Source organism: Fibrobacter sp. UWT2, assembly GCF_900142545.1.
In the GTDB taxonomy this organism is placed as follows: Bacteria; Fibrobacterota; Fibrobacteria; order Fibrobacterales; family Fibrobacteraceae; genus Fibrobacter.
Genome location: NZ_FRBF01000009.1, coordinates 1 through 57,671, shown reverse-complemented (window position 1 = coordinate 57,671; position 57,671 = coordinate 1). Strand labels below are relative to the sequence as shown.

At 50.0% G+C, this 57,671-nt stretch carries 48 protein-coding genes and 1 riboswitch (1 of these 49 running past the window's edge); of the genes, 27 read left to right on the top strand and 21 right to left on the bottom strand.

Features of this window, described 5'->3' with window-relative positions:
• A protein-coding gene (locus BUA40_RS08035) for a glycoside hydrolase family 9 protein (protein ID WP_072800130.1) crosses the window boundary here: on the top strand, nucleotides 1-259 show its final stretch. It extends 1,637 nt beyond the left edge of the window; 259 of the gene's 1,896 nt are visible here — the last part of the coding sequence; its start codon lies beyond the left edge, outside the window; its stop codon occupies nucleotides 257-259.
• Between the two features lie 69 nt (nucleotides 260-328).
• On the opposite strand, the gene coaE is transcribed toward BUA40_RS08035, so the two are convergent.
• Nucleotides 329-895: a dephospho-CoA kinase gene (gene coaE, locus BUA40_RS08030; RefSeq protein ID WP_072800129.1), complete on the bottom strand. Its 567-nt coding sequence runs from the start codon at nucleotides 893-895 to the stop codon at nucleotides 329-331.
• Nucleotides 896-921: 26 nt separating this feature from the next.
• Nucleotides 922-1,791, bottom strand: a complete 870-nt coding sequence (locus BUA40_RS08025) for a DMT family transporter (protein WP_072800128.1) — start codon at nucleotides 1,789-1,791, stop codon at nucleotides 922-924.
• An 82-nt stretch (nucleotides 1,792-1,873) separates the two neighbouring features.
• On the opposite strand from BUA40_RS08025, the gene mscL reads away from it, so the two are divergent.
• Entirely contained in the window at nucleotides 1,874-2,317 is a 444-nt protein-coding gene (gene mscL / locus BUA40_RS08020; protein WP_072800127.1) for a large-conductance mechanosensitive channel protein MscL, read from the top strand.
• Between the two features lie 105 nt (nucleotides 2,318-2,422).
• Here the strand turns inward: mscL and BUA40_RS08015 are convergent, their stop codons facing one another.
• From BUA40_RS08015 to BUA40_RS08000, 4 genes are read right to left on the bottom strand one after another with little or no spacing between them, the layout of a single operon-like run.
• Complete coding sequence (locus BUA40_RS08015) at nucleotides 2,423-3,634, bottom strand: DNA replication/repair protein RecF (RefSeq protein ID WP_072800126.1); 1,212 nt, start codon at nucleotides 3,632-3,634, stop codon at nucleotides 2,423-2,425.
• Nucleotides 3,631-4,656 (bottom strand): PorV/PorQ family protein, encoded by a 1,026-nt coding sequence (locus tag BUA40_RS08010; protein ID WP_072800125.1) that lies wholly within the window; start codon nucleotides 4,654-4,656, stop codon nucleotides 3,631-3,633. The genes BUA40_RS08015 and BUA40_RS08010 overlap by 4 nt, the downstream gene beginning before the upstream one ends.
• Nucleotides 4,656-6,257: a hypothetical protein gene (locus BUA40_RS08005; RefSeq protein ID WP_143149737.1), complete on the bottom strand. Its 1,602-nt coding sequence runs from the start codon at nucleotides 6,255-6,257 to the stop codon at nucleotides 4,656-4,658. Before BUA40_RS08005 ends, BUA40_RS08010 begins: the two co-directional genes overlap by 1 nt.
• Before the next feature lie 3 nt (nucleotides 6,258-6,260).
• Nucleotides 6,261-6,902, bottom strand: a complete 642-nt coding sequence (locus BUA40_RS08000) for a LolA family protein (RefSeq protein ID WP_072800123.1) — start codon at nucleotides 6,900-6,902, stop codon at nucleotides 6,261-6,263.
• A 122-nt stretch (nucleotides 6,903-7,024) separates the two neighbouring features.
• Between BUA40_RS08000 and BUA40_RS07995 the strand changes: the two genes are divergently transcribed.
• Nucleotides 7,025-8,158: a hypothetical protein gene (locus tag BUA40_RS07995; RefSeq protein WP_072800122.1), complete on the top strand. Its 1,134-nt coding sequence runs from the start codon at nucleotides 7,025-7,027 to the stop codon at nucleotides 8,156-8,158.
• Nucleotides 8,159-8,680: 522 nt separating this feature from the next.
• Here the strand turns inward: BUA40_RS07995 and BUA40_RS07990 are convergent.
• A complete protein-coding gene (locus tag BUA40_RS07990) occupies nucleotides 8,681-9,733 on the bottom strand; it encodes a hypothetical protein (protein ID WP_072800121.1) in 1,053 nt (350 codons plus the stop codon).
• Nucleotides 9,734-9,885: 152 nt separating this feature from the next.
• On the opposite strand from BUA40_RS07990, the gene BUA40_RS07985 reads away from it, so the two are divergent.
• The 4 genes from BUA40_RS07985 (at nucleotide 9,886) to argF (ending at nucleotide 15,335) form a co-directional block, all read left to right on the top strand.
• Complete coding sequence (locus BUA40_RS07985) at nucleotides 9,886-11,316, top strand: glycogen synthase (protein ID WP_072800120.1); 1,431 nt, start codon at nucleotides 9,886-9,888, stop codon at nucleotides 11,314-11,316.
• A gap of 7 nt (nucleotides 11,317-11,323) precedes the next feature.
• Nucleotides 11,324-12,229, top strand: coding sequence for a DMT family transporter (locus BUA40_RS07980; protein WP_072800119.1), 906 nt, complete (start codon nucleotides 11,324-11,326; stop codon nucleotides 12,227-12,229).
• 137 nt (nucleotides 12,230-12,366) lie between these two features.
• Complete coding sequence (locus BUA40_RS07975; protein WP_072800118.1) at nucleotides 12,367-14,001, top strand: glucuronyl esterase domain-containing protein; 1,635 nt, start codon at nucleotides 12,367-12,369, stop codon at nucleotides 13,999-14,001.
• Between the two features lie 374 nt (nucleotides 14,002-14,375).
• Complete coding sequence (gene argF / locus BUA40_RS07970) at nucleotides 14,376-15,335, top strand: ornithine carbamoyltransferase (RefSeq protein WP_072800117.1); 960 nt, start codon at nucleotides 14,376-14,378, stop codon at nucleotides 15,333-15,335.
• A 70-nt stretch (nucleotides 15,336-15,405) separates the two neighbouring features.
• On the opposite strand, the gene BUA40_RS07965 is transcribed toward argF, so the two are convergent.
• Nucleotides 15,406-16,374, bottom strand: a complete 969-nt coding sequence (locus BUA40_RS07965; protein ID WP_072800116.1) for a hypothetical protein — start codon at nucleotides 16,372-16,374, stop codon at nucleotides 15,406-15,408.
• 90 nt (nucleotides 16,375-16,464) lie between these two features.
• Here BUA40_RS07965 and bioB point away from each other — a divergent pair, with 90 nt between their 5' ends.
• Nucleotides 16,465-17,436 (top strand): biotin synthase BioB, encoded by a 972-nt coding sequence (bioB, locus tag BUA40_RS07960; protein ID WP_072800115.1) that lies wholly within the window; start codon nucleotides 16,465-16,467, stop codon nucleotides 17,434-17,436.
• A gap of 283 nt (nucleotides 17,437-17,719) precedes the next feature.
• On the opposite strand, the gene carB is transcribed toward bioB, so the two are convergent.
• The 7 genes from carB to BUA40_RS07930 form a co-directional block, all read right to left on the bottom strand.
• On the bottom strand, nucleotides 17,720-20,938 hold the full coding sequence (gene carB, locus BUA40_RS07955; RefSeq protein ID WP_072800114.1) for a carbamoyl-phosphate synthase large subunit: 3,219 nt from the start codon (nucleotides 20,936-20,938) through the stop codon (nucleotides 17,720-17,722).
• Nucleotides 20,939-21,289: 351 nt separating this feature from the next.
• The gene (locus BUA40_RS14560; RefSeq protein ID WP_178299587.1) at nucleotides 21,290-21,454 is read right to left on the bottom strand and encodes a hypothetical protein; all 165 of its coding nucleotides are present in this window, start codon (nucleotides 21,452-21,454) and stop codon (nucleotides 21,290-21,292) included.
• A gap of 177 nt (nucleotides 21,455-21,631) precedes the next feature.
• Nucleotides 21,632-21,934, bottom strand: coding sequence for an HU family DNA-binding protein (locus BUA40_RS07950; RefSeq protein WP_072800113.1), 303 nt, complete (start codon nucleotides 21,932-21,934; stop codon nucleotides 21,632-21,634).
• Nucleotides 21,935-22,040: 106 nt separating this feature from the next.
• Nucleotides 22,041-23,168 (bottom strand): AI-2E family transporter, encoded by a 1,128-nt coding sequence (locus tag BUA40_RS07945; RefSeq protein WP_072800112.1) that lies wholly within the window; start codon nucleotides 23,166-23,168, stop codon nucleotides 22,041-22,043.
• 1 nt (nucleotide 23,169) lies between these two features.
• Nucleotides 23,170-24,108 (bottom strand): helix-turn-helix transcriptional regulator, encoded by a 939-nt coding sequence (locus BUA40_RS07940; RefSeq protein WP_072800111.1) that lies wholly within the window; start codon nucleotides 24,106-24,108, stop codon nucleotides 23,170-23,172.
• Complete coding sequence (locus BUA40_RS07935) at nucleotides 24,105-24,854, bottom strand: hypothetical protein (protein ID WP_072800110.1); 750 nt, start codon at nucleotides 24,852-24,854, stop codon at nucleotides 24,105-24,107. Before BUA40_RS07935 ends, BUA40_RS07940 begins: the two co-directional genes overlap by 4 nt.
• On the bottom strand, nucleotides 24,847-25,365 hold the full coding sequence (locus tag BUA40_RS07930; protein WP_143149736.1) for a hypothetical protein: 519 nt from the start codon (nucleotides 25,363-25,365) through the stop codon (nucleotides 24,847-24,849). Before BUA40_RS07930 ends, BUA40_RS07935 begins: the two co-directional genes overlap by 8 nt.
• A gap of 30 nt (nucleotides 25,366-25,395) precedes the next feature.
• Between BUA40_RS07930 and BUA40_RS07925 the strand changes: the two genes are divergently transcribed.
• Entirely contained in the window at nucleotides 25,396-26,220 is an 825-nt protein-coding gene (locus BUA40_RS07925; protein WP_072800108.1) for a tetratricopeptide repeat protein, read from the top strand.
• On the top strand, nucleotides 26,220-27,203 hold the full coding sequence (gene dusA / locus BUA40_RS07920; RefSeq protein WP_072800107.1) for a tRNA dihydrouridine(20/20a) synthase DusA: 984 nt from the start codon (nucleotides 26,220-26,222) through the stop codon (nucleotides 27,201-27,203). The genes BUA40_RS07925 and dusA overlap by 1 nt, the downstream gene beginning before the upstream one ends.
• Before the next feature lie 9 nt (nucleotides 27,204-27,212).
• Here dusA and BUA40_RS07915 read toward each other — a convergent pair whose 3' ends face one another.
• Nucleotides 27,213-28,409 carry an NHL repeat-containing protein gene (locus BUA40_RS07915; RefSeq protein WP_072800106.1) on the bottom strand — a complete coding sequence of 399 codons (1,197 nt, stop codon included), beginning with the start codon at nucleotides 28,407-28,409 and terminating at the stop codon, nucleotides 27,213-27,215.
• A gap of 38 nt (nucleotides 28,410-28,447) precedes the next feature.
• A complete protein-coding gene (locus tag BUA40_RS07910) occupies nucleotides 28,448-30,469 on the bottom strand; it encodes a TonB-dependent receptor (protein WP_072800105.1) in 2,022 nt (673 codons plus the stop codon).
• 3 nt (nucleotides 30,470-30,472) lie between these two features.
• A riboswitch (cobalamin riboswitch) is annotated at nucleotides 30,473-30,666 on the bottom strand.
• 55 nt (nucleotides 30,667-30,721) lie between these two features.
• Here BUA40_RS07910 and nadA point away from each other — a divergent pair.
• The 5 genes from nadA to BUA40_RS07885 all read left to right on the top strand — a co-directional run bounded on the left by nadA (nucleotide 30,722) and on the right by BUA40_RS07885 (nucleotide 37,353).
• On the top strand, nucleotides 30,722-31,738 hold the full coding sequence (nadA, locus tag BUA40_RS07905; RefSeq protein WP_072800104.1) for a quinolinate synthase NadA: 1,017 nt from the start codon (nucleotides 30,722-30,724) through the stop codon (nucleotides 31,736-31,738).
• Between the two features lie 26 nt (nucleotides 31,739-31,764).
• Entirely contained in the window at nucleotides 31,765-32,436 is a 672-nt protein-coding gene (locus BUA40_RS07900; RefSeq protein WP_072800103.1) for a hypothetical protein, read from the top strand.
• A gap of 64 nt (nucleotides 32,437-32,500) precedes the next feature.
• Nucleotides 32,501-33,637, top strand: a complete 1,137-nt coding sequence (locus tag BUA40_RS07895; protein ID WP_143149735.1) for a DUF6588 family protein — start codon at nucleotides 32,501-32,503, stop codon at nucleotides 33,635-33,637.
• A 33-nt stretch (nucleotides 33,638-33,670) separates the two neighbouring features.
• On the top strand, nucleotides 33,671-35,206 hold the full coding sequence (locus tag BUA40_RS07890) for a carbon starvation CstA family protein (RefSeq protein WP_072800101.1): 1,536 nt from the start codon (nucleotides 33,671-33,673) through the stop codon (nucleotides 35,204-35,206).
• A 5-nt stretch (nucleotides 35,207-35,211) separates the two neighbouring features.
• Nucleotides 35,212-37,353 carry an SF1B family DNA helicase RecD2 gene (locus tag BUA40_RS07885; protein ID WP_072800100.1) on the top strand — a complete coding sequence of 714 codons (2,142 nt, stop codon included), beginning with the start codon at nucleotides 35,212-35,214 and terminating at the stop codon, nucleotides 37,351-37,353.
• A 17-nt stretch (nucleotides 37,354-37,370) separates the two neighbouring features.
• On the opposite strand, the gene BUA40_RS07880 is transcribed toward BUA40_RS07885, so the two are convergent.
• Complete coding sequence (locus BUA40_RS07880) at nucleotides 37,371-38,111, bottom strand: fibrobacter succinogenes major paralogous domain-containing protein (RefSeq protein WP_072800099.1); 741 nt, start codon at nucleotides 38,109-38,111, stop codon at nucleotides 37,371-37,373.
• 146 nt (nucleotides 38,112-38,257) lie between these two features.
• Nucleotides 38,258-39,322, bottom strand: coding sequence for a branched-chain amino acid aminotransferase (locus BUA40_RS07875; RefSeq protein ID WP_072800098.1), 1,065 nt, complete (start codon nucleotides 39,320-39,322; stop codon nucleotides 38,258-38,260).
• 92 nt (nucleotides 39,323-39,414) lie between these two features.
• On the opposite strand from BUA40_RS07875, the gene BUA40_RS07870 reads away from it, so the two are divergent.
• The 7 genes from BUA40_RS07870 (at nucleotide 39,415) to BUA40_RS07840 (ending at nucleotide 46,700) form a co-directional block, all read left to right on the top strand.
• On the top strand, nucleotides 39,415-40,449 hold the full coding sequence (locus BUA40_RS07870; RefSeq protein WP_072800097.1) for a radical SAM protein: 1,035 nt from the start codon (nucleotides 39,415-39,417) through the stop codon (nucleotides 40,447-40,449).
• A 373-nt stretch (nucleotides 40,450-40,822) separates the two neighbouring features.
• Nucleotides 40,823-42,634, top strand: a complete 1,812-nt coding sequence (locus BUA40_RS07865; RefSeq protein ID WP_072800096.1) for a BatD family protein — start codon at nucleotides 40,823-40,825, stop codon at nucleotides 42,632-42,634.
• Between the two features lies 1 nt (nucleotide 42,635).
• The gene (locus BUA40_RS07860; RefSeq protein WP_072800095.1) at nucleotides 42,636-43,403 is read left to right on the top strand and encodes a tetratricopeptide repeat protein; all 768 of its coding nucleotides are present in this window, start codon (nucleotides 42,636-42,638) and stop codon (nucleotides 43,401-43,403) included.
• Nucleotides 43,404-43,419: 16 nt separating this feature from the next.
• Nucleotides 43,420-44,829, top strand: coding sequence for a sodium-dependent transporter (locus tag BUA40_RS07855; protein WP_072800094.1), 1,410 nt, complete (start codon nucleotides 43,420-43,422; stop codon nucleotides 44,827-44,829).
• Between the two features lie 33 nt (nucleotides 44,830-44,862).
• A complete protein-coding gene (locus tag BUA40_RS07850; protein WP_072800093.1) occupies nucleotides 44,863-45,303 on the top strand; it encodes a very short patch repair endonuclease in 441 nt (146 codons plus the stop codon).
• A 53-nt stretch (nucleotides 45,304-45,356) separates the two neighbouring features.
• Nucleotides 45,357-46,292: a bile acid:sodium symporter family protein gene (locus tag BUA40_RS07845; RefSeq protein ID WP_072800092.1), complete on the top strand. Its 936-nt coding sequence runs from the start codon at nucleotides 45,357-45,359 to the stop codon at nucleotides 46,290-46,292.
• 3 nt (nucleotides 46,293-46,295) lie between these two features.
• Complete coding sequence (locus BUA40_RS07840; protein WP_072800091.1) at nucleotides 46,296-46,700, top strand: GNAT family N-acetyltransferase; 405 nt, start codon at nucleotides 46,296-46,298, stop codon at nucleotides 46,698-46,700.
• Here BUA40_RS07840 and BUA40_RS07835 read toward each other — a convergent pair.
• Complete coding sequence (locus BUA40_RS07835) at nucleotides 46,681-48,114, bottom strand: ATP-binding protein (RefSeq protein ID WP_072800090.1); 1,434 nt, start codon at nucleotides 48,112-48,114, stop codon at nucleotides 46,681-46,683. The genes BUA40_RS07840 and BUA40_RS07835 overlap by 20 nt on opposite strands.
• A gap of 736 nt (nucleotides 48,115-48,850) precedes the next feature.
• Here BUA40_RS07835 and BUA40_RS07830 point away from each other — a divergent pair.
• The 5 genes from BUA40_RS07830 to BUA40_RS07810 all read left to right on the top strand — a co-directional run bounded on the left by BUA40_RS07830 (nucleotide 48,851) and on the right by BUA40_RS07810 (nucleotide 55,793).
• Nucleotides 48,851-50,647, top strand: a complete 1,797-nt coding sequence (locus tag BUA40_RS07830) for a site-specific DNA-methyltransferase (RefSeq protein ID WP_143149734.1) — start codon at nucleotides 48,851-48,853, stop codon at nucleotides 50,645-50,647.
• Between the two features lie 4 nt (nucleotides 50,648-50,651).
• Nucleotides 50,652-53,432 (top strand): DEAD/DEAH box helicase, encoded by a 2,781-nt coding sequence (locus BUA40_RS07825; protein WP_072800088.1) that lies wholly within the window; start codon nucleotides 50,652-50,654, stop codon nucleotides 53,430-53,432.
• A gap of 574 nt (nucleotides 53,433-54,006) precedes the next feature.
• Entirely contained in the window at nucleotides 54,007-54,702 is a 696-nt protein-coding gene (locus BUA40_RS07820; RefSeq protein ID WP_083585335.1) for an EndoU domain-containing protein, read from the top strand.
• Entirely contained in the window at nucleotides 54,702-55,067 is a 366-nt protein-coding gene (locus BUA40_RS07815) for a hypothetical protein (RefSeq protein WP_072800086.1), read from the top strand. The genes BUA40_RS07820 and BUA40_RS07815 overlap by 1 nt, the downstream gene beginning before the upstream one ends.
• A gap of 78 nt (nucleotides 55,068-55,145) precedes the next feature.
• Nucleotides 55,146-55,793, top strand: coding sequence for a DUF4417 domain-containing protein (locus tag BUA40_RS07810; RefSeq protein ID WP_072800085.1), 648 nt, complete (start codon nucleotides 55,146-55,148; stop codon nucleotides 55,791-55,793).
• On the opposite strand, the gene BUA40_RS07805 is transcribed toward BUA40_RS07810, so the two are convergent.
• Nucleotides 55,756-57,093 (bottom strand): ATP-binding protein, encoded by a 1,338-nt coding sequence (locus BUA40_RS07805; RefSeq protein ID WP_072800084.1) that lies wholly within the window; start codon nucleotides 57,091-57,093, stop codon nucleotides 55,756-55,758. The two genes, BUA40_RS07810 and BUA40_RS07805, sit on opposite strands and share 38 nt — an antisense overlap.
• Nucleotides 57,094-57,671: the final 578 nt, after the last annotated feature.

Here is a 57,671-nt window from a genome sequence, read left to right as displayed (position 1 = left end):
CAACTGGAACGCCCCCTTCGCCTACGTTATTGGCAGCATCCAGGCAATTGCTTCTACTGGCAGCGCCTACGACATCAAGACTCCGGTTAATGCCAAGTACGAACTGACCACTATTCCGGCTGCCCGCAACCGCATCAAGCTCGCCAAGCCCCAAGAAGGCAAGCGTCTCGTGATGCGCGGCAAGAAGGTCCAGGTGGAATACACCGACAGAAACGGAATCAAGAGTTACTTCAGCATCGGCGGCAAGAAAGTCCGCTAACTGAAACAAGATCCTCCCAATCCCACCCAATAAAAATGCAGCGCCCCTGTGATGCTGCATTTTTAATTTCTACAAAAGTTGCTCTATTATTTTCTGTAATTGAGCCTCGTCGCCCGAATTATCGATAAATCGCAATTTCTTACCCGGAAAGAGTCGTTTCCATTCCTCTTCACTATCTTTGGCTGATTGCAATTCTATGCGACGTTCCGCATCTTCTTCACTGAAAGCGCGGTTTTCAATCAGGCGATTCTTGCGAACTTCCCGAGCAGCGCTCACCACCCAAATTTCATCTAGGCGCGATACCAGTTCAGGAACATTTTCAAATAGGGCGGCCTCGACAAAAGCCGGATTTGCACGTAGAATGTACTGCGTGAGAGCCGGATACACAAGGGCCTCCAGGCGCTTTCTTGCCGTCGGATCACAAAAGACCAAGTTTGCCATACGGGTACGGCTAACGCCCTTTTCCGTCAGCATATCTTCGCCGAATTCCTTGGCAATGGCAGCTCGCAAAGCCTTGTCGTCACGGTACAGGTGATGCACCGCCACATCCGCGTCAATCACGCGAATCTTCCGGTCCCGCAAAATGCGACCGACCAGCGACTTTCCTGCACCAATTGTTCCTGTAATGCCTTTCATACCGATAAATTTAGTAGAAAGCTAGACTATTTTCCGAGAGCGATCAGGCAAATACCGAGAATCACTCCCAGCAAGGCAATAAACTTCATCTTGCTCTTGCGTTCCTTGAAGAAAATGAGTCCTGCAAAGAACGAAATCAGCACGCTAGAACGGCGGAACACCGTAATAATCGAAATAAGGGCATCAGGGTCACTCACCGCTACAAAGTAGCAACGGTCCGCAATAATCAGGAGTACGGCCACTAAAAGCATCGACCAGCGGAATTTAAAGGGAGTCGTCTTGTGCCGCGTCGGGAACCAGGTAACCGCACAAATCACGAACTGCCAAAGCATCATATAAATGCTAAACCACACCTGAACCGTAAGGGGGTCAAAGTTCATGCGCTGCAAAATAAACTTGTCGTACACGCCGCTACAGGCCGCCAAAAGCGTGCCCAGCACCATACAAATCACCCAGCCGTTACTGAAGAAATGCCCCATTTCTTTACGGCCCGCAAGGCTCAGCCCCACATAAGAGCAAATACAGATGGCAACACCCGCCCACTGGAGCGCAAAGGGGCGTTCTCCCATAAAGGTAACCGCAATAAAAATCGTGAATACAGGAGCGAGGGCACGAATAGTGGTCGCAATGCTCAAGGGCAAATGAGCCAACGCATTATAGGTCAAAATCCAGCTGCCACCCACAATGGCCGCCTTTCCAAAAAGATACACATGGCTCTGCAGGGGCAAAGATTCGCAATGCCCCGTCAAAAGCAACGGACTCATAAAAAGAGCATAAAAGGCACTGCAAAAGAACAGGGTTACACGAACCGCATTGTCTTGCACCGATTTTTTCTTGGCGAGGTCATAACACCCCAAAAAGAACGCCGAAAGAAGGGCTAGAATAAACCATGACATAACAACTCAAATTTAGAAAACCCTCTTGCCAAAGCGATATTTTAAACATATTTTTATCTTAACTTCAACAAAAGGAACCAATATGGGTATCAAAGGTAAAGCATCATCCCTGCTCGAAGAATTCAAAGCCTTCGCGTTCAAGGGTAACATCGTCGATATGGCTATCGGTGTGATCATCGGTGGTGCATTCGGCAAAATCGTCACCTCCTTCGTTAACGACATCGTTATGCCGAGCGTTACCGCTATCATCGCCATGGGCGGCGGCAAGGATGCTGGCGAAGGCCTCAAGTCTCTCGCATTCACGACTGCCGAAGGCGTGAGCATTCCCTACGGTAACTTCATCGGCGGCATCATCGACTTCCTCATCGTTGCCATCGTGGTGTTCATCGTCATGAAGAAGTTCCTCGGCTTCATGCAGAACATGCGTAAGAAAGAAGAAGAAGCCCCGGCTGCTCCTCCGGCACCTCCTGAACCGTCTGCCGAAGAAAAGCTCCTCACCGAAATCCGTGACTTGCTGAAAAAATAATTGGCAGTTGGCAGAACTTAGAGCCTAGACTAATGAGACCCCGCTTAAAATGCGGGGCCTTTTTTTGCCCAAACGTCTATCCGCCTACAGCCAACTTCCTACTGTCTACTGCCTACTTCCTACTTTTATCTCCGCATCTGCCTTAAACGGCAATTCTTCTAGCTGCGGCGTCGCAATAATTACTTGGCAAGACTTTTCACGAATGAGTGTCGCCACCGCATCGCGACGGTCCACATCTAGTTCAGCAAAAATATCGTCAAGCAAAAGAATCGGCTTGCTCAAGTAACGAGAAGCCACATCTACCGCGGCAAAGCGCATGGCAACAGCAGCGCAACGGCACTGGCCCTGAGAACCGGCAGAACGCATTTCGCTTTCGCCAATGCATACGCCCAAGTCATCTTTATGGGGGCCGGACAGCGTAATCCCCTGAATCTTTTCGGCAAATTCCAAGCCAGCAAGCTTGCGGCGGTAGGCTTCGCGCAATGCATTCTCGTCGACAGAGCCATCTTCAGATTCTCCCGAATCCGATGCAATATAAAGACCGCTCCGGTCTGCCGCCATGGCAGCCTTGTCCAGCTCAGAGTCATCCAGAAATTCTGCGCCGTCGAGAGCGTCCAGTTCCTTGAGGATAGAGCTCTTGTAGGCACAGGCGATTTCATCTACGCCACCCGATAGTTTGCGGTAGTAGCCCGTAATGATCGGGGAAATTTCCTTGGAGAGTTCAATGCGGGTCGCCCAGAGTTTTGCACCCAAATCCACCAGCTGTTCCGTAAGTACATGGAACAAGTCTTCGCCGCCGGTAGCAACTCCCTCGCGCTTGTATTGGCGCAGCCACTGGTTGCGCTGTTGCAGCACGCGGCGGTAACGCTTAAGTACCGAGGCATTCGCCTGCGAACGGTAGCAAAGGATTTCATCAAGCCAGCGCCTGCGCACTTCAGGAGCACCACGCAAAAGTTCAATATCCGAAGGTTGCATCACAACCGCCGGAATATTTCCAAAAAATGCCGTCGGAGACTTAAGGCTTTCGCCATTCTCGCGCACGTCGCAACTCCGGCGACCTACGCGGATTCCACGATTCACGCTTTGACCGGAATCGTCAAAGCATCCTCGTAAAATCAATTCGTCGCCTTTCCAGGCAATCATCTCCTTCAGGTCTTTCGCCCTGAAAGAAAAACCCTGGGCAAGCAAATGCACAGATTCCAGTATAGAAGTCTTTCCGCAGCCATTAGGGCCATGAACCACCGTAATGCCGGGCCCGAACTCCGTTTCAAACCCGGCAATGCTACGAACGCCATCTATAAAGATTTTTGAAATCACGGAATAGAGCCCCGCAGGCCAAAGCTAAGGGGAGTCCAGATTCCCGCTTCCGTTTCATAAATCAAAGCGTAGTTTACGTCGAAGGGATACTTCTTCTTGCCGATGCGAATCTGGAACTTGTAGCCTGCACCTACGGTCCAGTCCAAGTCATCCATACCCAGACGCAATGTGCCATCGGGAATCACTTCGCATTCAAAGCCCACGCGACCCGTCCACACATGCAAATCAGGGTCAAAGGCCAACAAGGTGTCGGCGATCTGGTAATCGAGCGCTTCCATCCAAGCGTAAACAGGCAGGCCTGCAATCTTGGATCGATAACCCACACCAATCTGCAACACCTTCGGGCGCACGCCATCGGTGCTTTCGACGGAATTATCGGTACTGGTATTCTTGCTCCACTTTGCAGACAAGTTTTCGCTGAAGCTCAAGTTACGGATGACCACAGAAGTGGACCACTTGTCATTCCACTGTCTCAGCCAGCTCAAGTTGAGCGTTACCGGACTGCGGTAATCATCCACCAGTTCAATGCCTTCGTAATATTCCGAAATATCCATGTTGTCGTAACTCATGGACAGAGAAATACCAAAGGCGTCTCGGCGGGTGGCACGGTAAGCGAAGCCCAAGTACATCATGGTAAAGTAAGGCGTCGCCGTACCCATGGTTTCATCGTCTTCGTTAATCACGTCAAAGTTCAAGTCGCCGCGGTAAAGCATGGCAAAGCCCACGCCCATACGCTTCCCCACCTTGGTTTCAAGGCCAAGCGAACCGCCCATACGGTCCAGGTCACGCTTTTCAGCGTTCAAGGTGTACACAAAGTTTTCGCGGAAACCAAGAATAGCCGGGTTCCAGTAAGCCGCCGGCATAGACGCCGTATCCGCAGAGCCCGTATTGCCACGGCCCAGTTCGCGGGTTCCTGCACCCATACGTTCAACAAAGCCGTCAAAGCCGCCAAGCGTCGCCTTTTTCCCTGCCACCGCAGATACCGACATTAAAAGGGCAAGAGCAATAATCAACTTTTTCATTACCGGCGCCCTCCCAAGGTCATCACCTTGCCCCAGCCGATATGGCCGTGGTTATCCTTGACACGCACATAGTAAACGCCCATGGTGCAGGCCTTGCCGGCCTTGTCGCGACCGTCCCAGAAATCTTCCTTCGGGTTCGTGCTGCGCGAAGCATCGGCATCGCGATGAGCATCCTTGACAATAGTGCGAACCTTTCGCATGTCGTAACTAAACACATCGATAGTTATCTTCGATTCCTTGCTCACCTTGTAAGAAACCAGCGACTGGTCGCCCGCCGTAATCACCGACGGCACCATGCGAATGGATCCCAGGTTTCCGCCCAGCTTGGCTCGGTTCAAAATCGTGTTCCAGGACTTGCCCGAATCCGCCGAAACTGCAATGCCATTGCCATAAGTAGAGATGGCAAGGCCTTCCGTCTTGTTATCCAACGGGAAGGAGCAAATAGAAGTAATGATGGCATCGCGGTCGGTAGCACCCGTAGCATAACCGTACAGCCACTGGTTCTTACCGTCTTCGTCCATGTCCCAGGCGCGAACTCCAGCAGAATCAAGCTTGAAGTAGCCACTCACGCCTCCACCCGGGCCAAGGACAGCCACATAAGCCACATTCGCGATAAAGGCAACGCTACTAACCGTATAGTCACCATCGTCGTACACATCTTTCTTCTGCTTTTTACCAGCCGTATCCAAGAAATCCACCTTCGCAAAATCCTTGGCATTTTCACGCAGCACCCACAAGGCGCCCTTCATCGATTCCTTTTCCATGCGCGATGTTTCGGCAACAATCGTCAGCGGATTGCCACCCATCCAAAGTCCCGTGACACGGGCGTTGGTATCTAACGCCGTAGAAGGCTTGGACACCTTGCCATCGACAGAGCGCTTCCAGAGTCCCTTGGAAGTCGCAAGCCAGAGGTCACCGGTAGTCGGATGTTGCTTCACGTCAAAGATGCGAGGATTCACATCGTTTTTCCACTTGTAATTCACCTTGGCGGTATCAAGAGAACCGGTCTTCAAATTCAATTGGAACGTTCCCTGCTTGGGGCTACCGCCCGAGACGTCGTAAAGTCCAAGGCCAGCGGCACCGCGGGCAAACCAAAGTTGTTTATTGGAAGAATCAAAAGCAAAACCGCTAACGGCATAGTACATAGCCGTATCTATATCCTGCAATGCCTCGGGAGTGGCGATAGGCGTTTCAATCAAGTTGTCTATCCCGCGAACCGAGAAGAATCCTGCAGGCATAAGCGAGTAACCGTCGTCATCTTGTCCAAACATCGGAAGCACATAGCCAAGCTTGCCCGCATAAATCGATGGCGTACGGCGATGTTCAGCAAGAACATCGCTAAAGATCCCCGCCTGCACGGCCGTCATGGAATCCGAAACTTGTTCCTGCTTGGATTCAGCCACCTGCACACCCGTTGCACCCACCTTCAGGTCCAACAAGGTCACGCCGCTATAAAGGTCGCCGCGGGAAAACACCCAAAGGCTTCCCGCTTTACCCGTTGAGTTCACGTTCAGCGCATAGTTGCTGAACAATGTTTCTGCAGCAAAGGCCGGGAGCGCCGCCAGCGCAAGCCACATGCATTTTCTTAAAATCTGCTTCATAAATTACCGCATGTCAATTTCGTCAACGCCCTTGATAGGCTTGTACTTGAAGTCTTCCGGTTTCCAGGACTTGACTACCGAGAGGTTCACGATATTGTACCAGGAACCGTTTCCGGTAGGATCGACCGTATAAAGACGCTTCGGGGAGAAATCCTTTTTCGAAAGCCACACTTCCATCTGGGTAAACTGCCCGGCATACTTGGACGGGTCAAGCTTCAGCACCCACATTTTCTGCTTGTTGAATTCGCCTTCTGCAATTTCTTTCGCCTTGCAGTTCAGGTACTTGAACAAGAGTTCCGAAGGGTGCAGTGAACTGGACAAATCTTCCACCGACTTGATCAGCACCTGTTTCTGTTCCACATTGTGCTGCCACAAGTCTTCGCCATCGCTGTAAAACTTGATACCCGCCATATCCAGCACAAAACGGTCTCCTTCAGCGACCAGGAGCTTTCCATTTTGGGAAGCGATGTCCGGGGAATCCGCATAAAAAACCTGAACCTTAAATTCAAGATTCCAAGCCTTGCCCGACTTGAACCAAGCCTTGGATTTTTCCATGGCTTCATCAGCCGAAATAGCGAAAGCGCTCTGCAAAGCCAGCAGGACACAAATTACAAACAGCCTAATAAACCTAACGCGATTGAACATCTAGGGACCTCATGAATAGGAATATGGGCAAATTTACAAAAATCGTACGGCCTTGAATTGGCTTTTTCCTTCGGATATTTCTATCTTTGCACAAGAAATTTCAAATCATATTGGAAACTGATATGCGCAAATTGATTATGCCACTGGCTATTTCCTCTGCCGCCACATTGGCCCTCGCCGCCGACATTCAAGTCCACGGCGATGTGAACATGGACTACGCCAGCTATTTTGACAGCGATTTTGACCCGACCAACGCCGGCAACCAGGACATTGACCTCGCCCTGCACGCCCACCTCGACGAAAACATTTCCGTTATCGTCATGGGAACCACCCATAGCACTTTTGTAAACGAAAACGGCGACCTGGAAGAATCTGAAGTCCGCCACGGTCTCGCTCGTTCCACCGCCATGGGTTCGGATGGCCGCTACAACTCCTTCGATTTTGACGGTGTCCAGTTCCGCTGGGATGTGAGCCACCAGGTTACCCTTATTTTCGGTGACATGACCTACAGCGCCGGTACATTCAACTATTACTTCTGGCGCGACGCTTCCCGCTACGCCGTCATCACCCGCGAAGAAAGCCTCCGCGGTTTCGGTGCCGAAGTGGGCAACGAAAAGTATGGCCAGGGCGCTTTCTACTTGGGCGCCTCCGACGACACGGACCACACGGTTTCCATGTTCGCCACCTACGCCTTCCCGCTCTTGAACCACACCGACGAACACTTGATTATCAAGCCGAGCCTCGACTGGGTGTTCGGTCAGGACATCGGTCGCCCCTACACCTACGTTCTGGGTACCGAAGTAGACTACTCCAAGAGCTTCGAAAAGTTCAACTACGGTATCTACGCCGTTTGGGGACTCCACCCGTACAAGGGCAAGGGCACCCACTCCTTCTTGCTGGAACCCAGCATGAACTACGCCATTTTCAATCTGGGCGCCACGTTCTTCTACGCCATTACGGACAAGGATTATCCTGCCGCAGAACAGCTCATGACCGACGACCAGATGCTGTTCGCCGTCGAACCCAGCTTCAACATTCATAAGAAGTACACCCTGGGTGTTTCTTACGAATACCACGATCCGGACCGCGAAGTACACGAAGACGACTTCCAGTTCCTGGGCATGAACCACTACCTCTACCCCACCATGAATACGGAAATCGTTATCTGGTACGGTTATAACTTCACCGACACCGACAAAACTCCGTTTGGCAAGGCAAGGTTTTCCCTCGGTTTGAGCGGCAAGGCGAGTTTCTAACAAGACCGCTCGCGCCCAATCATAAAAGTACGTACCCAGAGCGCTCGCTCTCGTAACCACGCCTCGTTAATACGAGGCGTTTGTTACTCACGGGAAAACGCATATCCAATCGTAAAAGAACCCCTTAGCGGACAGACTTTCGCAGAGGTCTTCAACACCCCTTCTAACGGGCTTCAAAACCCAGTAAGCGAGAGTCGCAGCCATGCTTGCATGGCTATGACCGAGCGTCATGGGTTTCTGTAGACGCCAGCCCGTAACACCCGGCTATAGAACCTGTGAATCTTACCTAAACTAGCCTTCATTTATTTTCCCTCCTACAAATAAAAAGAAAGGCGAGATTTCTCTCGCCTTTCAAAAAATTTAAGGTTTTATCCGAGCGCTCACAGCTCAATGCTCAGAGCGCTTAGCGCGACCCCAAAGCTTGTCTTGTGAGCCATAAGCGACACAGTGTAAGCGTGTCGCGTTGGCGAGAGGAACGGCCGTAGAGTAAGAAACTGCTTATTTCTAGCCGTTCCGGTCTTGTTACTGACCGAGGTACTTACGGCCGATACCGAATTCATCCTTATATTCGATGTAGTCCGGTACGAAGGACTTGGCGTAAGAGAAGCTCACGTTCACAGAGCACTGGAATTCGTTCATCAGCTTGCCCTTGCCCTTGAAGCTCTGCTTCTTCTTTTCGATCTTTTCCTGACCCTTCTTGCCTACGAGCACTTCAGCTTCGCACCAGCCGCTGTTGCCCTTGGCAAAGACTTCTTCGCCAGAGGTAGAAACGAGCTTGATCTTGGAGGGGTCGAGTTCAGTGTTGTTACCCGTAGAAGCCCAGAACTGGAGTTCTGCAGAGAGAGAACCCGGAGCCATCTTGAGGGTCGGCATGGCCATCACGTAGCCCCACTTGTCCACGCGGCGGCTGACCGGTTCGCCAATCTGTTCACCGAAGATCAGGAAGTAACCGCGAGTGCCCTTACGGCTCTTGTTCAAAGCGGCCTTCACGTCAGCATTTTCCGGTGCCATTTCGGCAATCTTCATAATCTGGTATTCGCTCACCACCGGGTCAGATTCGCCCACGGCTTCGGAGAGGTTCTTGGCAACGTAAGCATTTTCAGCTTCGGTGCGGATAGCCTTCACGGCAGCTTCACCAGCACCCTTGGCCTTTGCAGTCACCAAAGCGGTATCGATCTTTGCGAAAGCGTTCACGATCGTGCCGTAATCCATGCCTTCCTGAGAGGCCTGCATCTTACCGATGTTGGCAAGCGTCGTCACGTATTCCTGGACAACATCTGCATTCTGGACTTCAGCCATGTTCACGGAAGCCTTGTCGAAGTAACCGTTGATAAGGTCGCTGTTCAAATCCTTCTTGGCTTCAGTTTCGGCGGCGCGAACCAGAGCGAGCGTGAAGTTATCATAGAATTCATCGGACATGCTACCCTTCTTCTTAGCCTCAAGGTAAGAATTGATAGCGTTGCGATAACGACCTTCCTTAAGGTGTTCGTCACCGCGCTTTTCGTTAGTACCCTTACAGCCGACCATCGTGAATGCGACGGCGGCAGCCAGAGAGGCAATAAAGAGTTTTTTCATTTGATTTTCCTTCAACTGAGTGATTTTGTTTTGTAATAATACCTTTTTTCCTAGGAATTTAATTCCGAGGATTATTCTTTCTAAAAATAATTAAATAAATTTATGTTATACTTTATCTATAGGTAAATTTTTATTTGGAGTATTGAGCAGGAATGAACATCCTTGTCGTAAGCCCCGAGGCCGGAAACTGGCGAAAAACCAGTCCTTTGGCAACTGCGGTTAACCGCATGACCGACGCTTTTGCAAGCGCCGGAACTACGGTTCTTACCTGTTCTCCGTTCTTCAGGAACCTCATGGTTGACGTAGACAGCTACAGCTGCGTTTACAGCGGCGTCGAAAAGCTGCAGGGCAAGCCCTACGAAATCTGGGTTTCCGAAAAGGACCCCCTCCACACCTATATCTACAATGAAGAATACTTCGGCAGGCCCTATGTTTATGGGCCTCCCCAGAGCGCTCCGTATTCGGACAACCATATCCGGTTCGCATTCCTTGCGTCGGCCGCTCTAGCCTATGCCGAAGAGACAAAATTTGAATGCAACGCCATCCTTGGCCACGAATGGGGTGGAGCCCTCGCCGGTGCCCTCGCAAAGACCACCTACCAGGCCTTCGCAAGCAAGATCCCATTCTTCTTTACCGTCCACAACATCACCTACGACTTCCATATTCCTTCCAGCGAAATCGAAAAGATCGGTCTTCCCCGCAAGGATTACAATATGGACGGCTACGAGTTCTGGGGTAAAGTCAGCCTGCTCAAGGTGGGAATTCTGTACGCCACCAAGGTGCTGTTCCCGTCTCCCGGTTACCGCGACGCCATGCTGAACACCAACCTGCCCGGCGGCATCAGCGGATTCTTGAACAGAAACGCCGACAAACTCATCGGTGTGCAATTCGGCGTTAGCTACCAGGTCTGGGACTTCAACAAGGATAACCTCCCCATCAAGGAAGCCAAGGCAAAGGCCCGTGCCCAATTGCAATCTCAGCTGGGCGTAGACTTCGACGGCAAGTTGGTCCTTTACGTCCACCTGGACGAAGAAGCGGGCAACACCTCCGAAACCTTGGCCACCATCCTTTCGGATATTGCACGTCTCGACATTTTCATCATCGTAGGCATTTCGTCCAGAAGCGGCGAATGGACCTACTACCAGGATTTTGCCAAGCAGTACCCTGACGTCATGTACGTACAGGATTTGGATTCCGAACTGCAAGACAGCACCATACAGCTGCGCGACACTCTCGCCGGCTCCGATGCTCTCTTTGCCGCGAACCTCCGCGAACCATCGTCTTCCATCATCCTTAAAGCCATGGCTGCGGGCACGCTTCCCATTACCGGACGCACCGTAGGCGTATCTACGATGCTCACCCACTATTCCCTGGAAACCGCCGGTGAAGCAAACGCATTCTTGGCCGACGACGCCAACGCTCCTCACCAAATGCTGCGTTGTGTAAAAGACGCCGTAAACGTCTACAAGACCGAAGTGGCCGACTGGGACAAGTGCGTCGTAAACGCATACAGCGGATTCCATTACGAATGGTGCAGGACTATCTCCAAATACCTGCTCATTTTCGGCGAATTGGGACTTTAGGTCTCTTTTGGCAAGCTTCGGTTACACTCTTTTACTCGTTCTAACCGCCGCCATCTGGGGGTCGGGCTTTGTAGCCCAAATTGAGGGCAACGCCTTCGGGCCGTTCACCTTTTCGTGCATACGCTGTTTTATCGCGGCCGCCTTTTTGGCCCTGATTTTCAAGATTCTTGATATTTTCGGCAAAAGTCCGCGCAGGCCACACAACCGCGAAGAGCGGTTTCTACACTGGAAAGCCGGATTCTTTTGCGGGCTCGCCTTATGCACGGCCATGAACTTGCAACAGCTGGGAATGTATCTCGGCACCTCCGCCGGAAAGTCCGGATTTCTCACTGCATGCTACATCGTACTTGTGCCCGTTGTAAGATTAATCCTCGGTCATCGCATTTCGGCAAAGACGTGGGCTTGCGTCGTCATCACGACCTTCGGGCTTTACCTGCTCTGCATCAAGGACGGTTTTTCGCTGGAACTTTCGGATGGCGTTTCGCTGCTGTGCGCTCTCGCCTTTTCAATCCATATTTTGGTCATCGACAAGTTCGTGAACAAAGTCGACCCGATTCGAGTTTCGGCGATTCAGTTCCTCACTATCGGCGTTTTGACGGCACCGCTCATGATTGTTTTCGACATGAAATTCCCTGTTATGGACTTTAGCACGATTGCTGCCGCGCTTGTCAATCCAAGAGCAGTTGCGGGACTCTGCTTTGCCGCGTTCTGTTCTAGCGAAATCGCCTACACGTTACAGATTGTTGCTCAAGACAAAGTAAAACCAACCATCGCCTCGCTTACGATGAGTCTAGAATCGGTATTCGCCGTATTTGCGGGCTGGGCCATTCTAGGGGAAAAGCTTTCGGCCCGCGAAATCTGCGGTTGCGCCATCATGATGGTCGCTATCGTTTTCGCACAAATTAGGCGCTAAAAAGCAAGCGCCGCGCCTCGTTGACAAAAATTAACGTAAAAAATCGGAACAAAAGTTTCCACTTTTAAAAAAAGAATATATTTTATTTACACATTTACGAGTGCAGAATTCACTACACTCTAATTGGGATTGGATGTATGAAGAAATATAAATACTTGTTGCCAGTGGCAATTATCGCCACCGGTTTTTGGGCATGCGGCGACGAGAACACGACCGCTACCGAATGTACCACAGAGCAGTGTCTCATTGACAAATATGGCGAATTTAACGCAGATTCGGCAAATTTAGCCAATCAGCAGACGCCTATCGAGACAATTGACTTTGAAATCAACGAAGGGCCGAACGTGATTGACGTTCCGTCAGACTCTTCGGGAGCAACCTCCCAGGAACCGGGCACAACACCGCAAGATTCCAACCAAACAGGCAACCCCGTTGACGTTCAAAACGACTCTATTCCAAATAATTCTTACACATCTTCAAGTTCTTTGACCTCAGAACCCGTTGCTGCATCTTCGAGCAGCGGACACCATCATCACCGCTCTTCTAGCAGCTCTGTCGGCGACGTGAACCCCGTCGAATCCAGCTCCAGCGAAGAAGATGTCATTCCGCCAACACCCGGCAACGACTTCGTGGAAGATCACCGCAGCGAATGTCAGATTGGCAACATTCCTACAAGCGTGGATAACGCGAAACTTCCCGACCCGTTCAAGGGTCTTGACGGCAAGCGTATTTCTAGCAAGGCCGATTGGAAGTGCCGTCGCGAAGAAATCGGCGCCATGTACGAAAAACTAATGTTCGGCGAAAAGCCGCGCAATCCCGAAAAGGTCGAGGGCAAGAAGTCCGGCAACAAGTACACCGTCACCGTTACCGACAAGGGCAAGTCCGCCTCCTTCGACGTCACCATCAACAGCGCCGGCACCAAGGACAAGCCGAAGCCGGCCCTCATCGGCCTGGACCAGGGATTTGGCTCATGCGGAAGCCTCGGCGCCTCGACCAACGGCTTGGACATCGCCATGATAACCTTCAATACGAACAATGTCGCTCCCGAAAGCGGTGGCGGCAAGTTCTTCCAGCTTTACAACGGCGGCCAGGGCACCATTATCGCCTGGGCATGGGGCGTAAGCCGTCTGATCGACGCTTTGGAAAAAGACCCCGATGCAGGCATCGATGTCAAGCACCTGGCTGTTAGCGGTTGTTCCCGCCTGGGTAAGGCAGCCCTCGCCATCGGCGCTTTTGACGAACGCATCGCGCTCACCATTCCGCAGGAATCCGGTTCGGGCGGCGCATCGCTTTGGCGTGTAGGCGCCCAGGTCAACAAGCAGAAGGGCAAGCAGTTTGTGCAGGGTCTGAATAGCGCGGGTTCCGAAGGCAACTGGATGATCAAGTCGTTCAAGAACTACGATGGCAAGGAAAATACGCTTCCGTTCGACCAACACATGCTTGTGAGCATGGTCGCCCCGCGTCCGCTCCTCATCATCGACAACGCGGGCCAGGAATGGCTGGGCGAAGTTCCGTCGAACTACTGCGGCCAGGCTTCTCTCGAAACCTACAAGGCTCTCGGCGTGACGGAAAATTACACCTATAGCCAGGAAGGCGGCCACGCGCACTGTTCGCTCCCGAACGGACAGTTCGACGAAGTCAAGGACTTCATCAATAAGTTCCTGCTCGGCAAGGACGCCAAAACGGGTAAGATTGATTACAGCAAGAATACCCAGACAATCAACTTCAGCAAGAGCGAGTGGATTGACTGGGAAACGCCCACTTTAAACTAAGCTTCCTCTAGAAGACCAAACACCTCGAAAGACCCCCGGCGCAAGCTGGGGGCCTTTTTTGCAGGCTTTTTTTGCATATTTTTATGCGTTTTGCCCCATTAAGCCTTGACAAAACCCCTAAAAATTTCTCTATTTGGAGGCACATTTTTAAGTTTAACCCTTAACGGAGAAACAACATGCCTTGCGGAAAGAAAAGAAAGCGCAGGAAGATTGCGACTCACAAGCGTAAGAAGCGCCGTCGTCGTGACCGTCACAAAAAGAAACTTCGCTAATATCCGTTAGCATTCTATTGTGATTTCCTGTTAAAGACGGAGTGTAAAAGCTCCGTTTTTTAATTTTTTTTGTTTTACGGGCTTGCCCAAAGGAATCAAAAAATGATTGATCGCAACAAGCACTTCCTCCGCCTCATGGACTGGAGCGAAGAAAAAATCCTGGAAACTATCGAAATCGCCTCTCGCCTGAAGGCTGAGGTTCACGCCGGCAAGGTGTCCGACCGTCTGCACGGCCAGAACATCGCCATGTTCTTCGAAAAGCCCTCGCTGCGAACTATCACGACTTTCCAGGTGGGTATGAACCAGCTCGGCGGTCACGCCGTGTTGCTCGCCCCCGATTCCATTGGCCTTGGCAAGCGCGAAAGCGTCAAGGACGTTGCCCGTTGCCTCAGCCGCTGGGTGAACGCCATCGTCGTCCGTTGCTTTAAGCAGGACTTGGTGGAACAGCTTGCCGAATACGGTAGCGTGCCGGTCGTGAACGCTTTGACCGACGACTATCACCCGTGCCAGGCAATCGCATTTGCCCAGATGATTTGCGAAAACCTCGGCGGTTTCAAGAACGCCGATGGCAAGCCGAAAACCGTTGCCTTCATCGGTGACGGCAACAACGTTGCCAATTCCTTCCTCGCTCTCGCCTCTAAGGTGGGTATGAACTTCACGCTCGCCTGCCCGAAGGGTTTCGAACAGCCCGCCAAGGTGGTCGAAGAAGCTCAGGAAGGCCTGAAGAAGCACGGTTGCCAGTACCGCGTATTCCACGATCCGAAGGAAGCCGTCAAAGACGCCGACATTCTCTATAGCGACGTGTGGGTCTCCATGGGCCAGGAAGGTGAAAAGGCCACCAAGCAGTCTCACTTCTTGCCGTTCCAGATCAACGACGAACTCCTGAAGCTCGCTCCGGCTCACTGCAAGGTCAGCCACTGCCTCCCGGCTCACCGCGGCGAAGAAATCACGGACTCCGTGATGGACAACCTTGACGTGAACATGAGCTTCGAAGAAGCTGAAAATCGTCTCCATGCTCACAAGGCAGTCCTCTGGCAGGTCATGCCTCCGTTCGCCAAGTAAGCGAACTTATCAAACGATATTGAAAAAAGCTCGGCAATGCCGAGCTTTTCTTTTTATCTGTTAAAGCATTTTAGAACAAGGATTCTTCATCATCATCAGGAATGACTCCCGTCCGTTGAATTTCATCGCAAGAAGCCTTCATTTCCGGGACAGCATAGGGAAGAATGTTCATCGGATATTCTTCCGAATAGCTTTCGACGATTTTCCTGCCATCACATACCACGTCCAATTCCACTTCTTCTTCTGCTGCTGCAGCAATTTCGGCCTTGGCCTCGGCGCAATACTTATCAACATCGGTCTGAGCGAAAGTATCTTCGAAAACAATTTCACCCGTCGTCACCACCAGTCCGTCCTTATATTCCATGGAAATAGACATCGTAACCGAGTCCGGCTGTATAGCAACCATTTTGAAGAAAGTATCCGTATTTTCCACGACCTGGCAAGTTGCCTTGCCAGAAGCACCCGGATTTGAAACGGGGGTCTGGTCCGGTTCCTCAGGATCGGAACTGTTTTCCGACAGATACGCATTCATCGATTTACAAACCTGTTTAGCAGATTCCAAAGCTCCATCAAAGCCAATTTCGGCACCATCGACTTCGTGAATTGTCATGGTACGGCCATCGCATGTCACGGTCGCATTCTTGGTGAGAGCTTCTTGCTTATTCGATTCACACAGCGCTTGAATCGTTGCCGTCGGCACAGATTCACCATATTCGGTCACATAATCAATTTCCGCCTGGTCACCGACAATTGTAGTCGTAATCCTTGATACTGCACCGTCCTCTTTCATTGTCATGAGAAAGGAGTTTGCGGAAAGTTTCTCTACAGAACAAGGAACTTCGGCACCAGCATCCGTAGCAACCGTCTCTTTGATCTCAGCGGTACTATTGTTTGTCGGACCAGACTGTTCCACACCAGACTGTTCCGTACTATTTCCCTTAGGCTGGTCATCGTTTTTCGGCGACGTAGAGCTATCGGAATCGCAAGCGGTAAAGACAAGAGCCACCACTGCGGCGGACAAGAATAGTTTTTTGAGCATAAATTCCCCTTTTATGGAATAAGTATTTGCCTTCTTAATATAACATATCTTTTCTATATTTGCACGCGAAAAATGTTCAAGGAGTAAGAAATGTCTTTTATCCAGGAACTTAAAGAAAAAGTATTGGGCGGCTACGAAATTACCCGCGAAGAGGCAATCCAGCTTTTGAGTGAAGACTTGCAGGAACTCTGCGATGCCGCCAACGAAATCCGCGAAAAATTCCACGGTAACGACTTTGACTTCTGCTCCATCGTGAACGCACGCAGCGGGCGTTGCTCCGAAAACTGCAAGTACTGCGCCCAGAGCAGCTACTACCACACCGGCGCACCCGAATACAAGCTCCTCAGCGCCGACGAAATCGTAGCCGACGCCAAAAAGAAGGAAGCCGCAGGCATTCCGCGTTACTCCATCGTGACCTCGGGCCGCACGCTCTCGAACCGCGACGTAGAACAGATTAGCGAAGCCATTCGCCGCCTCAAGAAAGAAACAAAGCTTTCCGTATGCCTTTCGGCAGGGCTCTTGAACAGAGAACAGCTCGACAAGTTGAAAGAAGCTGGCCTCACCCGCTTCCACAACAACCTGGAAACTTACCGCAGGCACTTTCCCGACGTGTGCACCACGCACACCTACGACGACAAGATTGGCGCTTTGCAAAACGCCCTTGCCGCAGGCCTTGAAATCTGCAGCGGTGGCATCATGGGGCTCGGCGAAACCATGGAAGACCGAATCGACATGTGCCTGGATCTCCGCAAACTCGGAGTCAAGTCTACACCGGTGAACGTGCTGAACGCCATCCCGGGCACGCCTTACGAAAACCTCCCGAAACTCACGAACGATGAATTCTGCCGCATCGTGGCAATTTACAGGTTCATCAACCCGAAGGCATTCATCCGCCTCGCAGGCGGCCGCGGCGTTCTCGGCGACGACGGCAAGCGTGCCTTCAAGAGCGGCGCGAACGCTGCCATCACCGACGACATGCTCACCACCGCAGGCGTCAACAGCTGCAAAGACTTCGAGCTCGTTAAAGGCCTCGGCTTCACCCCGCACGGATTCATCGGCTAACATATTCCAACTTGGAATATGATTTATAAAGAAAATCGTACCACTTTAGAAATAAAGTGGTATATTAATGATTGAGCCCTTCTGGTGGATAAGAAGCGCCGGCATCGCAGCCGTTCCAGTCAGCAATCGCGAGCCGCAAGTCTCTAGACGAGACAGACCCACCAGAGCGGCTTTTTTTGTACCCTGAAATCATCATCAAAAAAGGCCGTAGCATATTGCTACGACCTTTAATTGTTTTAGATCCTTCCCCTGAAACAAGTTCAGGGTCAGGATGACATTCGCATTACACCTCTTCGATGCTTGCGTGGTATTCCTGGAGGCTCTTCACGGCACCGTGGCCGTTACGAGCAGCGGCGATGCCCTTGACGGTGTTGTAGGCACCGGCGAGGGTCGTGATGTACGGAACCTTGTACTTGATGGCGGCCTTGCGGATGGCGCTTTCGTCCTTGATGGCGTCGCGCTTTGCCCACGGCGTGTTGATGATGAGGTTCACCTGCTTGTTCAGGATGATATCGAGAACGTTCGGGCGGCCTTCAGCAATCTTGTTCACCACTTCGCACTTGACACCGGCGGCTTCGTAGAACTTGGCGGTACCTTCGGTAGCGTAAATCTTGAAGCCGAGCTTCTGGAATTCCTTACCGATTTCAATAGCCTGTTCGGAGAGGTTCACCTTGTCAGAAAGGCTGATGAGCACAGCGCCTTCGGACGGGAGGAAGGAACCGGCTGCTTCCTGGCTCTTGTAGTAAGCGAGGGCGTAGTCGTCGGAAAGGCCGAGCACTTCACCAGTGGAGCGCATTTCGGGGCCGAGAACCGGATCCACCTTCGGGAACTTGTCGAACGGGAACACTGCTTCCTTGGCGCCGTGATGGTTGAACTTCTTGTCCTTGAGCTTCAAGTCTTCGAGCTTGGCACCGAGCATCAGGCGGGTCGCGAGGCGGGCCATCTGCGTGTTGCAAACCTTGGAGACCAGAGGCACCGTGCGGGATGCACGCGGGTTGGCTTCGAGAACGAACACCTTGCCGTCTTCGATAGCGTACTGCATGTTCATGAGGCCGCAAACGTGGAGAGCTTCAGCAATCTTCCTGGTGTAATCCTTGATGGTTGCCAAGTTTTCCTTAGTGATGGTCACCGGCGGGATAATGCAAGCGGAGTCACCGGAGTGGACACCGGCAAGTTCGACGTGTTCCATCACGGACGGGATGTAAACATGTTCGCCGTCAGAGAGGGCGTCGGCTTCGCATTCCAAAGCGTTGTGGAGGAAGCGGTCGATGAGGAGCGGACGGTCCGGGGTCACGCCGACAGCCTTGGCAACGTATTCGCGGAGCATGTTTTCGTCGTAGATGACTTCCATGCCGCGGCCGCCAAGCACGAAGCTCGGGCGGATCATCACCGGGTAGCCACCGATCTGCTTGACGCAAGCGAGGGCTTCGTCGATGTTCGTGGCCATGCCGCTTTCCGGCATCGGGATGCCGAGCTGGTCCATCATCTTGCGGAACAGGTCGCGGTCTTCGGCGATGTCGATGGAGTCGATGCTCGTACCGAGAATCTTGACGCCTTCGTCGCTCAGGGCGCGGGCAATGTTCAGCGGAGTCTGACCACCGAACTGCACGATCACGCCAGCCGGCTTTTCCTTGTGGTAAATCTGGAGAACGTCTTCGAGGCTGACCGGTTCGAAGTACAGCTTGTCGGAAGTATCGTAGTCGGTAGAGACCGTTTCGGGGTTGCAGTTGACCATGATGGTTTCGTAACCCATTTCGCGGAGAGCCATGGCAGCGTGGCAGCAGCAGTAGTCGAATTCGATGCCCTGGCCGATTCTGTTCGGGCCACCGCCGAGGATCATGATCTTCTTCGGGTTCGTGCTGGCGGTAGATTCGTCCTTGCAGTTGTAGGTGCTGTAGTAGTAGTACTGGTCCTTCACGCCGCTCACCGGCACTGCACACCAGCCTTCGACCACGCCGAGTTCGGTGCGCTTCTTGCGCACGTCCTTTTCGCGGATACCGAGAATCTTGGCAATATACTTGTCGCTGAAGCCGTCTTTCTTGGCCTTGATGAGGAGCTCGTCAGAAGGCAGGCGACCCGGAGTCTTGAGCATTTCTTCTTCGAGTTCCACGAGTTCGCGCATCTGCTGCACGAAGTAAGCCTTTTCGTAGGTGGCGGCGAAGATTTCTTCGTCGGTTGCGCCCTTGCGGATGGCTTCGTACATCTGGAAGTGGCGTTCGGAAGAAGCGGTCTTCATCATTTCAAGGAGTTCTTCCTTGCTCTTCTTGTTGAAGTCCTTCGCAAAGCCGAGGCCGGAGCGACCGTTTTCGAGGCCGCGGATAGCCTTCTGGAGGGTTTCCTTGTAGGTCTTGCCGATAGCCATGACTTCGCCCACAGCCTTCATCTGGGTGCCGAGGCAGTCATCGACGCCGCGGAACTTTTCGAATGCCCAGCGAGCGAACTTGAGCACCACGTAGTCACCGCTCGGGGTGTACTTTTCGAGGCTTCCGTCGCGCCAGTACGGAATCTGGTCGAGGGTAAGGCCTGCGGCGAGCTTTGCAGAAATGAGGGCGATCGGGAAGCCGGTAGCCTTGGAAGCAAGGGCAGAAGAGCGGCTGGTACGCGGGTTGATTTCGATAATCACCACGCGGCCGGTCTTCGGGTCGTGAGCGAACTGCACGTTGGTACCGCCAATCACGCCGATGGATTCCACAATCTTGAAGGCCTTTTCCTTCAGTTCTTCTTCGAGCTTCTTGTCGATGGTGAGGAACGGGGCTGCGCAGAAGGAGTCGCCGGTATGCACGCCCACCGGGTCAATGTTTTCGATGAAGCAGATGGCGATCATCTGGTTCTTGGAATCGCGAACCACTTCAACTTCCAGCTCTTCCCAACCGAGAATGGATTCCTCGATGAGGCACTGGTGCGTCATCGAGAGTTCAAGACCGTTAGAGCAAATGGTGCGGAGTTCTTCCACGTTGTAGCAGAAACCGCCGCCTGCACCACCCATGGTGTATGCCGGGCGAACCACCACCGGGTAGCCGATTTCGGAAACGATCTTTTCGGCTTCTTCCACGGAGTGGCAAATGCCGGAGCGCGGAGTATCGATGCCGAGCTTCTGCATGGTTTCCTTGAAGATTTCACGGTCTTCGCCGCGTTCGATAGCGTCGAGGTTCACACCGATGACCTTCACGCCGTACTTGTCCAGCACGCCAGCCTTGCTCAAAGCAGAGGCGAGGTTCAAGCCGGTCTGACCGCCCAAGTTCGGGAGGAGGGCCTGCGGGCGTTCCTTTTCGATAATCTGGGTGAGGCGGGCGACGTTCAGCGGTTCGATGTAGGTGGCATCGGCCATGACCGGGTCGGTCATGATGGTAGCCGGGTTAGAGTTCACGAGCACAATCTTGTAACCCTGTTCGCGCAGGGCCTTGCAAGCCTGGGTGCCGGAATAGTCGAATTCGCAAGCCTGACCGATTACGATCGGGCCAGAACCGATGATAAGGACTTTGTCGATGCCTTCAATCTTCATTTTGTTTTCTCCGTATGACTAATTATTTAAACTCGGGTAAAAAATTGATCATGAGGCGAGCGTCGCGACCAAACTTGTTTGGGCATGACCGAGCCGATAGATCAACTTTTTTCGTAGAAAAAAGAAACGCTGAACTAAAAAGTCCAGCATAAATAAAATCAGAAAAACAATTAACCTTGGAAAAACCAATTGCGGTTGCGCAGTGGATTGCGCACTTTGCATTGCACGGGGGCAAGGGCATTGCAATATTTTGGTTCATCTTTTCGTCTAAATTGCACAAGGTTTAAACTTGTGCAAATATAGACAAAAATTGTAAATCCTGCAATGGTAAAAGCCAAAAAATGAAAAATATTAGCTGGGATCTGCCGGATTATCAGCCGGTTCTTCCTTAGCGCAATCCGGAGCATTCGGATCCACAGTGCAGTGGTCATCCGATTCAGTGCTTGCCGTGCCGCAGCCGGCAAAAGAAAGGGCCAAAGCCAAAACAGAGACGAAACCGATCAACTTACGAATCATAAGTTTTCTCCTAAACATTTGATGTTCAACGAGATAGAATATAGTAAATAGTAGGAAGTAGGAAGTAGGAAGTAGGAAGTAAACAGTAGACAGTGATTAGTGATTAGGAGTTAGGATTAAAGGATAAAAAAAGCACCCGGGAAAACCCAGGTGCAAAAACGCTTTTTTAAAGACAGATTACTTCTTAGCAGTCTTGGTCTTCTTGGCGGTTTCCTTAAGAGCAGCACCGACCTTGAAGGACACGGTCTTGGAAGCCTTGATCTTGATGGTAGCGCCAGTCTGCGGATTGCGGCCGGTACGGGCAGCACGTTCCTTAACAGTGAAGGTACCGAAACCGATCAACTGAACGAGACCGTCCTTCTTGATACCAGCGGTGATGCCGTCGAGAACAGCGTCAACAGCGCGGCCAGCGGCAGCCTTGGATTCAATGCCTGCTTCCTTGTTAGCGAGGATGGCGTCGATGAGATCTTGCTTATTCATTTTATTAACTCCTTGAGTAGGTTAAGAATTTTATAGTGATATTATACTTTTTTTTTTGCGTCGCGGCACACTTTTTTTGAAAAATTTTTGAAAAATCCTTATAAAATCAAGCTTCGGGCGGTGGATCGACTTCTGCGTCTACCATAGAGTCCGCCTTCTTCTGAATTTTATCAAGATAAACTAGACACAAGCAAGTAAAGGGAATTGCGACTATCAAGCCGAGGAAACCGAGGAGCTTTCCCCAGATAGAAAGCGAAAGCAAAATTCCTACAGGCGGCAAGTCCATCGACGATCCCACAATCTTCGGGACCAGGAACATGTCTTCGATGATTTGCACAATCAAATAAATCACGCAGACAATCACCGCAACTTCCCAGAAGGGCATTCCCTTGTCGAGAGCATAGACCACCGCTAGCAGTAGAGCTACAGGAATCGTGGCCAGCTGCAAATACGGCACCATGTTGAGCGCACCAGACACAAGACCAAAGGCGACTCCCATAGGCAGTCCGATGATTCCGAAGCCGATTGCATACAAAATACCAACCGTCAATGCGACCAAGGATTGAGCGCGGAAATAGCTGCCCATGAACACATCCATCTTCTTTGCAAATTCAGATGCACCCTCTTTATACCTTGTCGGGAACAACTTCTTAATACCGCCGCGAAGCTTAGGCATATCAAGCATAATGAACACGAGGTACATGAAAATGAGTATAGCTCCCGAGAGCCATACAAACAAATTAGAAGTCTTGGCCAAGACATTCCACGCACTCGGCAAAACCTTTCCGGCCACAGACTGCGCGGCATTCCAGAAGTCGAGAGTCTGCATGGCGACAGCGACTTTGTTCCAAGAAATGAAGGTCTTTATTTCTTGCCACAAGTTTTTCGGCACGAACATCGACAAACGTTCAGCCCATGTAGAATCGTTAAACAGTTTTGGAATCAGTTCGCCCAAGTGTCTGATTTCGCCGACCACCATCGGAACAAAAAGCCACAAGGCGCCACCCACCACAAGAACCATAAGCGTGATTACGGCAACGACTGCGATAATGCGATACTTGACCTTGCTCTGGATTTTTGTAACCAGCGGATCAAAGATATAGGCAATGAGGAACGCCGCAAAGAACGGCGCCAGCACGCCGCTCAAATAGTGCAGCACCCAAAGCAGAATGCCTACACCTGCAGCCATAATCAAGAACCGCATCACGCGGTCCACAGTCCATATTCTACGCATTTTACTTACCATTCTTCTTTCTGTATTCCAAAGGCTTCACGCCATAGACCTTGGCAAAATTTTTTTCGAATGCCCCGGAATTTTTTTCACCTACGGCAAGAGCCACCTCGGCAATAGACTTGTCCGTATTCTTTAGAATACCGGCAGCCTTATCCATTCGGGACTTTAAGTCTTCCTGGTTTTTCTGGCGTTTCGCAACACGGCCTTTGGAATTACGCACCACAAGGGATACCACACCGGCATACGCCAAGACCACCACAAACAAGGCTACATACATCAGGGCCTTGAAGGTGCGATTTTCACCCCACAATTTGATGGAACGTATGACAATGTCATCAGGAATACCCAACATTGTTCCTTCGCCATTGCAGATTTCAAAGAACATGCCGCGGTTCATGTAACGCAGGCCATCGTCTTCATCGAGGCCTTGCATGGCAAGCCACCATTCAGGCACCTTAAAATCCATCATCGATACAGAGGCGCTACTGACTTTGCCACGAATTTGCACCGGCGCCTGAGCCACCATAGGGCGATAGCTCTGGTACACATTCTTTTTACTGTACACCGGATCATCGTTCAAAATTTTGATGCCGACTCTACGCATGCGTCCCGTTTCGACATCGATGACTAGCGAATCGAAATCCGAAAAATCAAAGAACCCTTTTGCAGGACGGTTATTCACCGAAAGCAGATTGATTCCCACGCCAGCATAAGGGTAAGCCATTCCCGAACGAATGTTCACGCGAGCCGAAATTACGGAATCCTGATTAGAAAGTTCTACCGTCGAGAAGCCGCCCACATTCGCATCGGACACGGCATACACCTGGTAAGTTCCACCCGGGAACAGCACCTGTTCTGACGCGCTGAACTTAACGAACAATACAAGCCAAACAACGAGTACAACTACGAAGGCGGCAGTCGCAATGGCAATCTTTTTCATTTACGAGGCTCCGCCGATTTTTCTTCGTGTTCCTTGTTGTAGGAATGCGTGCGGCCAATGGCCACGATCATAAGCCCAAGCATAATGAACATCACGACGCCAAAGGCAAAATTGCTGACACCCTTGGCCGTTACGGAATACAACTTGAGCGAGAACTTTTTACCACGCGGTTGATTCCAGCCAGGAGCGAATTCGACGCGAGCCACCGTTTCTTGATGACGGCGGTTCAGCGTACGGTCCACATGTTCGTCATCAAACCAGAAATCCGGCGTGTAGAACTGTTCAAAAGGCATAGCGATGCGCTGGCGACCCTTAGTCAGCGGGATCTCCTTCATGAGCAGGCGGAAAGTACGCGGCTTCTTGATGTCGGTAACATCCGGATCAAAAGTCCAAACCTTCACGAGGATTTCGTCGGCGCCGCTAGATTCCAAATCGAAAATCAGGGAATCCACGAAAGTCCAGTTGCGGTACAGAGCTTCTTCGCCGCGGCTCAAATCAAACAGAAGACCGCACCAAGCGCTTTTTGTTGTGTCGGTTCCCAGCATGCAGCTGAAGTCCAAGGTTGAATCAGAAAGTGCAAAGGACGTTTCAGAAAAACCGCCGTCGGCTTTGTCATCATATTCAAAGACGGTGGCTCCGTCGTGCAGCGGGAACACGTTATCGGCAAAATGCCTGTCGGGCAAGGCGAGGTACACCGCAATAACCGCGGCGGCAATCGCCACAATAATGATATAGGTTTTAGTCATTGGAATCGGGTTCCAGAATCGGTTTCAAATGAAGGCTATACTGCACCAAGTCCAGGGGATCTTCATCAGGCATTTTCTCGCCAAAGAGCTTATTAATCAAGGCATCAAGAGCACGGATAAAGAAGAAATGATGCTTGCCCTCTTTTGTCACCTGCTGGAACGGGTGTTCCAAGGTTCGCTTCAAAAGCGTAATGGTCATAGAGGGCGGCATGTGGAACATCTTGCAGCAAGTGGTGACCTTGCCATCGTAACCATAATCAGGGAGCTTTCCATCCATGAGTTGTTCGCCGTGATCGATACAGCAGACATTTTCGCAAACCGGGTCCTGCACGTTCTTGGCCAGCAAAGCCTTGAGCCAGAGTTCGCGGGACTTGTCCGTCAAGTCGCTGCGGAAGGCCATAGTCTGGTCGCACGGGAAAAACGTCGAATAGCACTTAGGGCAAATACGCAAGTCCAAATGTTGGAACTTGATTTCTGCCACCTCTGATTTACAATAAGGGCATGTACTCATATACCCTAATATAATAACTATATTTGTGGCATGGCTAAAGTAGTACAGATTACCGCTGAAAATTTTGAGACCGAGGTCGCACAGGCCTCTGAAACCCGCGCCGTAGCGGTGCTTTTCTCTTCCGCAGAATACCCCGACTGCGCACCCTATTCCCAATTGTTGGGACAGCTTTCCACCAGCATGGACTTTACGCTCGGTGTCGTAAGCTGCGACGAACGCGAAAATATGCAGCTGATTCAGGCATTCCGCGTACGCTCGGTGCCCGAAGTCCACATCGTTGAAAAAGGCCAGATTGCAGATGTTATCCAGGGCGTGCTCCCCGAAGCAGACCTCAAGAAACGTCTCGAAAAGTTCTTCGTAAGCGACGAAGCCCGTTTCCAGGCAGCTCTCGAAGACGCTATTGCCCAAAAGAATTTTGACCAAGCGCTCCCGATGCTCGACGAAGCGCTCGCCAAGACCCCTGACGACAAGAAGCTGCAGCTCTTGTGGGCAAAGGCAAGCCTCGGCATGGGCGACACTGAAAAGGCAAAGTCCGTACTCGCCAAGTTTACCGAAGCCGACGACCAGTACCGCGAAGCAAAATCGCTGCTGGAACTTCTCGACTTCCACGCCGAAGCCGCCAAGAAGGACGTGCAAGGCAAAGAAGCGATTGTGTACCACGAAGCATGCAAGCTCGCTTGCGCTGAAGACTTTGAAAGCGCATTGCAGGCATTCTTGAACCTGTACGTAGAATCTCCCGAATGGAACGACGGCGCCGCCAAGAAGGCAATGCTTACTTTGTTCGGAGTTCTCGGTCCGAAGCATGAACTCACCTGGAAGTACCGTGCCAAACTCAACACGATGATGTTTATCTAATGAATATCGACTTTAACCGCAGACTTTCGATTGCCCCGATGCTTGACTGCACCGACCGTCACGAACGGTATTTTTTGCGGTTATTGTCAAAGCACATCTTGTTATACAGCGAAATGGTCACGACCAACGCGCTGCTGCATACCGACCCGGATATGTTCCTGCGTCATCAGGAATTCGAATACCCCGCTGTTTTGCAACTGGGCGGTTCGAATCCGTCCGATTTGGCCAAATGCAGCAAGATGATCGAAGAATCCGGCTTTCAGGAAGTCAACCTGAATTGCGGATGCCCTTCGGACCGAGTGCAGAACGGGAACTTTGGCGCTTGCCTCATGAAAGACAAGAACCTAGTTGCCGACTGCTTTAAGGCCATGCAAGACGCCGTGAGCATTCCGGTGTCCATCAAGTGCCGTATCGGTGTCGACGAATTGGACTCTTGGGAATTCTTCCGCGACTTTATCGGCACCATTGCCGACGCCGGCTGCCGCGTGTTCATTGTTCACGCCCGCAAGGCATGGCTCAAGGGCTTAAGCCCTAAAGAAAACCGCGAAGTGCCTCCGCTGAACTACGATACCGTACACCGCCTCAAGGCAGAAATGCCGCAGTTGAACATTTCAATCAATGGCGGCATCAAGACGCTTGACCAGACGCTTGAACAGCTCCAAGATTTAGACGGAGTGATGGTCGGTCGCGAAGCCTACGAAAATCCGTGGTTCCTGCGCGATGCCGACGAAAGAATTTTCAACGACACTTCCGCAAAAAAGCCCGAAAGTCGCAAAGCGCTGCTCGAAGCCTACCTCCCCTATGTGGAAATGGAAGCGGCCCGCGGAACGCCCGCCACCATTTTGGTGCGTCACCTGTACGGCCTCTTTAACGGCAAACCCGGCGCCCGCAAATACCGCCAGTATCTCGGCGAAAACGCCCCCAAAACAAAAAGCCCCGCGGAACTGATCCGCAGGGCAATGGACTTGGTTACAGAACCTTAAGGTTCTTCATTAAAGCAGCGTAATGCTGTACGGGGCGAGTGCGCCTTCCACAGATTCAACAGCCGTAGCCTTGCCATCCTTGACAACAAAGATCTTTTCGGCACCATAGCTGCGGTCACCCACATAAACAACGCCACCCTTCACTGCGAGGGAGCCTTCAGCATCAGCAATGCCTTCAACCGTAGAGGCCTTCTTTGCAGCAAGATCAACCTTGGCAAGAGGCACATTGCCATAGGCCTTGTAAACGGCGGCGTAGGCAATTCCATCTTCGGCGACAAAGGCATAAATACCACCACCGAGAGTCTTGCCGGACACAACCAGTTCAGACTTCTTTTCGGCAAGGTTCACCTTTTCAATACCACGTTCTTCATCGGCATCGGTGCCATAAGCAGCATTGTATTCGCCCTGGCTTGCCACATAAAGGTTGCCATCAAAGAACGTCATGGCAGTGGGATTCTTCTTCAGCAACTGCACGGTATCCTTCAGGGCACCGGTAGAAGCATCGTAAATGGCGAGGAGGCCTTCCGGATAGGTCGTTGCCCAAGTAGTCGGATCCATCGTGTAGCGCTGCATCAACACATAGAGTTTGCCATCGTTGAGCTCAATGTCTGCGACATACGGAGAGGTTTCGCCTTCGTAAGCAAATTCCGTCGTCTTGATAGACTTAGAAATCTTGCCGTCCTTAGTAGAAATCATCACCAGGGAGTCTGCATTCTGGAGAGCCACCCAAGCATTTTCACCACTGAAGACCATGTCGGTCGGGTTTGCGTTATCGTCCAGCGAAATCTGCCAGACAACAGCTTCTGCACCCTTTTCTTCAAGTTCCTTGGAATTCAACTTCGTGATATTGTCCGCCTTCATGCGTTCGAGAACATACAAATCGGAACCGTTTGCAATCACCTTGGAATCCTGGAAGAACGCAATGCTCTTTTTAGAAAGCTTGCCATCCTTGTCAATCCAACGGAGTTCGCCGGTCTTGTAGTCAGAGCCAAACACAGCCGCCGTTACAGTATTTTCGACAGAAGAAGAGCTTTCTTCAGCCACAGAAGAGCTGCTTGCATCGTCGTTGGACGAAGAGCTGAGTTCCGTATCGTCGCCGCCGACGACCAGCACCGTAGAGCTAGAATCGTCACCGCAAGCCACGAGACCGAATGCAAGGCTAGCCAAAGCGGCGCCCGCAATAAGTTTATTTTTCATCTGTTTCATGTTTTTCCTTTTCTGGCTTTACGCTTTAAGCGCGGGGGCTAGAACCCCTGTATGATTGTGAACTTGTATTCTCGCCCAGGCATAGGGAAGGGCGTATAGAAATTTCGATACTTTTCGTCGGTAATATTATCCACGGTAAAAGTCAAACGCGTTTTATCGAACGGGAAATACGCAAGGTTTGCACGGTGCGTCGCCACGGCGGGCTGGTCCATCTTATTCGCTCGATCGCTATAGATTACGCTTCGCCACTGCGAAGTCCAGGTAAAATCAAAATGCAACGGCAAATGGAGCGTCGCCTCGGCGAGATAGTCGCGAGCAGGTTCACCAGGAAGCATATTGCCATGGTACGTATTGGAATTACTCCGGTCTTCTGTTTTTTGGAAGGTCACACGCAACAGTACATCCAAGAATTTTGAAGGACTGCTATTAAGTTCAAATTCTGCACCGCGTACAAGCGAGCGCGCCACGTTTTCGGCACGCAAAAGTTCCACCGAAATGACCCAGCAAATTCCATCATGTATATGCGACTCAAAATACGCAGCACGAAGCGTCGTATGTTTTCCGGGGAATTTATAAAGTCCTGCAGCTTCAAACTTCGTCGCCTTTTCTCGTTTGAGGTTCGGATTCGAAAGTGCACCGGGGAAAGTTCCATAAAGTTCCATCAGGGCAGGCTGCTGGTAAAAGCGACCTATCGAAACTTCACCTGCCAAAGGCGATTCGGAAGCCCCTAAGCGCGTATAAAGCCTACCCGCAAAAGTAGCATCACGGTCAGTCGCATCTTCTAGAATATGCGACCCGGAAGGCTGCACAAAGACGCCATCATTCAAGTTATCCTTCAAGAATTGAACTGAGCCTTCGCCGCCCAGGCCACCATACTTAAATATTTGGTAATACAAATCACCGGAGCCCATCAAAGTCCACCGATCCAGCGACCATTCCTTAGAATCGCCACGGGCCTCGGCTCGTTCCCACTCCCCTGCAATCCGAGCAGAGCCTTTCAAGCGTTTTACAGGCGTAAAATCAGCCGAAATTTCAGGAACAATTTTATAAGTGGCGGCGCCATATTCCATAAAACGGTTGTTGCCGTAACCGATACGGTCTAACGGATAATAGGCACTCGACAAATTCTTGTCAAATCGCGCCGAAATGCCTCCATACAAGAAAAGTCTATCGTCAAAGTAGCTGTCCGATTCAAGGCCGTAACGAATGAGCGCCGATTCTCCTACAAACTTAGCCACTTTCGTTTGCTGTTCTTCTTTTCCGGGGTTTCCCCCTTCAAAGCGAGAAGCCGTTACAGACAAAGTTGAAAAGTAACCGTTTCCGTGCAGAATACGGAACTGAACGTTTCCAGACACATCGGTATACTGAGCGTTTTCACGAGTCGCCATGTAGTCGTCATCGTCATTGTATTGCGTGCCGTTACGGTTCAGGTACTCGTAGTCGTTATCGGAATGCCTTGTTGCAAAAGACGACGCGAACATGATGCTGTCGGTCACAGGTGCCGCTACTTGGAACGAGCCCTCCCACGTATTGTGGTTACCGTAGGCTGCCAAAACTCGCCCGCCTTTTTTCACGGCGTTTTTCGTCACGAAATTGATGGCGCCACCCAAGCCCGATACACCGAACTTCGCTGGTACATTGTTCTTGTAGACCTCAATCTTTTCCATCTGGTTCAAGTCTACAGACGCCAAATTCACCGCGCCACCACTAGCGTCGTTCAGGGGCACGCCGTCTACACAAATCAAAATGTTTCGGGCCGCAATTCCACGAATCGAAACGGTCTGAAAACTCCCCAACCCACCCTGCTTGTACGATTGGATTCCCGGTAAAGTGGACAGCAAATCCGCTGCGGTAAGCGACTTGCCTTCCCAGGCCGCCGACTTGATTTCGGTATAACTAACGTCATTTGCGGGTAAATATTCTACGCCACCTTCAACCTCGGATACACCAAGATCCTGTACCGGGGCAGCATTATCAACCGCCTGCGCAAAGGCGGTTCCCCAAGCACAGCACAGAAGCACCGCTCCGAAAGCGGCTTTGTAGAATGACGTCGTTCGCATCGTTCCTCAAAAAGCGTTTCCCACAGTTCTTCTGGCTCGGGGATCCATCTACTTCCGGCTCCTTCACATCTATATAGACATTGGTTTATGCCGGTTTCGTCCTCCCTTACAGCGGCGCGACCGCTCCCGGTTTTCACGGGATTCTCTCCTTGCAGGCCTCCCAGTAGGGCTCCCACATGGGCTTTTCAGGGCACAGGAAACTTTCTTCGTCCAAATATAGAAATTTTTTTACAATTTGCTATATTTAGGGGCATGACTGCAGAAGAACTCTATAAACGTCTTAGCTCTATCCAGCCGGGCGCCGTGCTTTGCACCTATTCCATGGAAAAATGCGAACAGATGCTCCCGCTCATCAACGAAATCAACGAACTCAAAAAGGAACGCGACGCCGTGATCCTCGCCCACAGCTATGTGGCCCCCGAAATCATCCTGGGCGTTGCCGACTACGATGGCGACAGCTTCAAGCTGAGCCAGGACGCCACCAAGGTGAGCGCCAAGACCATCGTGTTCTCTGCAGTACGCTTTATGGGCGAAACCGCCAAGATTTTGAATCCGACCAAGGATGTGCTCATTCCGGGTCCGCTCACGGGTTGCAGCCTCGCCGACTCCATTACCGGTGCTGAGGTCAAGGCTCTCCGCGAAAAGTACCCCGACCACACCTTCGTGTGCTACATCAACACCACCGCCGACGTGAAGGCGAACTGCGACGTGTGCGTCACCAGCAGCAACGTGATGAAGATTGTCTCCAGCCTCGAAAACGACAAGATCGTGTTCGTGCCGGATGGTCTCATGGGCCAGAACCTCATCGACGAAATGCAGAAGCGCGGCATCAAGAAAGAAATCGTGCTCCACAGCGGCTGCTGCTACGTGCACGAAACCTACGATTCCGAGCTCATCAACTTCTTCCGCAGCCAGAACCCGGGCCTCAAGGTGGTCAGCCACCCCGAATGTCACCCGGGCGTTGCCCTTTTGAGCGACTACGTGGGCAGCACCGGCCAGATGGTGAACTACATCAAGGAACAGCCCGAAGGCACCCCGTTCCTCCTGCTCACCGAATGCGGTCTGAACGCACGCATGCAGTACGAATTCCCGAAAAAGACCTTTATCGGCAGCTGCAGCATGTGCAAGTACATGAAGTCGAACTCGCTCGAAAACATTTTGGAGACCTTGCGTCATCCGGAAAAGGCTCAGCACGTGGAACTCGACGAAAGCGTTCGCGTTGCCGCCAAGAAGTGCATCGACGCGATGTTCTATTACGCAGCTAAGTAGGGGATGTTGGTTAGGGGTTAAAAAAAATGAAAAAGTTGAAAATCATCGCATTGCTTATTTGTCTTTGTGCAAGTTTTACATTTGCTGAAGAATACCATTGGCCTCGTTCCTATTTTGCAAGTCTCGGTATGGGCGCCCAAGTTTCAAAGGGCGACTTTAACGAACGTGCCATTTCGGGAAAAGACTCCGCCGGAGTCAAGGGCTACATTCATCCGCCCGCACTGGAATTTGTCGCCACACCGGACCTTATGCTGGGTGTGAATCTCGGAGCATTCTCCTTTGCAATGAGTTTCCAGTACTGGACTTCCGAACAAGTCATTGCCGATTTTCCGGATGAATCCTACAAGCAAGATACCCGTATCTGGAGATTTGGCCTCGAGGCTACATACAACTTATTCTACCCCGACTTTTTCCAGGTGGGTTTTGGCCTCGGATACTCTTACAATAGCGTCAAGAGTGACGACATCGCCATATTCTCACCCGACACTTACGACGCCGAATTCATGGGATCGGCTGTTGCCTTTATAGCAAATATCCATTACTATATTACCGACAACATTTCCATGGTTCCCGCCATCAAGATTTATGAAGCATGGTTCAAGAACGTCCACTGTTCTCGCGTAGAAACCAACGATCTTGATCCCTACCTGTGGCAGTCATTCGTTCTGGCCACGGTTTCGGTGCAATACCAATTCTAATTTAGGGCAGTTCCCCCGCCTTATTTACAAGCATCAAAGGCGCTTTTTCTATATTTGGCGCGGTATGAAAAAGTTATTTCTAGCAGCATTTTTAATGGGGGCCGCCGCAGTATCCGCTATGGAAGAAGGCGGCTGGGCCACTGAATACGAATCCATGTCCGCGTTCGATAGCCAACTTGGCAATCGTTCCGGTTACGTCAAGCCCATCATCGACAACCTGGGCAACGTTCTCAACAGCAACTGGTATGTGAGCGCCTCGGTTCCTCAAAGCTTCACCTTTGAAGCGGGTCTCCCCATTTCACTCATCCCCATTGGCGATGACGACAGAAGCTACGATGGCGGCAAGCCGACCATTTTTGGCGACCACGGCAATCCGGAAGCTCCCTCCGACACCATTTACGGTAACAAGACCCTGAATGGCCTCGGCGTATTCACCTATCCCTACCTGCAGATGGGCGCAAGCTTCTACCACTTCAGAGCCGTACTCCGCATGATGTACCTGCCTTCCATCAGCGAACTTCGCAAGTTCAGCCTGTTCGGTATCGGATTCCAGTACAGTTTCGGTCACTTTTTCCAGTACATGCTCCCCAAGGCTGCACAACCGTTTGACGTGAGCATTGTTTACGGTTACAACTCCAGCACCATCGGCTACCGCCCCGACGAATTCGACGGCAAGCTGGGTCTTGATATTTCCACTCACAATTTTTCGTTCGTTTTCGGTTACAAGCCCGTCAACTTCTTCGAAGTCATGATGTCGCTTGGCTACCAGAGCGCCGAAATGATGTCTTACGGCGAGCTCTACCAACAAGACCCTTACGACATTTTCAGAAAGAACGAAATCTACCCCGACATTACCGTCAAGGGTAACAACGGATTCCGTTTCGGCATTGCAATTGCTCTGCAGATTAGTTCGCTGCACCCGGTTCTCGGTTACGATTACGCAGGCAAGTCCAGCTTCACGACTAACGTACTCTACTTTAGACAGCAATTCGGCAAAGACAAGACTCCCGACGAAATCGCTAAAGACAAGGGTTACGTCCGTGGTGCAAACGAGAAAACCGAGTCCGAAAAAGCCGAGGCTCCGGCAGAAGAATCCAGCGAGGCAAATGCCACCGAAGTTCCCGCAGAAGAACCTGTAGATGCACCGGAAGCACCCACAGTAGAAGAAGCGGAAGCCCCTGCAGCTGAAGAAGATTTTTAAAATTAAAAACAAACCTTAAAAAGAAGGCATAACATGATTACATTCCTGATTGGTATCGCGATTCTTGTCGGCGGATACTTCACTTACGGAAAATTCGTTGAACGTGTCTTCGGCCCCGACGACCGCAAGACACCCGCCCTCGAAAACCCGGATGGCGTTGACCGTGTTCCCATGGCACACTGGAAAAACGTCCTCATCCAGCTTTTGAACATTGCAGGTATCGGTCCTGTGATTGGCGTGATTCTCGGCATCAAGTTCGGCGCCATCGTCTTTATTTTGCTGCCTATCGGTAACGTGCTTGGCGGCGCCGTGCACGACTACTTTAGTGGCATGATCAGCATGCGCAACAACGGCTACAATGTTCCGGCACTTTCCCGCAAGTTCCTGGGCAAGGGTCCGGCAAAGATAGTGATGACGCTTATCTCGGTTGCCCTGATTTTGGTGGGAGCCGTCTTCACCACGACTCCGGCCGCCCTCGTAAACACACCGATTCTCGTCGGTAGCCACGTGTCTCCCACCTTGTTCTGGGTCGCAGTCGCCTGCATTTTCGCCTATTACTTTGCCAGCACCTTCTTCCCCATTGACAAGATTATCGGCCGCATCTACCCGATTTTCGGCGCGCTCCTGATTCTTGCCTCTCTCGCCATTTTCGTGGGAATCATCCCGAACCTGAACGTTCTCGATAACTTCTGCTTCAACGACATCATGAGCAACTTCCACAAGCATCCGGCCGGACAGCCGATTATCCCGATGCTCTTTGTAACCATTGCTTGCGGTATCATTAGCGGCTTCCACAGCACGCAAAGCCCGCTCGTCGCCCGCACTGAAGTTACCGAAAAGACCGGTCGCCAGACTTTCTACGGCATGATGATTATCGAAGGCCTGATTGGTATGATTTGGGCCGCCGGCGGCATGTTCATTTACCACCAGATGCCGGAACTCTTGACCGGCGCTTCGGGCGTGAAGGTATTGAGCATTCTTGTTTCTACCGTGATTCCTTGGGCTCCGATTTCGATTCTCGTTGTCGTAGGCGTGATCGTTCTTGCTATTACTAGCGGTGATACGAGCCTCCGCAGCCTCCGCCTTACGATTGCCGAACTCACCGGAATGGAACAGACCTCCGTGCGTAACCGCTTGCTCCTTACCGTGCCGATGTTCGCCATCTGCGCAGCCATCATTTTCTGGAGCAACCTGAACCCTGAAGGCTTCAACATCCTGTGGAATTACTTTAGCTGGAGCAACCAGCTCATGGCCGTGTGCAGCCTTTGCGTGGCCACGGTTTACCTGCGCAGCAAAAAGAAGAACTTCTGGATTGCACTTATTCCGTGCATGTTCATGACCTTCATTACCAGCGATTACATCCTGTGGGTCAGCCCCGAAAACCTGAAGGGCGCTCCGCTCGGTTTCGGTCTCGACTACAAGACCGCCCTTGTGATTGCCCTGCACGATGCTGCCATTCTCGGATTCCTGCTTTGCACTCGCGGCAAGACGCTTACCAAGATGGAAGGTTTTGATCCCGACCGCTGGAATCCGGATCTAGACGAAGGTAAAGTCCCCAAGGCACGATAATTCGCGTGATTCTCGAAGGAACCGTCAAATCGATTACCTTTCACAGTCCGCAGAACGGATTCACCGTCCTGCGGATTATTGATAGTAGCACCAAGAAGGTGGTCGTCGTTACGGGAACCTTACCCGAACTTTCCGTAGGCGAGAACCTGCGTTTTGAAGGCGAATGGGGGCGTCACCCCAAATTCGGCGAACAATTCAAAGCCATACACTTTGAAATCGTCGAAACGCAAAACAACAATTTAGCAGCCTACCTCGGCAGCGGACTTTTCCCGGGAATCGGCCCCAAGACAGCCCAAGCCATCGTCGACGCCTTTGGCGACGAGCTGCGCGACATTCTCGACTATGAGCCCGACCGTTTCCGTGCGAAGAAAATCAAGGGACTTTCGGCCGCCAAGGTAGAGCAGTTCCTCGCCAGCTGGCAAGAGAACCGCCACAGCCGCGAAACGCTATTGTTCCTGTACAATCACGACATCACAGGTTCTGTCGCCAAGAAGCTGTGGATGAAATTCGGGCAAGACACCATCAGCAAGATTCGCGAGAATCCCTACATTCTTTGCGAAGAAATCTGGGGAATCGGATTCTTGAAAGCCGACGAAATTGCCATGAAGGTCGGCATTCCGAAAGACAGCCCCATGCGCCTGCAAGAAGCACTTCTTTACTCACTGCAAGAGGCATCGCTTTCGGACGGCCACTGCTATTTACCAAGCAACGATTTAATCGGCCGCACGCTCAAGAATCTCCGCATCGACGTCACCGATGATGACGCCATCCAGAATCTGCTGGAGCAGTTCAAGCGAATTTGCGAAGCGGGCCGCATCAAGCGCCACGGCGACGATTGCTTTTTCCCGCCGCTCGATAACGCGGAACAAAAAATCGCCGAAATCATCAAGCGCAGACTCAACGAAAACGAATTGCCCACTTACGGTTTCGAGCGCGAACTCGTCGACTGGGAACGCGAACACAAATTCAGCTTTCACCCAGTGCAACGTGAGGCGATTCGCCTTGCCACCGCGCACAAGATCTGCATCATCACTGGCGGCCCAGGCACTGGCAAAACGACGATCCTCAAGGGGATCCTGCACCTTGCCCGCAAAATGGGCGAAAACATTCTGCTCGCCGCCCCTACGGGCCGCGCCGCAAAGCGCATGGGCGACTGCTGCGGCGATAAGGCCTACACCATCCACCGCCTGCTCGAAGTCGACCCCGTCACCAAGAAATTCAACAAGAACGAGTTCAACAAGCTCGATTGCAACCTGCTGATTGTCGACGAATTCAGTATGGTGGACACCTGGCTGGCGGCCTCGCTGTTGGACGCCGTTCCTGAAACAGCCCGCATCGTATTCGTAGGCGACGCCGATCAGCTTCCGAGCGTAGGCCCCGGCAACGTTCTCAACGATCTGCTGCAATGTCCGCGCATTCCAAGCGTCCGCCTGCAGCACATCTTTAGGCAATCCGGCGGCAACGACATCGCCGACAAAGCCGCACGCATCAATCAGGGAATCACGCCCGCCCCGATCGAAGGCCCGAACTTTCACTTCGTTCCGTTCGAGACACCCGAAGAGGCCAAGCTCCACTTACAGCAACTGATCGCGACGGGCGTCCGCAGCAAAATCGATATCGATCTCAAAACCGACTTGCAGATTCTTGTCCCGATGCGCAAGGGCCCCCTCGGCATCATCGAGCTGAACCCGTTCCTGCAAGACCTGCTGAATCCAGGCGTTCCTCGCCACAAGATGGTCGGCATCGGCTGGAGCGTGGGCGACCGCGTCATGCAAATCAAGAACAACTACGACAAGAACGTGTTCAACGGCGACGTCGGAATCGTCTACAGCATCTACAAGGAAAAGCGAAAAATCGCCGTCTTCTTCGACGACAAGCTTATCACCTACCAAGATGACGAACTCGACGAACTGCAACTCGCCTACGCCTGCACCATTCACAAAAGCCAGGGCAGCGAATACCCCGCCGTCATCGTGATTCTCGATTCCAGCCACTACGTGATGCTGCAACGCAACTTAATCTACACCGCCATCACCCGCGCCAAAGGCCACTCGTGGATTCTCTCTGCCCCCGGTGCCTTCCACCAGGCAGTCCGCAATAACCGCAGCACCCGCCGCTACACGCGCCTTAAGGAACGACTCGGCTAAACGAGCGCACCCCGAACCTATTCGGAGTCCTTGATGCAACGGACTGAATAACCGAACTTTGGACTGAGATTATCCAGGTTCGCAATATCACCATCCATATTCATATACACATAGTATGCATATGTATCGCCCCCCGAAGAGCTCCAGAAGCGCGCGGATTCGCCAATCCAATGGAAGCCGTCACGGACCCCCCTATGGCCGGCAGGCAACGCAGCAAACCCGAAAGCGTCATCCCCGTTGCCATTATCGTTCCATCCTGTCTTGGACTTGAGAGCCTTGCCAGATGTTAAACCGACATAACCACCATCAGTCCCCACCGCTCTTAACAGGATCCACCAATCTTCATGACTGGGCAGATGCCAACCCTCGGGGCATACTCCACGCACAGGATATGTCGCTGAACAAACATTGCCGTAGCCGCAGCCCTTGCCATTCGTAGACCATGTGCCCACGCTGTCCATCGCGGCAGCCCAAGTGTAAAAGCGACCATATTTGTCGCAATATTCAGCAGAATCATTGTAGCAGTAGCTGTAGTCCGTTTCTAAGTTCAAATTCTCTGCCATCCATGTCTGCGTGCCTATAGTAACAGTCTTATAAGTCTGGCCATCTCGTTCATCGGTCATGAAACTCTTAACAACAGTCAATGGATCCACATAAATCGAAGAATCACAACTGGACGCCGAATCATTGCAAGCCAAAAGTGCGAACATCACAAACGTGACCACACACACTAAACCGATTTCCTTAATCATTTTCATTACTCATTCCACTATTAATTATCCAGTTTTTTCAACCGTCAAAATAAAAAATCCCGCGAATTTCTCCGCGGGAAAATCTACGATATTATGCTACACAAACAAAGTTTGTGTAGCCGCTCGCAAACATCGTTTGCGAGCACCATTTTTTATAGGTCTACGACTTCAGTCCAGCCGAACGGGTCTTCCGCTTCACCGAACTGGATAGCCGTGTACTTCGTGAAGAGTTCCGTGCAGACCGGGCCCGGATTCTTGCCGTCACCGTAGGTGAATTCCTTGCCGGCAACCGGATCCACGATCTTCTTGATCGGGGTAATCACGGCGGCGGTACCGCATTCGGCAGTTTCGGAGAATTCAGCGAGTTCTTCGAACGGAACCTGGCGGCGTTCCACAGTGTAGCCGAGGTATTCAGCCAACTGCTGCAAGCTCTTGTTGGTGATAGACGGCAGAATGGATTCGGACTTCGGGGTCACGTAGGTCTTGCCCTTGATGCCGAAGAAGTTTGCCGGACCGCATTCGTCGATGTACTTCTTTTCCTTTGCGTCCAGGTAAATGGTGCTGGAGTAGCCGAGCTTCTTGGCTTCTGCAAGGGAGAGCAAGCTGGCAGCGTAGTTACCGCCGACCTTCACCGTACCCGTACCCTGAGGAGCGGCGCGGTCGAAGTTGCGGCTAATCATCATGTCCACGGGCTTGAAACCGTCCTTGAAGTACGGACCCACCGGAGTCACGAACATCATGAGCAGGTATTCGTCAGCGGGCTTCACACCGACTTCCGGGCTCATACCGATGAGGAGCGGACGGATGTAAAGCGTTGCACCGTAGCCATACGGCGGCACAAAGCGCTTGTTGGCCTTCACCACAGTGTGGACCATTTCGCGGAACAATTCAACAGGCGGAACAGCCATGAGTACGCGGTTAGCAGTGTTCTGCATGCGCTTGGCGTTTTCGTCGACGCGGAAAATACGGACCTTGCCGTCCTTGCCCGTGTAAGCCTTGAGGCCTTCAAAACCTTCCTGGCCGTAATGCAAGCAAGTAGCGGCCATGTGGATGCTAATGTCCTTGGAAGAAGACAGTTCGATCTTGCCCCACTGACCATTGCGGTAGTAGCAGCGTACATTGTAATCGGTGTCATAATAACCGAAGGGGAGCGTCTTCCAATCGACAGTGTTCAAATCAACTTGCATAGTATTCACCTTTTTTTGCAATTTGTGCATTTTTAAAGGTATCGTTCGGTACCGAAAGAAAAATACAATTATCGGGGGCATTTTGGCACGCTTCAAACGTAAAAAAAGCTATTTTCAGGCCAATGAATCCGTTGTTGCAAAAATCTGTGGATGGCGTTCGCCTTTCTCCGGCCGAGGCGCTGGACATTTTGAAGAACGCCCCGTGGACCGAGGTCGCCCAGGCAGCCAATACCGTACGCCACCGGATCAATCCGGGCAACAAGGTGGGCTATACGGCTTTCCGCATCATCAACTACACGAATGTTTGCGAGATCACTTGCAGTTTCTGTAGTTTTTGCAGGCCCGCGCACAGTCCCGAAGCCTACGTGCTTAATTTGGACGAAATCCGCCAGAAGACGCTGGAGGCCAAGGCCAAAGGCGCCGACCAGATTTTTTTGCAAGGTGGCGTGAACCAAAACATTCCGCTCAGCTATTATACCGACGTGCTGAAAATGCTCACGCAAGAACTCGGCGTGAAGGTTCGCGGATTTTCGCCGGTGGAACTCGTGCGCATTGCCGTATTCAACGGAATCACGCTCGACGAGCTGCTAGATATTCTTAAAGAGGCGGGCCTGAGTTCTGTGCCGGGTGCCGGCGCCGAGATACTCTCCGACCGTATGCGTCAAATCCTGAGCCCGAAAAAGCTGCCCGCCCAAGTCTGGTGCGACACGCTTGCCGCCTGCCACAAGAAAGGGCTCCCCGGCAGCGCAAACATCGTTTTCGGAAGCGTCGAAACGCCCGAAGAAATCATCGAGCACCTGGAATACGTGCGCAAGACGCAAGACATCGCACACGGATTCAAGAGCTTTGTGGTGTGGACTTTCCAGCCGCAGACCGACAAGTTCCCGATCCGCCACGTACGCGGCGACGAATACCTCAAGCTCCTGGCACTTTCGCGCCTGTACCTCGACAATATCCCGCATATCGAAGTTTCGCTCCTCGGCATGGGGCTTTCTTTGGGTGAACTCGGGCTGCACTGCGGCGCCGACGACATCAATAGCATCGTCATCGAAGAAAACGTGCTCCAGAATCACGGCCTCACGACCATCGAACAAGCCGAAAATTTCATCAAAAACGCCGGTTTTACCCCCTACCGCCGTAGTCTTAACTTTGATTAAGGCATAAAAAAAATACCGATCAGCCTGTTCAGCTAAACCGGTAATCACCAGAGAGAGAAATCTAAAAAAAATAGCCAGGCGGCGAATTATGCGCGCTTGGCGTACTTCTTGAAGCTCTTGACCAGCAGGGCAGCGAGAATGCAGTACATATTATCCTTCCATCCTTTAATTTTGACGTTTTATCGCCATTTTTTAACAGCGCGCCAAATTTAACAAAAATTTACTAACGCGTCAAGGGGAAAAAGTATATATTCAGCGACTTTTTTCGAAAAATTTCACTTCCTGGGCAGTTGCCCCGGATCAAGTCCGAAGCAGGCTCATGAAGCCCTACCCCGCCGTGGTCATTTTCTGCAGAAATTGGTAAATTTGGGGTATGAAACGAATTATTTTATTCTGCCTAGCCGCTGCCCTGTGCGCATCTGCACGGCCGTCCCTGCAAGTGGATCGGGAACGCATCGAATCGGGCAAGACCTTTGGGCTTCAGCTTGTATTTCCTTTAAACGAACTTCCCGAAAACCGCAGCGATTTGCTTATCGAAACGGCAAATGGATTTTCCCTTGCAGGATTGGACAGTGCCGACCAGGTAATTCGCCCCGATATCGAGGATATGTTCAATTCTTTCTTTGGCGGAGGTCGTAACCGTGGCGGTTACAAGGCCCGCGTCTACACCTTCAACCTGAAAGCCCCGAAAAAGACAGGTCGCTTTAGCGTAGGTCAGATTTTCATGACCATTGATGGTCAAAAGCGTAACCTCACGGGCGATATTCCAATTACGATTCAGCGTGCCTACACCGACGACGCCCTTGCCGTCAGCCTCACGCCGAGCAAAAAATCCGTCTATGAAGGCGAACAGTTCAGCGTTACCTTGGGTTTCCACACCTACGAGCACTTCGAAGGTGGTCTGCAGGCAACCGACATGAACACCGGTGACGACTTCATCGTGCACCGCAGCGACCTCGCCAACATGAAATTCGAACCCGTCGAAGGAACCCGCCGCGAAATGCAGGCCAGCGCCAAGTTCGCTTGGCTCAGCGCCACCAAAAGCGGCAACATGCAAATTCCTCCGTTCAAGTTCAAGTACACCAAACGCGGCGAGCCCAAGGTTGTCGAAGAAAACAAGCAAATGGGCGGTATGACTTTCTCTAGCAGAAGTGTCAAGCAAGAATCTGTTGAAACCGAGACGCAGACCCCCACTATTAATATTACTGTAAAGCCGCTCCCCACCGAAGGCAAGCCTGCCGACTTCAGCGGCATGGTCGGTAACTATAGCTTTAGCGCGGACTTCGACCGCACCAACCTCAAGGTCGGCGAAGCCATGACCCTCACCATCAACATCAAGGGCGACGGTCTGCCGGGATCCATTACCGACCCCAAGCTCCCCGACTTCGGCGAGTTCCGTTCGGTACCGCCTGAAAACGAAATCAACAAGAAGATTACCGGGAACAAGGTGATTACCACCAAGAACATTCGCGTGTTCCTGTACCCCAAAAAGAAGGGCGAATTCACCATTCCCGAAATCACTTACTCTTGGTTCAACCCGAACAAAAAGACTTACGAAACTGCCAAGGCCGGCCCCTGGAACGTCGTCGTAGAAAAGGGCGAAGCCGCCGCCGAAGCCATCTTCCAGGCTCCGGTTGCTCAAGGCCCCGCCGCCGTGCAGAAGCAAGAAATTGAATCGCTCGGTAGCGACATCCGCTTTATTCACAAGGTCCGCGACGCCGCAAACAACACCGCCCCTTACAAGAGCATTCTTTACTGGGTGATTTTCGCCGCCGCGATTCCGTTCTACCTGATTGTCACCTTCGCCGTGCGCAGCCGCCGCAAGCACAACAGTGACGCCGCTCTGGTGCGTAAGGGCAAGGCCGACAAGATGCTCAAGGTCCGATTTGCAAACGCCCGCGAAGCCTTAAAGAAGGGCGACGCCAAGGCGCTTTATGCAGCCCTCGAAAACGGCCTCATCGATTACCTAAGCGACAAGACCAATCTGGAATTCAAGGGCATGACTCGCCCGCAGATGAAGGAGGAACTTGCAAAGCTTGGCATCAAGGACGAAACGATTACCGCCATTGACAGCTGGCTTGAAAAGTGTGCTTTCGCCCGATTTACCCCGGTAAATCCGACTAAGGACGAACAGGAACAAATGTTGAAAGATGTCGAAAAATTGTGCGAAGGATTGAAGGTATAATATGAAACTGAAAGTATTTATCTTTTTCGCCATGATGGTCGCTTTAGCGACAGCCTGTTTTGCGGCAGATCATTGCAACGGTATTGAATCCGGCGTCGTCTATTATAACGAAGGTGAGTTCGAGCGAGCCATTGACGAATGGCGTACTTGCGTTGACAACGGCACCGAAAATTCGGACCTTTACTACAACTTGGGCAATGCCTACTTTAGGGAAGGCAAGATCGGCTTTGCCATTTATTATTACAAGTCGGCCCTCCGCCTCGCCCCCAACAACGACGACATCATTCACAACCTCAAGTACGCGCAGGCCATGACCCGCGACAAGGTGGAAGAAGACGGCGAAGAGAACCCGCTTCTCTCCGGCCTGTTCAAAGCCCACCACGCGCTTTCTTTAAGGACTCAAATGTGGGTGTTGCTTGGAATCTTCTGGGCAATTGCACTTGCCGCCATCGCAAGGCGAATCAGCCGCAGCGGTCGCACTAAGAATGTACTGATTGGCGCCATGTTCGCGCTGTCGGCAGTTTTCTGCATTATCGCGATGAGTGCCGGCTACAAGATTTTTGTCGCCGAGACCAACATCGAAGGCGTCGTAACCGCCAAAGATGCCGACGTGACAAGCGCCCCGAACAACAAGTCGCAAACGCTGAACACGCTTTCTGAAGGCACCACGTTCGAAGTGCTTTCGGAACAGGACAACTTTGCCGAAATCCGTTTGGGCGAAAAAATACGCGGATTTGTGAAGCTTTCTGATGTCGGAATCGTGAAATAAACTATTTTTCTTCATTATGGAACGCGAAACCTTTAAATCAAGACTCGGATTTATCCTCATTGCCGCCGGTTGCGCCATTGGCCTGGGCAACGTGTGGCGCTTCCCTTACATTGCTGGTCAGTACGGTGGAGCGGCCTTTGTGCTCCCGTACCTCGGCTTCCTGCTTTTCCTGGGCCTGCCCATTTTAATGGCAGAACTTGCCTTGGGTCGTGGCGGTAAGAGCGGTATCGCTCGCGCATTCGACAACCTGGAAAAACCGGGTACCAAGTGGCATTGGGCCAAGTTCCCGCTGATTTCGGCCAACTACATATTGATGGCCTTCTACTCGGTGGTGACCGGATGGATGTTCTATTACTTCTACAAGATGGTGACCGATCCCAAGTTCCTCTTGGGCACTCCTGATGAGATTGCGGCCGGTTTCGGCGAAATGCTCGGAAACCCGGGCCTCATGATTTTCTGGATGACGGTTGCCATTGTCATCGGCCTCTTTATTGTGTCGCTTGGCCTCCAGAAGGGTGTGGAACGCATCACCAAGACCATGATGATTTGTTTGCTTGTCATTATGGTAATCCTTGCAATTCGCGCCGTGACGCTCCCCGGTTCTACGGCTGGCCTAGAATTCTACCTGTTGCCGTCCTTGGAACGCCTTACGCAATCGGGCAAGGGTCTGGGCGAGGCTATCTTTGCCGCCTTTGCACACGCCTTCTTTACCTTGAGCCTCGGTATCGGTAGCATGGCCATTTTCGGTAGCTACATCGGAAAGAATCATTCCTTGGCCAAAGAAGCCACGAGCGTCTGCATTCTGGATACCGTCGTCGCTTTGGTCGCAGGTATTATCGTGATTCCTAGCTGCTTTGCCTTCAACCAGTCTCCTGGTCAGGGCCCGGGCCTCATTTTCGTGACGCTTTCCAACGTGTTCGCCATGATGCCTGCCGGTAGATTCTTCGGAGCCGCATTCTTCCTGTTCATGTCGTTTGCGGCCATGTCCACCTTGATTGCCGTTTTCGAAAACCTGGTTTCTTTCTGGATGGACCTCAAGGGATTCAAGCGTCGCAAGGTCGCCTACTGGAACATTCTGATCGTATTCCTGCTTTCGCTTCCCTGCGCTCTCGGCTTCAACATGCTTTCGAGCTTTGAACCCTTCGGCCCCGGCAGCTGCGTTCTGGACCTCGAAGACTTTATCGTGAGCAACACCATGCTCCCGGCAGGTGGCATGTTCATCGCCATCTTCTGCTCTAGCCGCTACGGTTGGGGTCAGGAAAAGTTCTTTACCGAAATGAACGCCGGTAAGGGTTACAAGATTCCGTACAACGCCGCATTCAGAATCTACTTCAAGTGGATTTTGCCGGCACTCGTTTCGATCCTCCTGATTCAGGGCTACCTCTCCAAGTTTGCACCGGAACTCTGCGCTAAGATTTTCGGATAACAATCTGACAAACTGACAGCGACATTTACTCAAATGAAACGTCGCCAGAAAAAACGTCTTCCAATGAACCGCTCGCAGATGATGCAGGCGGTTCATTCCGTAGATACGAAACCAGAAATTTTAGTACGCCGAGCGCTTTTTAAAGCGGGGCTGCGCTATAGGCTCCACCGCCGCGATTTGCCAGGCACGCCAGACCTGTATATTCTTAAGCATGGCGTGGTCATTTTTATAAACGGCTGTTTCTGGCACCAACACGGCTGCAAGTTCACAAGCCGCCCCAAAAGCAATCCCGAATTCTGGAACGAAAAGTTCACGAACAATGTCGTGCGTGACGTCAAGACAAACTGGAAGCTTTCGCTACAAGGCTACCGCGTCGCCACTGTGTGGGAATGCTCCATCAAGAACGATTTCGACCGTACCATTGAACGCCTGAAGGCATTCATCACTAGCGACGAAGAAAGCATCGAGATTTAGGTCACCGGCTAGAAAATAGATTATCTTTTTCGTTGATTTAAGAAGGTTGTAAAATGCATTTTCTTGAAAAGATCAGTGAATTTGTGGGCAAGTGGATGGCGGTTGTCGTTTTGGCCATCGCGGCGCTCTCGTTGTTCGTCCCGAAATCGACACTCTGGATTGAACTCTCGTGGGTGAATTACCTGCTGATGGTCGTGATGTTCGGCATGGGGCTTACACTCAAGCTGACCGATTTTGCACTTGTATTTGCACGTCCGAAGGAAATTACTATCGGATGTGCGGCACAGTTTATCGTGATGCCGGCACTCGCGTTTGCACTTTCCAAGGCGTTCGGGCTCGATGCCGCCCTCATGGCGGGCGTGGTTCTCGTAGGCACCTGTCCCGGCGGGACTTCCAGCAACGTGATTACATACCTATCGAAAGGCGACGTGGCGCTTTCCGTGGGCATGACGAGCGTGAATACGCTGCTCGCACCCGTATTGACGCCGACAATCACCTATCTGCTTTTGCGCACCACCGTAAACGTGGACGTGATGGCGATGTTCCTTTCTATCGTGAAGGTCGTCATCGTGCCGATTGCGCTCGGGTTTGTTATCAACAAGTTCTTCGGCAAATGGACTGCCCGCGCCGTGAAGGTGCTACCGCTCGTCTCGGTGATTGCGATTGCGATGATTGTAGCCGCAGTCGTCTCGCACAATGCATCGAAGATTCTCTCCACGGGCGCTATCGTGTTTGCCGTGGTGATTCTCCACAACCTGCTCGGCTACGGCTGCGGTTTTGGCCTCGGAAAGTTGCTGAAATTCTCGACCCCCAAGACGAAGGCGCTTTCCATCGAAATCGGCATGCAGAATTCCGGACTCGCTACAAGCCTTGCTGCGACCGCGTTCTCGGGCCTTGCGATGGCGACCGTCCCCGGCGCCATATTCTCCGTGTGGCACAACATTTCGGGTGCGATACTCGCGAACGTTTACCGCAGGTGGGAAAAATAAAACATGGCCATTGAATACAAAGACATCCACGATTTCTCGGAACAAGATTTAAAAGACCTCTTCCTCTCCGTCGAATGGTCCTCGGGACATTTCCCCGACAAGCTCGTAGTCGCGATGAAAAACTTCAAGACCGTCATCTCGGCCTGGGACGGCGAAAAGCTCGTCGGCATGATCTGCGCCATGGATGACGGCATCATGAACGCCTACGTGCATTACCTGCTTGTGCGCCCCGAATACCAGGGCCAAAGCATCGGCAAGGAACTCGTGGAACGTGTCAAGGAAATCTATAAGGATTACCTGCGCGTAGTCGTAGTCGCCTACAACGAAGAACTCTCCTTCTACGAACATTGCGGCTTCAAGAAAGCCGACGATGCGAGCCCGATGTTTATTACAAGTTTGTGGACGTAGGTTCCTTTTTTACCCAACGCCCATTTTTCGATGCACCTTCCCAAGCATAGCCAAGCTTTTTGAGGTCCCTCAAAATAGTCTTACTTGAAACATTGAACCTTTTAGCTAAATCATCCTTTGATATCATGGAATTTTCCACAACAACCTGCTCCACTTTTTCTGCTCTCGGAATGTCATTTTGAGTGACATTTTGAGTGACATTTTGGGTGACATTTTGAGGTTCATTTGGGGTGACAATCCTACCGTTCAGTTTGTTCATCGGGAACGTCACCACGGTATAGCCACCCTCTTCACTCCAAAAGGGTTGTGGAGAACCTTCAGCTTTGCAAGCATCCATTATGCGCTTTATTCCCGAGCCCCATTTTTCTAAGTATGTTATTTGATAGAGAACCGTCGCAGCAATCTCGTTTCGTGGATATGACTTATGCGACCGCTTAATAGTTTTGGGAGTTAATTCGCGGGGTAACAAGCCCGGGCTTTCAATTTCTATACGGTCGTCATATATGGCAATGCCGATAGAGCACTGGTAAATGTCATAATCCCTATGGCAAAGGGCGTTAATCAGTGCCTCGCGCAATGCCGTTGCAGGAACATCAAGGTGTTCTTCCCTTTTAAACCCCTTGATTTCTCCGCTAAGAGAAAGATGCTTGAAAAAGAACGACATGCCCGCATCAAGCAGTTCAAAGAAATTGCCATGAGCCTGCTGGTTGTCGATAAAGTAATTTTTGTCCATTCCTCTAAAACGAGCCATTCGAATTTCATAATCATACGAAAATCTCTTAGAAAAAAGAAACACAGCGGCGTTCCGCAAATTGTCGCCATCCAACAGGTTCCATTTTTTCAATATTACTTTAATTGACTCATTGAGTGACCCCACCGGAATTCGTTTTTCTTCGACTCCGAGACGGACTACGCCACGAATTGTGCTGACATCAAGGTCTTTTATAGAATACCCCTCAGCCACCCTCATTTCCCACGAATATTTGTGCGGCATGTTGATCCGAATTCTAGCATCAAACATATCCCTAGGCATTGCTTTAGTGACACTTTCCAGTCTATAGTATGGTCTTCCATGAAATGTGTACGGGTCATTCCCATAGACCCACGGATTGAACCTCAGTACGATTACTTGATGGTTGTCCTTGCCGGGAATGTCTACATATTCAATAACAGGGGTGACCGCAGGTTCTATTCCCGCTAACGCTTGCGCGATATCGCGACGGGTAGATTCAGAAACGATTTGCCCAACAATACTCAAGGAAGGCGTGACACCGAAAACGAGAACGCCGCCATCGGAATTCAGGAAGGCGCATGCCGTATGCATGCCCTCCCGGAGTTCGCCGGTAGATTTTTTCAGTTCAATATTCTTCGTTTCATCTTTAGAAATCAGTTTTTTGAGTTCTTCCAAAGTCATCGAATTGCCTCGCTATTAAAACCGTCGCCATTGGGCGACAATTTGGCTGGCCGTTGCGATTACGCCGAAAAACAGCGCACAACATGCCCTTGCTTACTTGTTATGTATTGAAATTTTCCACGCCTTGCGCGGAATGGGATGATCTTGCGATTCTGTTGGCGGGGGCTTTCCCCGGCGTTACTTGCCACTCTTTCGAGTGAACTCGAGTAGGTCGTGTTCCTACCAGCTATCCAACAGAACCATCAAGAAGGTTGATGGGCCCCGCCGCGAATGCACGTACGGACCCGAAGGTCTATGTCGACTGTCACGAGGATTATCGAATATCAGCTACAATATATACAAATAGATTGTCAGCGTCAAGGGATATCTTATTTATTGCGGCAACGAAAAAAAAGCCCCTAAAATTGTCATGCCGGGTTTGACTCGGCATCTCCTTTTCTCTTCCAATTATTTATATTTCCCATTGACATAGCTCTGCACCTCGTGGTGCAGGGCACGAGTTTAACGTAGAGTTAGCTCTTATTCTCGAAGTGGAAATCTGGAAAATTTCAAAATCTATTGAGAATAAGGCGAGCGCTCACGTCCAGCAATGGGCGTGGGTCGTTTGTGCTTATTTATAGATAGGTTTTCCAGAGCCTCCACTTCAGTAAGTGCATTCGACGCCACGCTTTTTTATTTAAAGCTGTGACGCGAACAGCACTAAATAAGGGCGTGCACCCTTAGCCGTGAGGTTCACGTGGCAGAAACATTGGATGGTCTCAAGATTCGCATCCGCGAATTGGAAAAAGAAGTCGAACGCTGGAAGTCTCAGGTCAAGAGTGTCCGCTATGGGCTCAACTGGATGGACGTTCCTGAAGCCTTTGACAAGGATTCCGAAGACAAAATTCCAATTCTCGAAGAAGTCGCCGAAAAGGCCGTAGATGCGGAAGGTCCGTTGACAGGAAAACCTCCTCATGTGATTATCGAAGGCGACAACTACCACGCACTCACTTGCTTGAATTACACTCACCGTGGCAAAATTGATGTCATCTACATTGATCCGCCGTATAACACGGGTTCGGATGGATTTACTTACAAGGACAAACGTTTCTTGACAGAATTTCCCGATGGTCAAAAAGTTCCTAAGGAACATCCGCTTCGCCATAGCTATTGGCTTTCGTTTATGGAAAAGCGTTTGAAGTTGGCAAAGAATTTGCTGAGTGATAAGGGGGTGATTTTCATCAGTATTGATGATAACGAACAAGCGAATTTAAAGTTGTTGTGTGATAAAGTATTTGGGGAAGGAAATTTACTAACGGCTTTCCCACGAAAGGGAATTGGTGGACGTCAGGATAGCAAATACTATGCAATAGTTCACGAATATATTCAAGGATATGCAAAGAGGTTAGATAAGTTTGAATCAGGAAGAATGATTAAAGGAAAAAATTTCCCTTTATTTGACGAATCTAAAAAGCTCCATTATAAAACTCAATTACTCCGGAAATGGGGTGATAATAGTAAAAGAGAAAATCGTCCAAATTTATTTTATCCAATTTATTACAACAATTCTACCAATGAGTTTAGCCTATCTAAATCGAAGAATTCTTTGGAAATATATCCAATGCTTGATTCGGATAATGAAGGACGCTGGCGATGGGGCAAAAGTACAATGGAAGATGCTTTTCATAAAGGACTTGTTGAAATACAAAAAAACAGAAAAGGTGAATGGATTCCATATGAAAGGATCTATGATAATCCAAATGAAGAAAGTACAAAGCCCTATTCAAGTTGGATAGATGATATTGATAATTCTACAGGAGCTTCATTGCTAAAAGAAATTCTTCAAAACGATGATTTTAGCTATCCCAAACCTGTAGACTTGATAGACAGAATTATTCGCATGAGCTCGATTCGGAAAAATATAACCATTCTTGACTTCTTCGCAGGCTCTGGCACGACTCTACATGCCACACTCAATCTTAATAAAGAGGATGATGGTATTCGCCAATGCATTCTTGTTCAGCAGTCAGAAGGCGACAACAACATCTGTGAAAATGTTACATACGAGCGTAATCGTCGTGTAATGTGTGGCTACACAAACGCAAAGGGGGAAAGCGTCGATGGTTTAGGTGGTTCTCTTAAATACTACAAGACTGGCTTCGTCGGCAAGCATCAGAGCAAAAATGCCAATGATGCAGACAAGGTGGAACTTGCTGAAAAAGCAGGTTGCCTTATCGCACTAGCAGAAAACACCTTGGAAACAATCAAGGTCCCCAAGGCCGCAAAGGGCTTCTGGCAAATCTATTCTGATAATGCAGAAAAGAAAAAGCGCTATACCTGTATTTACCATAATGGCGATTATGGTAAAGTTCCTGATTTTGTTGCAAAAATCGATGAATTACGTGCTACTGATAAAAAGTCAAAATTTACGGTTTATGTATTCAGCTGGAATTCTCCTGACTTCTTTGAAAACGAATTCGATGATTTGAAAAACATCGAAATCAAGGCGATTCCCAAACCGATTCTCGAAATCTACAAGGCTTTGAACGGGTAACAATATGCAGATGCTTCCTTTCCAAGAAAACGCGGTCCTCGGCACGAACGGTCTCGTAGAGACATTCAAGAAACTTTGGCAAACAGGCGACCATAATCTCGATATTACATTCAAGTCTCCGACTGGTTCTGGCAAGACTTTCATGGTGTCAAATTTTGTTCGTGAACTGCAGAATGATCCCGCTTTTAATGACGATGTCGCTTTCGTTTGGATTACTTTCTCAGACGATCTTGCGATGCAAAGCCGCGACAAGTTTTACGATTACTTTTTCCCAAATATCGGGCGAAGTCTCTTGACCATTGCGGATTTTTCCGAAGGGGTTTTGCATAAAGACGATATCCTGTTTTTGAATTGGCAAAAGTTGGTGGCAAAAGATGCAAAAAAACGTTTGTTGCGTCGCCCCGATGAAGTTGAGTTGCAAAAAGAACAGGGATTCTACTTTGAAGATATCGCGGAAAATACAAAGAAAGAAGGTCGCGAAATTGTGATGATTATCGATGAAAGCCACAAGAACGTGACTGCATCGGCTTATCGTGATGTTATTACGCCACTTAATCCACGAATCATATTGAATGTTTCCGCGACACCTGAAAAAATCCCCAACATTAGCGATGTGCAAAATCTGCGTGCAGGCTATGTTGAAGTCAAACGCTCCGATGTTGTGGCTGCAGGTCTTATCAAGGAACAGATTATTTCGCAAACAGAAGAAGATTTGAGAACCATTGAAGGTGAAGATTTGGATTTTGCCTTGCTGCGACTCGCTAAGGAGAAACGGGAATCTTTGGCAGTGCAGTGGACTCGCCTCGGACAAAATATCAACCCGCTCGTTCTAATTCAGTTGCCAAACGATGACTCTAAACTCAAGGACCAAGGCGTAGAAACGAAGGAAGAGCTCGTCACAAGGTTTTTGACTGAAAATTGCGAAGTTCCAGCAAATAAAATTGCCAAATGGTTTGACAACAAGAAAGAAAATCTTGAGCATATTTCAGATGCCGATAGTCCCGTAGATTTTATACTTTTCAAGTATGCGGCTGGAACGGGGTGGGATTGCCCTCGAGCTCATGTTATCGTGATGTTCCGTGAAATAGAATCGCCAACATTCAAAACACAGACTCTCGGAAGAATTTTACGCAACCCTGTTCCTAAAATTGATTTGACGGCGTTCCCCGAACTTCGCGAAGGATTCCTTTACACGAACTACCGCAAAAATGAAATCTCCGACATTCCCGATACTGTTGAAAATAAACCTAAAACAGAAGTGACAAATCTTGCACCGCATCTCTTCGGAAGGTTTGCTACGCAAGAAGCAACGCACAATGTCTTACAAGAACTGAAAAGTTCTATGTTTGATAAATTGGTTGCAAATGGCTCAGATAAGCCTATTTCAGATGTTGCGCCTAAAATTGAAGCTGCGTTAAAAGAAGCTGTTAAACAGGTTGCTCCTGAATTATCGACAAACCCGGGAATATTGTCCGATAATCATCCCGAATTGAATCTTTTTGGCGAAATTGATTCTCCAGCATCAAAAATTCAAAAGACAGAACAAATTGTTGAAACGGCAACTCGAAATGTCAAGGCTATATTGACGGAACATTTCGGAGAGAGCGTTGCAAATAAGGCTACCGAAATTGTCGCTGAGGCTACCCGCGATTTTGCAGAAACGCTCGTTCAAAAACAGCAGTCTTCATTCATCGTTGATCCACTTTTGAAGAGCGATTTCATTAGCCGTGCAGACTATGGTGATATTGGTAAGGCAAGTAGTTTCCAGAGTTCATTTGTCAAGTCGATGAACAACTATTTTGGAATTAACGAAAATGTTTATAACAATCCGTTTGCTCAAGAGGGCGTTCTTGAAAAATTTGGCATAGATATGTCTCAGACACTTTCAACCGAAGTCTTGGCGAATGCAACTTTTGCAGGGACCAACGATTTAGGCAAGAATGTAGAGCATGAGATGAGCGACAATGAAGTCGAAAAGAACTTCATGAATGCTTGCTACAACATTTTGGAAGAACAGACCGAACCCGATGCTAAATATGGCAACATAGCTCGTTCTTGGGGACCCTTCAAAGAAGCTCTTCGCCAATGGTTTGAACGCTATTCAATGACGAACATTGATAATGTCGGTCGCTACAAAATTTTCTTGAAGGACTTATTCAAGAATTCTGCAAGTGTATTCCGCAAAGCTATTACTCAGGCTCTCAAGGATTACAGACCCATTCGCGATGCGTTTGTTGCCGAACGTCGCAAACAGGAAATGCAGGAAGCCTTGCCGTTCAAGGTCAAGACATCTTATGCGTATTCGAGCGATTATGTTGATTATAACGCTAGCAAGAAGAGTATGCTTCGTCCATTCAAACTTAAAGCAGAATATTCAGGACGCGATAACGAAATCGCTTTTATCGAGTTTCTTGAAAACCTAGTTACAGTAGAATGGTGGTTTAAGCAGAATGATGACGGCAAGGATTTTTACGCACTCAAGTATTTCAACACCACCGAAAATCGAGAACGGCTCTTCTATCCCGACTGGATTGTAAAATTTTTGGATGGCCGCATCGGTATTTTTGATACTAAGAGTGGGTTTACTGCCGCCAATCCTGAAGGACGCGCAGAAGCCCTTTCGAAAAAGTTGCGTGATTTGAATGCTCTTGCCGGCACAGAAAAATTTGTTGGCGGCTTGTGTGTTCGTGAAAATAAACTGTGGTATTGCAACAGTGCCGAAAAATATCGTTACAAGGATGAAAAGGGCAACCTTGCTGAAGGTTGGAAATTGATGCAAGGGTAATGGCTATACAAATGCTGAAATAGCTTAAGGAGACAATCAATACTTTAGATAATTGTATTTGACATAGACTTTTGACAGAGTCCTTGTTTAATTGATCGAAATTCTGGCAGATTTCAAAAAATAACGCAATGGACAGACTCTTGCCGCACCCCTTTGGGCGTGGGTCGTTTGTGCTTATTGCGTTATGGGCTTGCCAGAGCCTCGATTGAGTAAGTGCATTCGACACCACGCCTTTTTATTCATAAAAAAAACTTGTGTCAAAAAGGACCTAACAAAGGTCTAAAGAGTGTAAAATATACAAATGGGTTGAATTCTTCCGTGTAGTTTACAGGGTGAAGGGGCTAAACAAAAATAATGAGACTGAAAATGCTGATTTTAAGTTTTGACGACTAAATATTGTATTGGGAAGGCGCTCAAAAAAACAGGCAGCTTTCTTGGCACGTATGTTCCGATAACAAAAAAGGAGGTGTAAAGCAAAAATAGCGACATAAACTGAAATTAAAAGAGTAATCAATCAACTATTAGGCTGTGACTGTCTAATGGGTTTTGGATTGTTGCCTTCGGGCAGCGAATCATGAAGATTTCACATTTTCCGCCGCAAGGCACGGAGAAAAAAATCATGGGTGAAAAAGCCTCAACCCAGCCGGGGGTTGTTTACAAACTACCGGAATTGCCAAAGGAGTATCAGCATTTGTTGAACGAGCTCCCGCAAAAGTACATTCAAACAACGCTTTTTCCTGAAGAGGAACTCGCAAAGCAGAATCGTCCGGAACTTTATCAGACCGAGGTCCCGAATAATTCACCATTAAAATACTTCAAGGGTGATTTAGAAGGGCTAAAGCAGACGGAACACTTTGAATCTGGCCTAATAAAACATATATTTAATGGGGAGGTCAAACTCGCTTCTGCGGGCAAAGGGAAGAAACGATTGGAGGCGACGGGTTACCATACCGAGGTAATCAAGAATGCTGAAGGACAAATTATTCCCGGGACAAAATCATCCCCAGATACCAAAGGAGTATATCAAGGTAAAGTCAAGGTCAACGGAGTCCGAAAACGCACAATGGGCGGAATGTCAACATTCTTCCCCGAACACTGGTCACCGCAACATATCGTGAATGCGATAAACGAGGCGTACAAAGGTAAAAGCGCAATAGATCCTTCTGGTAAAATATTTTATGGATATTCAAAGGAAGGTGTGAAAATAAAAATGCGAATTAGCCCAAATGGAAAAATCTCAAGTGCATTTCCGATTATGGAGGAAAACTAATGAATTACAATTACGCAATTAAATACCTTGAATTTGAAGGAAAAAAGGACTTTCTATACTTTGCCTTTGAAGAAGAAACAGGAATACTCACGAACTTCTTCACTGGAGAGGTTGTGAATTTCTACAAAACTATCCTAGAGCAAATCGAACAGGTTCTTTCCAAGAAGAAAAGACATATTGAGTGCTCCGGCAACGAGTGTTATTGGAATATTGGCCTCAAAGAAACCCTAATCGTCGACAATTTCGCAAATGAGGGAGATTCTTCGGAAATCACCGTCGAGACATCTGAACTCAAACGATTGATTGACGAATGGATTGCTGCCCGCGACAAGTTTAAGGAACAGAAAGCCAAGGGCGAAATTTAGGCCAAATCAATATTGCTCTGCAAATTGCGGTACCCCGTTTAGGTTCCGCAGTTTACACTCATATTCCAAGAGGTAAAAATGAACGAACAGTATTCAAGCCCATACGAAATTTTGTATAGGGGCAAGGACTTCGATGAAAAGGAAATTCCTAAACGTGTTCAGTCCTTTTCGATGTCGCTTACATATCCTGATTATGGCGCATGGCTCCATTACTACGAAGAAGAGGAACTCTGTAAAGCCTATACAGATGGTCTCTCGCCGTATCTTGGACATATCAAAAAATTTTCTGGAAGTCTCACACTTGATAGAAGTATCGGATGGTGCGACCATATAGACGTTCAAAAGGATTCTGACAATTTGAATAAGCATAGTCGAGAATTATTCGAGGCTAACAATATTCCGAACATAATCAATGTGCGCTTTGGAGACAAAAAGTCGTATCATTTTTGTTTTCGAAATGTCCCGCAAAATGCAATGCTGTTTATCGGAAACCAGGGAACGCAACGGTATGCTGATTACAAAATGGTTCAATTTGCAGGAACGATGGAATTAATAAAAAGGAAAGATCCTCGTGTTTTACTTGTTTACGGAAGCGCGGACAAGAGAATTCAAAACGAATGTGAAAGACAAGAAATCTCTCTTGTTCGTTACCCTAGTCAATGCGAGTTGGCTCATGCTAAAAAGTTTTTCACTCCAAAAACATTGCCATGTAGTACGGCAGTGTAACCATTTTGCCTGCAACACCGATGTTGTTTTCGGAAAGCTTGTAGCAAACCTTGGCAGCATAGTTGTCATTACTCAGAACAGTCTTTGCCGACTTGGAACGTCCCGATGTCGCCTTGACTTCAATAATGGCGAGCTCGCCACCGACATTTTCTACAAAGTCAATTTCTAGCCCCGTATCTTTGCGGAAGTAGAACAGCTTGCGGCCTTGTTTAGAGAAACAATCTGCGATGATGTTCTCGTAGATGGCTCCTTTATAGAATCCCAAATCTCCGCTTAGAATCTTGGCCGCGGTGCCGCGTTCCAGCATGGCGACAAACAGGCCGGAATCCTGCACATAAATTTTAAACGTATTCTCGATCTTGTAGCCTTCAAGGGGTTCTGCGATGTTGGTCAGGTTGTAGCAGATGTTAATGATGCCGCAGTCGTAGAGCCATTGGATTGCGGTTTGGTAATTTTCGGAACGACCCTTCTTTTCTAGTTGCGAATAAACAAATTTGTTGTTTTCCTTCGCAAGTTGGGCGGGAATTGAATCAAAGACGCGATTGATGCGGCCAAGAAGCGTGCGGTCGATTTCCTCGTTTTCGTTCTCGTCAAGGTGCTTGCCAAAGTCGTCCTTGTATTCTTCAAGAATGTCTTGCTGTTCCTGCCAAACGATGTTCATGTCGTTCGTCTCGACAAATCGAGAAACGACATAAGGGAGCCCGCCTACACAAAGGTATTCCTTGAAATAGCGGAGCATGGCGTTATGCGTCGCCTCGCTTACGGGTTCCTTTTTCGCGAAGCATTCCTTCAGGTAACTGATGACATTTTCGCCGATACCCTTCGCCCACAGAAATTCCTCGAAATCCATGGGTTTCATATAAATTATTCTTTCAAAACCGGTTGGGACGCCTTTTCCCTTTTTACGGTTGTACCCCTTAATACCAAGCAGGGAGCCAGTACAGATGACATCGTAGCGACCGTCTTCCATAAAAGGCTTGATGCTTGCGCGGGCGTTTGCACATTCCTGAATTTCATCGAAGATGATGACGGTCTTGTTTTCGACAAAATGCACATTAGGAAAAAGCGCGGAAAGGTCTATAGTAATCCTATTGACGTTCAGGTCTCCCTCGAAAACCTTCTTCGCATTTTCATTTTCCTTAAAGTTGATATAGACGACGCTCTCGTAGTTGCTGCGGGCGAATTCCAGGACACTGGATGTCTTGCCGATTTGGCGCATTCCCTTGACAACCAGGGCCTTCTTTTTGCCCCCCGAAATCTTCCAATTTTCGAATTCTTTAAGGATTTTTCTCTTGAACATATCCAAAAACTACACTTTTCCGACCGGATTGTCAATAACAAACTGCACTTTTCCAACCGAATTAGCGTACCAAAAGCGCACTTTTTCGCACGAAAAAGTGCAAAATTGCCGATTTTATACAAATTTCGTCAATTTTAGTCAATTCTTCGGCTCCATCAAGAAATAATACCGAACGTCCTCTTTCTAGGAATTATTTTTGCATATTTTATCAATTTTCATTCCTAACATAAAAAATACGGCTTAAACGGACTATTTTAGAGATTATTTTTGCATATTTTGCCTTTTTTCTTTAATTTCGCCCCCCCCCAATTTTCACCTCAAGTTGGGGAGGACAACGGTTTGCGCCTTACGCCTTCACCTAGCAGTGCCTTTTTTCGACGCACCTATCCAGGCAAAGCGTACCAAACAAAAAGAACTTTGCGTCGCTGAGAAAAGGGCGCGATATAGGGTGTAGAGTTTTATCGGGGTCTTAGGGGCTGAGCCCCTAGGCGTGACGTAAACCCCAAAAGTTGGACACAACTTTAGAGGTTTGCATGACAAAAATACACACAGAAGAGGAATGGCAGAGGGTCCTAGAC

Bases quoted from the DNA above. Each gene is read 5' to 3' on its own strand.
- BUA40_RS07875 (WP_072800098.1), bottom strand. From the start codon at position 39,322: ATGCACAAATTGCAAAAAAAGGTGAATACTATGCAAGTTGATTTGAAC.
- BUA40_RS07815 (WP_072800086.1), top strand. From the start codon at position 54,702: ATGAATTACAATTACGCAATTAAATACCTTGAATTTGAAGGAAAAAAG.
- BUA40_RS07950 (WP_072800113.1), bottom strand. From the start codon at position 21,934: ATGAATAAGCAAGATCTCATCGACGCCATCCTCGCTAACAAGGAAGCA.
- BUA40_RS07850 (WP_072800093.1), top strand. From the start codon at position 44,863: ATGAAACGTCGCCAGAAAAAACGTCTTCCAATGAACCGCTCGCAGATG.
- BUA40_RS14560 (WP_178299587.1), bottom strand. From the start codon at position 21,454: ATGATTCGTAAGTTGATCGGTTTCGTCTCTGTTTTGGCTTTGGCCCTT.
- BUA40_RS07990 (WP_072800121.1), bottom strand. From the start codon at position 9,733: ATGAAAAAACTCTTTATTGCCTCTCTGGCTGCCGCCGTCGCATTCACG.
- BUA40_RS07835 (WP_072800090.1), bottom strand. From the start codon at position 48,114: ATGACTTTGGAAGAACTCAAAAAACTGATTTCTAAAGATGAAACGAAG.
- argF (WP_072800117.1), top strand. From the start codon at position 14,376: ATGATTGATCGCAACAAGCACTTCCTCCGCCTCATGGACTGGAGCGAA.
- BUA40_RS07995 (WP_072800122.1), top strand. From the start codon at position 7,025: ATGCGCAAATTGATTATGCCACTGGCTATTTCCTCTGCCGCCACATTG.
- BUA40_RS08025 (WP_072800128.1), bottom strand. From the start codon at position 1,791: ATGTCATGGTTTATTCTAGCCCTTCTTTCGGCGTTCTTTTTGGGGTGT.
- BUA40_RS07935 (WP_072800110.1), bottom strand. From the start codon at position 24,854: ATGACTAAAACCTATATCATTATTGTGGCGATTGCCGCCGCGGTTATT.
- BUA40_RS07810 (WP_072800085.1), top strand. From the start codon at position 55,146: ATGAACGAACAGTATTCAAGCCCATACGAAATTTTGTATAGGGGCAAG.
- nadA (WP_072800104.1), top strand. From the start codon at position 30,722: ATGACTGCAGAAGAACTCTATAAACGTCTTAGCTCTATCCAGCCGGGC.
- BUA40_RS07880 (WP_072800099.1), bottom strand. From the start codon at position 38,111: ATGAAAATGATTAAGGAAATCGGTTTAGTGTGTGTGGTCACGTTTGTG.
- bioB (WP_072800115.1), top strand. From the start codon at position 16,465: ATGTCTTTTATCCAGGAACTTAAAGAAAAAGTATTGGGCGGCTACGAA.
- carB (WP_072800114.1), bottom strand. From the start codon at position 20,938: ATGAAGATTGAAGGCATCGACAAAGTCCTTATCATCGGTTCTGGCCCG.
- BUA40_RS07900 (WP_072800103.1), top strand. From the start codon at position 31,765: ATGAAAAAGTTGAAAATCATCGCATTGCTTATTTGTCTTTGTGCAAGT.
- BUA40_RS07940 (WP_072800111.1), bottom strand. From the start codon at position 24,108: ATGAAAAAGATTGCCATTGCGACTGCCGCCTTCGTAGTTGTACTCGTT.
- BUA40_RS07910 (WP_072800105.1), bottom strand. From the start codon at position 30,469: ATGCGAACGACGTCATTCTACAAAGCCGCTTTCGGAGCGGTGCTTCTG.
- mscL (WP_072800127.1), top strand. From the start codon at position 1,874: ATGGGTATCAAAGGTAAAGCATCATCCCTGCTCGAAGAATTCAAAGCC.
- BUA40_RS07870 (WP_072800097.1), top strand. From the start codon at position 39,415: ATGAATCCGTTGTTGCAAAAATCTGTGGATGGCGTTCGCCTTTCTCCG.
- BUA40_RS07840 (WP_072800091.1), top strand. From the start codon at position 46,296: ATGGCCATTGAATACAAAGACATCCACGATTTCTCGGAACAAGATTTA.
- BUA40_RS07975 (WP_072800118.1), top strand. From the start codon at position 12,367: ATGAAGAAATATAAATACTTGTTGCCAGTGGCAATTATCGCCACCGGT.
- BUA40_RS07845 (WP_072800092.1), top strand. From the start codon at position 45,357: ATGCATTTTCTTGAAAAGATCAGTGAATTTGTGGGCAAGTGGATGGCG.
- BUA40_RS07860 (WP_072800095.1), top strand. From the start codon at position 42,636: ATGAAACTGAAAGTATTTATCTTTTTCGCCATGATGGTCGCTTTAGCG.
- BUA40_RS07945 (WP_072800112.1), bottom strand. From the start codon at position 23,168: ATGCGTAGAATATGGACTGTGGACCGCGTGATGCGGTTCTTGATTATG.
- BUA40_RS08010 (WP_072800125.1), bottom strand. From the start codon at position 4,656: ATGAAAAAGTTGATTATTGCTCTTGCCCTTTTAATGTCGGTATCTGCG.
- BUA40_RS07985 (WP_072800120.1), top strand. From the start codon at position 9,886: ATGAACATCCTTGTCGTAAGCCCCGAGGCCGGAAACTGGCGAAAAACC.
- BUA40_RS07865 (WP_072800096.1), top strand. From the start codon at position 40,823: ATGAAACGAATTATTTTATTCTGCCTAGCCGCTGCCCTGTGCGCATCT.
- BUA40_RS07820 (WP_083585335.1), top strand. From the start codon at position 54,007: ATGAAGATTTCACATTTTCCGCCGCAAGGCACGGAGAAAAAAATCATG.
- BUA40_RS08000 (WP_072800123.1), bottom strand. From the start codon at position 6,902: ATGTTCAATCGCGTTAGGTTTATTAGGCTGTTTGTAATTTGTGTCCTG.
- BUA40_RS07965 (WP_072800116.1), bottom strand. From the start codon at position 16,374: ATGCTCAAAAAACTATTCTTGTCCGCCGCAGTGGTGGCTCTTGTCTTT.
- BUA40_RS07825 (WP_072800088.1), top strand. From the start codon at position 50,652: ATGCAGATGCTTCCTTTCCAAGAAAACGCGGTCCTCGGCACGAACGGT.
- BUA40_RS07890 (WP_072800101.1), top strand. From the start codon at position 33,671: ATGATTACATTCCTGATTGGTATCGCGATTCTTGTCGGCGGATACTTC.
- BUA40_RS07855 (WP_072800094.1), top strand. From the start codon at position 43,420: ATGGAACGCGAAACCTTTAAATCAAGACTCGGATTTATCCTCATTGCC.
- coaE (WP_072800129.1), bottom strand. From the start codon at position 895: ATGAAAGGCATTACAGGAACAATTGGTGCAGGAAAGTCGCTGGTCGGT.
- BUA40_RS07805 (WP_072800084.1), bottom strand. From the start codon at position 57,093: ATGTTCAAGAGAAAAATCCTTAAAGAATTCGAAAATTGGAAGATTTCG.
- BUA40_RS07925 (WP_072800108.1), top strand. From the start codon at position 25,396: ATGGCTAAAGTAGTACAGATTACCGCTGAAAATTTTGAGACCGAGGTC.
- BUA40_RS07895 (WP_143149735.1), top strand. From the start codon at position 32,501: ATGAAAAAGTTATTTCTAGCAGCATTTTTAATGGGGGCCGCCGCAGTA.
- BUA40_RS07930 (WP_143149736.1), bottom strand. From the start codon at position 25,365: ATGAGTACATGCCCTTATTGTAAATCAGAGGTGGCAGAAATCAAGTTC.
- dusA (WP_072800107.1), top strand. From the start codon at position 26,220: ATGAATATCGACTTTAACCGCAGACTTTCGATTGCCCCGATGCTTGAC.
- BUA40_RS07915 (WP_072800106.1), bottom strand. From the start codon at position 28,409: ATGAAACAGATGAAAAATAAACTTATTGCGGGCGCCGCTTTGGCTAGC.
- BUA40_RS08005 (WP_143149737.1), bottom strand. From the start codon at position 6,257: ATGAAGCAGATTTTAAGAAAATGCATGTGGCTTGCGCTGGCGGCGCTC.